General features: G+C 62.7%; 46 protein-coding genes (1 of these 46 cut by a window edge). 32 read left to right on the plus strand and 14 right to left on the minus strand.

Annotated elements, in window-relative coordinates:
• Positions 1 to 154: 154 nt before the first annotated feature.
• From TERRO_RS20570 to TERRO_RS20605, 9 genes are all read left to right on the plus strand, one after another.
• Entirely contained in the window at positions 155 to 1,297 is a 1,143-nt protein-coding gene (locus TERRO_RS20570) for a fibronectin type III domain-containing protein (RefSeq protein ID WP_014787646.1), read from the plus strand.
• Between the two features lie 124 nt (positions 1,298 to 1,421).
• Positions 1,422 to 2,414 carry a transaldolase gene (locus tag TERRO_RS20575; RefSeq protein WP_014787647.1) on the plus strand — a complete coding sequence of 331 codons (993 nt, stop codon included), beginning with the start codon at positions 1,422 to 1,424 and terminating at the stop codon, positions 2,412 to 2,414.
• Between the two features lie 136 nt (positions 2,415 to 2,550).
• Positions 2,551 to 2,715 (plus strand): hypothetical protein, encoded by a 165-nt coding sequence (locus tag TERRO_RS20580; RefSeq protein ID WP_014787648.1) that lies wholly within the window; start codon positions 2,551 to 2,553, stop codon positions 2,713 to 2,715.
• On the plus strand, positions 2,700 to 3,638 hold the full coding sequence (gene miaA / locus TERRO_RS20585; RefSeq protein ID WP_245536158.1) for a tRNA (adenosine(37)-N6)-dimethylallyltransferase MiaA: 939 nt from the start codon (positions 2,700 to 2,702) through the stop codon (positions 3,636 to 3,638). Before TERRO_RS20580 ends, miaA begins: the two co-directional genes overlap by 16 nt.
• A gap of 61 nt (positions 3,639 to 3,699) precedes the next feature.
• Entirely contained in the window at positions 3,700 to 4,737 is a 1,038-nt protein-coding gene (locus TERRO_RS20590; RefSeq protein WP_014787650.1) for an aldo/keto reductase, read from the plus strand.
• Between the two features lie 225 nt (positions 4,738 to 4,962).
• Positions 4,963 to 5,181 carry a hypothetical protein gene (locus TERRO_RS23355; protein ID WP_014787651.1) on the plus strand — a complete coding sequence of 73 codons (219 nt, stop codon included), beginning with the start codon at positions 4,963 to 4,965 and terminating at the stop codon, positions 5,179 to 5,181.
• Between the two features lie 162 nt (positions 5,182 to 5,343).
• On the plus strand, positions 5,344 to 5,946 hold the full coding sequence (gene hslV, locus TERRO_RS20595; RefSeq protein ID WP_014787652.1) for an ATP-dependent protease subunit HslV: 603 nt from the start codon (positions 5,344 to 5,346) through the stop codon (positions 5,944 to 5,946).
• Positions 5,946 to 7,577: an ATP-dependent protease ATPase subunit HslU gene (gene hslU / locus TERRO_RS20600; protein ID WP_014787653.1), complete on the plus strand. Its 1,632-nt coding sequence runs from the start codon at positions 5,946 to 5,948 to the stop codon at positions 7,575 to 7,577. The genes hslV and hslU overlap by 1 nt, the downstream gene beginning before the upstream one ends.
• Positions 7,578 to 7,863: 286 nt before the next feature.
• Positions 7,864 to 8,085, plus strand: a complete 222-nt coding sequence (locus TERRO_RS20605; RefSeq protein ID WP_014787654.1) for a hypothetical protein — start codon at positions 7,864 to 7,866, stop codon at positions 8,083 to 8,085.
• A 157-nt stretch (positions 8,086 to 8,242) separates the two neighbouring features.
• Here the strand turns inward: TERRO_RS20605 and TERRO_RS20610 are convergent, their stop codons facing one another.
• Both TERRO_RS20610 and TERRO_RS20615 read right to left on the minus strand, forming a co-directional pair.
• Positions 8,243 to 9,907: a VWA domain-containing protein gene (locus tag TERRO_RS20610; RefSeq protein ID WP_014787655.1), complete on the minus strand. Its 1,665-nt coding sequence runs from the start codon at positions 9,905 to 9,907 to the stop codon at positions 8,243 to 8,245.
• 355 nt (positions 9,908 to 10,262) lie between these two features.
• Positions 10,263 to 11,366 (minus strand): energy transducer TonB, encoded by a 1,104-nt coding sequence (locus TERRO_RS20615; protein ID WP_174277927.1) that lies wholly within the window; start codon positions 11,364 to 11,366, stop codon positions 10,263 to 10,265.
• Between the two features lie 145 nt (positions 11,367 to 11,511).
• Here TERRO_RS20615 and TERRO_RS20620 point away from each other — a divergent pair, with 145 nt between their 5' ends.
• Positions 11,512 to 12,255, plus strand: coding sequence for a YqaA family protein (locus TERRO_RS20620; protein WP_157178476.1), 744 nt, complete (start codon positions 11,512 to 11,514; stop codon positions 12,253 to 12,255).
• 41 nt (positions 12,256 to 12,296) lie between these two features.
• On the opposite strand, the gene TERRO_RS20625 is transcribed toward TERRO_RS20620, so the two are convergent.
• Positions 12,297 to 12,830, minus strand: a complete 534-nt coding sequence (locus TERRO_RS20625; RefSeq protein WP_014787658.1) for a 5' nucleotidase, NT5C type — start codon at positions 12,828 to 12,830, stop codon at positions 12,297 to 12,299.
• Positions 12,831 to 12,927: 97 nt separating this feature from the next.
• On the opposite strand from TERRO_RS20625, the gene TERRO_RS20630 reads away from it, so the two are divergent.
• The 3 genes from TERRO_RS20630 (at position 12,928) to TERRO_RS22490 (ending at position 22,590) form a co-directional block, all read left to right on the plus strand.
• Positions 12,928 to 14,586, plus strand: coding sequence for a DHA2 family efflux MFS transporter permease subunit (locus TERRO_RS20630; RefSeq protein WP_014787659.1), 1,659 nt, complete (start codon positions 12,928 to 12,930; stop codon positions 14,584 to 14,586).
• Between the two features lie 222 nt (positions 14,587 to 14,808).
• The gene (locus TERRO_RS20635; protein WP_014787660.1) at positions 14,809 to 16,215 is read left to right on the plus strand and encodes a nucleotide sugar dehydrogenase; all 1,407 of its coding nucleotides are present in this window, start codon (positions 14,809 to 14,811) and stop codon (positions 16,213 to 16,215) included.
• 231 nt (positions 16,216 to 16,446) lie between these two features.
• A complete protein-coding gene (locus TERRO_RS22490) occupies positions 16,447 to 22,590 on the plus strand; it encodes a choice-of-anchor D domain-containing protein (RefSeq protein ID WP_014787661.1) in 6,144 nt (2,047 codons plus the stop codon).
• A gap of 115 nt (positions 22,591 to 22,705) precedes the next feature.
• On the opposite strand, the gene TERRO_RS20650 is transcribed toward TERRO_RS22490, so the two are convergent.
• Positions 22,706 to 23,905 (minus strand): BaiN/RdsA family NAD(P)/FAD-dependent oxidoreductase, encoded by a 1,200-nt coding sequence (locus tag TERRO_RS20650; protein ID WP_014787662.1) that lies wholly within the window; start codon positions 23,903 to 23,905, stop codon positions 22,706 to 22,708.
• A 40-nt stretch (positions 23,906 to 23,945) separates the two neighbouring features.
• Here TERRO_RS20650 and TERRO_RS20655 point away from each other — a divergent pair, with 40 nt between their 5' ends.
• Positions 23,946 to 24,233 (plus strand): zinc-ribbon domain-containing protein, encoded by a 288-nt coding sequence (locus TERRO_RS20655; protein ID WP_014787663.1) that lies wholly within the window; start codon positions 23,946 to 23,948, stop codon positions 24,231 to 24,233.
• Positions 24,234 to 24,245: 12 nt separating this feature from the next.
• Here the strand turns inward: TERRO_RS20655 and TERRO_RS20660 are convergent, their stop codons facing one another.
• Positions 24,246 to 24,758, minus strand: a complete 513-nt coding sequence (locus TERRO_RS20660; RefSeq protein WP_014787664.1) for a gluconokinase — start codon at positions 24,756 to 24,758, stop codon at positions 24,246 to 24,248.
• Positions 24,759 to 24,856: 98 nt separating this feature from the next.
• Between TERRO_RS20660 and TERRO_RS20665 the strand changes: the two genes are divergently transcribed.
• The 3 genes from TERRO_RS20665 to TERRO_RS20675 all read left to right on the plus strand — a co-directional run bounded on the left by TERRO_RS20665 (position 24,857) and on the right by TERRO_RS20675 (position 26,498).
• The gene (locus TERRO_RS20665) at positions 24,857 to 25,645 is read left to right on the plus strand and encodes a glutaminyl-peptide cyclotransferase (RefSeq protein ID WP_014787665.1); all 789 of its coding nucleotides are present in this window, start codon (positions 24,857 to 24,859) and stop codon (positions 25,643 to 25,645) included.
• Positions 25,642 to 26,145 (plus strand): GNAT family N-acetyltransferase, encoded by a 504-nt coding sequence (locus TERRO_RS20670; protein ID WP_014787666.1) that lies wholly within the window; start codon positions 25,642 to 25,644, stop codon positions 26,143 to 26,145. The genes TERRO_RS20665 and TERRO_RS20670 overlap by 4 nt, the downstream gene beginning before the upstream one ends.
• Positions 26,146 to 26,264: 119 nt before the next feature.
• Positions 26,265 to 26,498, plus strand: coding sequence for a GlsB/YeaQ/YmgE family stress response membrane protein (locus TERRO_RS20675; protein WP_245536159.1), 234 nt, complete (start codon positions 26,265 to 26,267; stop codon positions 26,496 to 26,498).
• Between the two features lie 75 nt (positions 26,499 to 26,573).
• On the opposite strand, the gene TERRO_RS20680 is transcribed toward TERRO_RS20675, so the two are convergent.
• Positions 26,574 to 28,625, minus strand: coding sequence for a M13 family metallopeptidase (locus tag TERRO_RS20680; protein WP_014787668.1), 2,052 nt, complete (start codon positions 28,623 to 28,625; stop codon positions 26,574 to 26,576).
• A gap of 357 nt (positions 28,626 to 28,982) precedes the next feature.
• Between TERRO_RS20680 and rpoD the strand changes: the two genes are divergently transcribed.
• Positions 28,983 to 30,680 (plus strand): RNA polymerase sigma factor RpoD, encoded by a 1,698-nt coding sequence (gene rpoD, locus TERRO_RS20685; protein WP_014787669.1) that lies wholly within the window; start codon positions 28,983 to 28,985, stop codon positions 30,678 to 30,680.
• A gap of 50 nt (positions 30,681 to 30,730) precedes the next feature.
• Here the strand turns inward: rpoD and TERRO_RS20690 are convergent, their stop codons facing one another.
• Positions 30,731 to 31,156, minus strand: coding sequence for a DoxX family protein (locus tag TERRO_RS20690; protein ID WP_014787670.1), 426 nt, complete (start codon positions 31,154 to 31,156; stop codon positions 30,731 to 30,733).
• Positions 31,157 to 31,268: 112 nt separating this feature from the next.
• Between TERRO_RS20690 and TERRO_RS20695 the strand changes: the two genes are divergently transcribed.
• From TERRO_RS20695 to garD, 8 genes are all read left to right on the plus strand, one after another.
• Positions 31,269 to 32,132, plus strand: coding sequence for a sugar phosphate isomerase/epimerase family protein (locus TERRO_RS20695; protein WP_014787671.1), 864 nt, complete (start codon positions 31,269 to 31,271; stop codon positions 32,130 to 32,132).
• 334 nt (positions 32,133 to 32,466) lie between these two features.
• Positions 32,467 to 35,892, plus strand: coding sequence for an outer membrane beta-barrel protein (locus TERRO_RS20700; RefSeq protein WP_014787672.1), 3,426 nt, complete (start codon positions 32,467 to 32,469; stop codon positions 35,890 to 35,892).
• Between the two features lie 139 nt (positions 35,893 to 36,031).
• Entirely contained in the window at positions 36,032 to 36,655 is a 624-nt protein-coding gene (locus TERRO_RS20705) for a 2OG-Fe(II) oxygenase (RefSeq protein ID WP_014787673.1), read from the plus strand.
• Positions 36,656 to 36,777: 122 nt separating this feature from the next.
• Complete coding sequence (locus tag TERRO_RS20710) at positions 36,778 to 38,112, plus strand: MFS transporter (protein WP_014787674.1); 1,335 nt, start codon at positions 36,778 to 36,780, stop codon at positions 38,110 to 38,112.
• Positions 38,109 to 39,449 (plus strand): glucarate dehydratase, encoded by a 1,341-nt coding sequence (gene gudD, locus TERRO_RS20715; protein ID WP_014787675.1) that lies wholly within the window; start codon positions 38,109 to 38,111, stop codon positions 39,447 to 39,449. Before TERRO_RS20710 ends, gudD begins: the two co-directional genes overlap by 4 nt.
• A gap of 78 nt (positions 39,450 to 39,527) precedes the next feature.
• Positions 39,528 to 40,433 (plus strand): 5-dehydro-4-deoxyglucarate dehydratase, encoded by a 906-nt coding sequence (gene kdgD / locus TERRO_RS20720; RefSeq protein WP_014787676.1) that lies wholly within the window; start codon positions 39,528 to 39,530, stop codon positions 40,431 to 40,433.
• 46 nt (positions 40,434 to 40,479) lie between these two features.
• Complete coding sequence (locus TERRO_RS20725) at positions 40,480 to 42,060, plus strand: aldehyde dehydrogenase (NADP(+)) (protein ID WP_014787677.1); 1,581 nt, start codon at positions 40,480 to 40,482, stop codon at positions 42,058 to 42,060.
• Between the two features lie 4 nt (positions 42,061 to 42,064).
• Positions 42,065 to 43,615 carry a galactarate dehydratase gene (gene garD / locus TERRO_RS20730; protein ID WP_014787678.1) on the plus strand — a complete coding sequence of 517 codons (1,551 nt, stop codon included), beginning with the start codon at positions 42,065 to 42,067 and terminating at the stop codon, positions 43,613 to 43,615.
• Positions 43,616 to 43,865: 250 nt separating this feature from the next.
• Here garD and TERRO_RS20735 read toward each other — a convergent pair whose 3' ends face one another.
• Entirely contained in the window at positions 43,866 to 44,591 is a 726-nt protein-coding gene (locus TERRO_RS20735) for a hypothetical protein (RefSeq protein WP_014787679.1), read from the minus strand.
• A 227-nt stretch (positions 44,592 to 44,818) separates the two neighbouring features.
• Here TERRO_RS20735 and TERRO_RS20740 point away from each other — a divergent pair, with 227 nt between their 5' ends.
• Positions 44,819 to 46,954 carry a S9 family peptidase gene (locus tag TERRO_RS20740; RefSeq protein WP_014787680.1) on the plus strand — a complete coding sequence of 712 codons (2,136 nt, stop codon included), beginning with the start codon at positions 44,819 to 44,821 and terminating at the stop codon, positions 46,952 to 46,954.
• Positions 46,955 to 46,974: 20 nt separating this feature from the next.
• Here the strand turns inward: TERRO_RS20740 and TERRO_RS20745 are convergent, their stop codons facing one another.
• Both TERRO_RS20745 and TERRO_RS20750 read right to left on the minus strand, forming a co-directional pair.
• The gene (locus tag TERRO_RS20745) at positions 46,975 to 48,276 is read right to left on the minus strand and encodes an aminotransferase class V-fold PLP-dependent enzyme (RefSeq protein ID WP_041592754.1); all 1,302 of its coding nucleotides are present in this window, start codon (positions 48,274 to 48,276) and stop codon (positions 46,975 to 46,977) included.
• 106 nt (positions 48,277 to 48,382) lie between these two features.
• Complete coding sequence (locus TERRO_RS20750) at positions 48,383 to 49,252, minus strand: aldo/keto reductase family oxidoreductase (protein WP_014787682.1); 870 nt, start codon at positions 49,250 to 49,252, stop codon at positions 48,383 to 48,385.
• A gap of 71 nt (positions 49,253 to 49,323) precedes the next feature.
• Between TERRO_RS20750 and TERRO_RS20755 the strand changes: the two genes are divergently transcribed.
• A complete protein-coding gene (locus TERRO_RS20755; RefSeq protein WP_014787683.1) occupies positions 49,324 to 49,977 on the plus strand; it encodes a TetR/AcrR family transcriptional regulator in 654 nt (217 codons plus the stop codon).
• Positions 49,978 to 50,023: 46 nt separating this feature from the next.
• Here the strand turns inward: TERRO_RS20755 and purS are convergent, their stop codons facing one another.
• The gene (gene purS, locus TERRO_RS20760; RefSeq protein WP_041593612.1) at positions 50,024 to 50,269 is read right to left on the minus strand and encodes a phosphoribosylformylglycinamidine synthase subunit PurS; all 246 of its coding nucleotides are present in this window, start codon (positions 50,267 to 50,269) and stop codon (positions 50,024 to 50,026) included.
• Between the two features lie 302 nt (positions 50,270 to 50,571).
• Between purS and TERRO_RS20765 the strand changes: the two genes are divergently transcribed.
• From TERRO_RS20765 to TERRO_RS20775, 3 genes are all read left to right on the plus strand, one after another.
• Positions 50,572 to 51,102, plus strand: a complete 531-nt coding sequence (locus TERRO_RS20765) for an inorganic diphosphatase (RefSeq protein ID WP_014787685.1) — start codon at positions 50,572 to 50,574, stop codon at positions 51,100 to 51,102.
• Positions 51,103 to 51,275: 173 nt separating this feature from the next.
• Positions 51,276 to 52,703 carry an MFS transporter gene (locus tag TERRO_RS20770; RefSeq protein ID WP_041593613.1) on the plus strand — a complete coding sequence of 476 codons (1,428 nt, stop codon included), beginning with the start codon at positions 51,276 to 51,278 and terminating at the stop codon, positions 52,701 to 52,703.
• A gap of 37 nt (positions 52,704 to 52,740) precedes the next feature.
• Positions 52,741 to 54,369, plus strand: coding sequence for an alpha-L-fucosidase (locus TERRO_RS20775; protein ID WP_157178478.1), 1,629 nt, complete (start codon positions 52,741 to 52,743; stop codon positions 54,367 to 54,369).
• Positions 54,370 to 54,436: 67 nt separating this feature from the next.
• Here the strand turns inward: TERRO_RS20775 and TERRO_RS20780 are convergent, their stop codons facing one another.
• Entirely contained in the window at positions 54,437 to 54,826 is a 390-nt protein-coding gene (locus TERRO_RS20780) for a hypothetical protein (RefSeq protein WP_014787688.1), read from the minus strand.
• Positions 54,827 to 54,938: 112 nt separating this feature from the next.
• A complete protein-coding gene (locus tag TERRO_RS20785) occupies positions 54,939 to 56,291 on the minus strand; it encodes an APC family permease (RefSeq protein ID WP_245536161.1) in 1,353 nt (450 codons plus the stop codon).
• A 138-nt stretch (positions 56,292 to 56,429) separates the two neighbouring features.
• Between TERRO_RS20785 and TERRO_RS20790 the strand changes: the two genes are divergently transcribed.
• Positions 56,430 to 57,272 (plus strand): glycoside hydrolase family 19 protein, encoded by an 843-nt coding sequence (locus TERRO_RS20790; protein WP_014787690.1) that lies wholly within the window; start codon positions 56,430 to 56,432, stop codon positions 57,270 to 57,272.
• Here the strand turns inward: TERRO_RS20790 and TERRO_RS20795 are convergent.
• Positions 57,269 to 57,671: the 3' portion of a DUF2252 family protein gene (locus TERRO_RS20795; protein WP_014787691.1), read on the minus strand. Its footprint extends 800 nt past the window's final position; only the last 403 of its 1,203 coding nucleotides appear in the window; its start codon lies beyond the right edge, outside the window; it ends in the stop codon at positions 57,269 to 57,271. The genes TERRO_RS20790 and TERRO_RS20795 overlap by 4 nt on opposite strands.

Genomic DNA, 57,671 nt, shown 5'->3' on the forward strand with positions numbered 1-57,671 from the left:
ACTGACTGCTGGATTGGAGTGCGGCGAAATAAGTTTCGTGGCCTACGCAAACATTCGCGGCTGCGATTTTTTGTCCTGCCATAGTCGCCGGTCTGACAGGGCGATACTTCAGCCGGTGCTGCGCCATCAGCCGCGATGCTACGCTTTTGAGGTGATGCTCCCCGTCAAAGCGAAAACCATCGGGACCTGCCGCGGCACCCGTGCCCTGGCGCTCACCCCGATGCTGCTCCTGATGGTGGGTTGCGCCAGTGAGGGCCCTCTGCGGCCCCCCAGCCTGCGCCTGCCGGCAGCGGTCCGTGGACTGACGGCGCAGCGCGCCGGCGGCAACGTCGACCTGGCCTGGTCTAATCCGACACGCACCACGGATGGTGTCTCGCTTACGGGAAAACACGGCGCCGGCGATCTGGCCGCAGAGATCTGCCGCGGCGAGACTTTACCTCCCACGACCTGTGGCCCGATCGCGAAGATCCCTGTGATCGCCGGCACGCCTGGAACCTTTCACGACCCCTTGCCGGCAGCCCTCGTCGCCGGTCCGGATCGTGCCCTGCACTACCGCATCCGCGTCGTAAACGGTGAGGGTAAAGGCGCCGCCTCTGCCGATGTACTGACGGTCGCCGGCGAAGCACCGGCTCCGGTCCGCGGATTAACCGCGTCTCCCGTCGCCGGTGGGATTGCTCTTCGCTGGCAGCCTGGCGCCACTCCGCAGGACCGCACGCTGCTCCGCGTGACCCGCGGCGACGCTCCTGCCGTGGCCTTCCGCAGCAAGCCTGGCGCTCCTACTCCCTTGGCTTCGGCACCCGGCGAAAGACCGGCTGCAACGACGCTGATGGCAGTCGAGCCCGGCCCGCGCGACCCTGCTGGCGCCATCGACGCTGGTGGCCATGCCGGTGTGGAACAGCACTACATCGTCTATCGGTCGCGCTCCACGCGCATCGGCGATGCCGACCTGACTGTGAATAGCGAAGCCTCCACGGTGACCGTGGCCGCGTCCGCGCTGGCGCCTCCACCGGCTCCGCCCCTGGGCCTGGAGGCCCTGGCGAATACCCTTGGCGCACCCTCCATCGACCTCGTCTGGCAGGCGAGCGCAGAGCCCGGGGTGGAGGGCTATCTTGTCTTCCGTGCCGAAGAGACCGGTGCTCCAACGCAGTTGACCGCCACGCCCGTCCGCGGCTTCAGCTACTCCGACACCACGGCCCGGCCTGCCGTCGACTACCGCTACAGTGTTGCCGGGGTCAGTCTTGACGGACGTGCCGGCGCGCACAGCCCGGAGATTCACGCGACCATTCCCAAGCCGTAACGGCCGCTTTCGGAAGATGAATTCTCATACTCGGCTGGTCTCAGCGACTACTTATGCCCGGCCCGGGAAGCGTAGAATCAAGAAGTAGCATCGAAAATTGCAGCGATACAGCAAGGGAGATACGATGGCGACGCTCTTGGAGCAGTTGAAGCAGTACACCACGGTGGTAGCAGATACCGGTGACATGAAGTCGATGGAGAAGTTCAAGCCCACCGACGCGACCACGAACCCCTCGCTGATCACCGCAGCTGCGGGTATGTCGGAATACAGCTACATCGTCGACGACGTGCTGAAGCAGGCAAAGTCTGCCGCTGGCGCAAACTCTGACGATAAGGCCGTCGCAGCCGCCGCGTTCAAGACGCTGGCCGTAGCCTTCGGTCGCAAGATCCTTGAGATCGTCCCGGGCCGCGTTTCGACCGAAGTCGACGCCCGCCTCTCCTTCGACAAGGAGAAGACGATCGAGATGGCGCACGACATCATCAAGCAGTATGAGGATGCCGGTGTCGATCGCAAGCGCGTTCTGATCAAGATTGCCGCCACCTGGGAAGGCATCAAGGCAGCGGAAGAGCTCGAGAAGGAAGGCATTCACTGCAACCTGACGCTGCTGTTCGGCCTGCACCAGGCTGTTGCCTGCGCAGAGGCCAAGGTTACGCTGATCTCGCCGTTCGTCGGCCGCATCCTGGACTGGTACAAGAAGGACACGGGCAAGGAGTACACCGGCGCAGAAGATCCGGGCGTACAGTCCGTCACGACCATCTACAACTACTACAAGAAGTTCGGCTACAAGACCCAGGTGATGGGCGCCTCCTTCCGCAACACGGGCGAGATCATCGAGCTGGCCGGTTCGGACCTGCTGACCATCGCACCCAAGCTGCTGGCTGAGCTCGACTCGACCGAAGGCAAGCTGGAGAAGAAGCTCGACGCGACCAAGTCCGCAGCCATGGACATCCAGAAGATCCCCATGGACAAGGAGACCTTCGAGAAGATGCATGCCGAGGACCGCATGGCCCACGACAAGCTGAAGGAAGGTATCGAAGGCTTCAGCAAGGCACTCGAGGAGCTCGAAGAGCTGCTCGCCAAGCGCCTGAAGGAAATGCCCGAGCCTGCACACGCGTAAGTAGGCGGCAGTTGTTTATTTAAGAAAGGGACGGCCTCGGCCGTCCCTTTCTTGTTGCAGACGATCGCGCTTTCGTTCCGATCGTGCGCAGCGAAGCACGGCATTGCCAGCACGCATTAGCGATATCCTGCACATCATGGCTCGCCGCAACATCCCGCAGGAACAGCAGGCAGCATTTGCCACGCAGCAGCGGCAGCAGGTGGGTGCTGCCCTTTGGCTGGCGGCGGGTGTGCTGGTTTTGATCGTCTATCGCGCGGTGGTCCACGGCATGTTCGCGCAGGGTTGGTGGCGCGTTTGGTAGCTGCAGAGCCGCTTCTGATCGTCCTGGTTGGACCTACCGGCAGCGGCAAGACGGCGCTGTCGCTGACGCTTGCCGAGCGGCTGGGTGGCGAGGTCGTCTCGTGCGACTCGGTCGCGGTCTATCGCGAGATGGAACTGGGCACTGCCAAGCCTTCGCGGGAAGAACGAGCGCGTGTGCCGCATCACCTGATCGATGTGGCCTGGCCGACCGAGGAGTACACGGCAGGCGACTACGGCCGAGCCGGGCGTGCTGCCGTTGCGGACATTGCGGCGCGTGGGCATGTGCCGATTGTGGCCGGCGGAACAGGACTCTATCTGCGCGCTTTGCTGGATGGGCTGAGTCCCGTGCCGCAGCGCGATGAAGCGTTACGCGATCGCCTGCGCGCGGCTGTCGATCGTCGCGGACCGGAGTTGTTGCATCGCGTATTGCGGCGGCTGGATCCAGCGAATGCCGCGAAGATCCACGGAAATGATCTGCCGAAGCTGATCCGTGCGATCGAGGTTTCCGTGGTGGAAGGCCGGCCGATGAGCGAGGCGTGGAGCGAGCGCCGGCCGGAGCCATTGCGCGGGTTCCGTGTGGTGCAACTGGGGTTGATGCCGGATCGTGCAGCGCTTTATGCGCGGATCAATGCGCGTTGCGCGGCGATGTTTGCGGACGGCCTGGTGGAAGAGACGCGCGTGCTGACCGCGAAGTACGGCGCGACACGTGCGCTGGGTGCGCTGGGTTATGCGGAGGCGCAGGCCGTGTTGCGTGGCGAGATGACGGAGGCCGAAGCGGTTGAGCGGACGCAGATCGGCCATCGTAATTACAGCAAGCGGCAGGGCACATGGTTTCGCCGGGATCCGCGGATTCATTGGCTGAACGGCTTCGGTGTGGATGTCATGGATGAAGCTCTGAAGCTTATCGATCACCTAATCACCTAGCGGCGGGAGGTTGCGCTGCGAATGGCTGCGCCCTCTGCGGACGTGCTGCATCTGAAGGTGCATGGAATTTCGTCAGCTTGGCAAGAGTGGTTTGCATGTACCGGTGCTGTGCTTTGGCACGGGAACCTTCGGTGGATCAACGGATTTCTTCAAGGCCTGGGGCTCGACGGATGTCGCTGAGGCTCGTGAGTTAATCGATCTCTGCATGGATGCTGGTGTGAACTTTTTCGATACGGCGGACGTGTATTCCGCCGGTCACTCGGAGGAGATTCTGGGTGCGGCGATTGCCCACCTACCGCGTGAATCCGTGCTGATTTCGACGAAGGCCACGTTCCCGTTTGGCGAGGGGCCGAACAACCAGGGGTCGTCGCGGGCGCATTTGACGAAGCAGATCCATGGCAGTTTGAAGCGTCTGGGTACGGATTACATCGATGTCTTTCACATGCATGGCTTCGACGCCAACACGCCGATGGAAGAGACGCTGAGTACGCTGGATGACTTCGTGCGCCAGGGCAAGATCCGCTATATCGCCTGTTCGAACTTTAGCGGCTGGCAGTTGCAACGGTCTCTGGACATCAGCGCGCAGTACGGGTGGGCCCGGTATGCGGCGCACCAGGTCTATTACTCGCTGGTGGGTCGGGACTACGAGCATGAGCTGATGCCGCTTGGAATTGCCGAGGGCGTTGGCGCGCTGGTCTGGAGCCCGCTGGGATGGGGACGTCTGACCGGGAAGATTCGGCGCGGGCAGCCGCCGGCCGAGGGTAGCCGTGCGAAGGAAGGAACCGCGGGCGGACCGGTGGTGGAGGACGAGTATCTATATACGGTCGTCGATGCGCTGGATGCGGTCGCGGGGGAGACGGGCAAGTCGGTGCCGCAGGTGGCACTGAACTGGTTGTTGCGGAAGCCCACGATCAGCAGCCTGATCATTGGCGCTCGCAATGCCGAGCAGTTGAAGGCGAACCTGGCGGCGGCGAGCTTCACGCTGTCAACAGAGCAGGTGCAAAAGCTGGACCAGGCGAGTGAGCGGCCGGTGCCGTATCCCTACTGGCATCAGCGTCAGTTCGGGCAGTTGAACCCTGCTCCGCCGAGTTATCGCTAGGCAGGATAACGAGTTACGTTGATCACGACTGCAGGATTACGCTAGCCCCCGGCCACCGATGCCGGGGGCTACGACTTTGGTACTGAAGAATGGCCCTAACGGTCGACTGCGTGTGGGAGTACCCTCGCATCCAACGATCCATTGGTCCTACCCCGCACGACCCCTGTATTACTGCACGACTGATGGCGACTGCCTGAACAAATCAAAGCTTTTCAGGACCCCCGAATGAGTGACCACCGTTGTGCTGCCTGCTCCAAGGGCAGGATGTTTCGAAGCGGACGACGCGGCTTATGGGAGAACTACGTCCTCCCCCTTATGGGCAAGTACCCCTGGCGTTGTGGCTTCTGCCGCACGCGTGTGATGTTGACCGACCGCGGACCGGAGCGGCAGTACGTTCGAAACAGCCCGTCGAAGCCTGTGGACGCAGAGACCGAGGGTATCTAGGCCCACGATCCATCCTCGCGTACGGTTCCCGACAGACGGGATTGCCCCTTCTGCGCCTCCGAATCCAGCAACCATGCGGGTTTTGTGGTGCCGCGCGTATACTTGTGGGTGATGCAATCTTCTGATGGCGGCCGTTCCGGCGCGCCCACATGCTCCGCTCCTATGCCGATTTCTTCCTTTAACGCGAAGCCCGCGATGCACCCGTACGACCAGGCCGAGGGTCGGCGCATCCGGTCGACCACGGTGCTGTGTGTGCGCCGCAACGGCTCGGTGGTGATGGCTGCGGACGGCCAAGTGACGCTTGGCTCTGCGGTGATGAAGTCGAGCGCGAAGAAGCTGCGCCGTCTGTACCAGGACAAGGTGCTGGCCGGATTCGCGGGTTCGACGGCCGATGCGTTCTCTCTGTTCGCACGCTTTGAGAGCAAGCTGGAGCAGTTCGCCGGCAACCTGCCGCGCGCTGCGGTGGAGCTTGCAAAGGACTGGCGCACGGATAAGCTGCTTCGCCAACTGGAAGCGTTGCTGCTGATCGCGGACAAGGAACACATGTACCTGCTGGGCGGCAATGGCGATGTCATCGAGCCGGACCAGATCGAGGGCGGCAGCATCATGACCATCGGCAGCGGTGGCAGCTTTGCGCAGAGTGCCGCACAGGCGCTGCTGGAGAACACCGATCTTTCCGCTCGCCAGATCGTCGAGAAGAGCATGAAGATTGCTGCGGAGATCTGTATCTATACGAACGAGAACATTACAGTGGAGGAGCTTTAATGGCCATCTACCTCCCCGGAGTAGCAGAAGACCAGGCCGTCAATCTGGAAGAGATGACGCCTCGCGAGATTGTTGCGGAGCTGGATAAGTACGTGGTCGGTCAGCATGCGGCGAAGCGTGCCGTTGCCATTGCGCTGCGCAATCGTCAGCGCCGGCAGAAGCTGCCGCCTGAGATTGCCGACGAGATCATGCCGAAGAACATCATCATGATCGGACCGACGGGCGTTGGTAAGACGGAGATTGCAAGACGGTTAGCCAAGCTAACTAACTCACCGTTCCTGAAGGTGGAAGCCAGCAAGTTCACCGAGGTCGGCTATGTCGGCCGCGATGTGGAATCGATTGTGCGCGACTTGGTCGAGACATCGATCGAGATGGTGCGCGAAGAGAAGCTGGAAGAGGTGGAAGACAAGGCGGAGATGGTTGCGGAGGAGCGTCTGCTGGATCTGCTGCTGCCGCCCGCACCGCTGGATACGCTGAAGTCTGCTGCGGAGAAGAAGTCGGATGGCACAGCGCAGGATGCGGGTCATACGGGCGATGCCGTGACGGATGCGCAGCCGCCGGTTGCGATTGACTTCGATGCTGCGACTGCAAAGCCGGAGGAGCCGAAGTCGCTGGATGCGACGCGCGAGAAGCTGCGTACGCAGTTCCGCGAGGGCAAACTGGACGATCGCATGGTGGAGATCGATGCGCGCGACCGCAATCAGCCTGCGTTTGAGATTGTGGGCGTGGGCGGCAGCGAAGATGCCGATGTGAACCTGAAGGACCTGTTGCCTGGTCTGTTCGGATCGCGCTCACGCAAGCGGAAGATGAAGGTCTCCGAGGCCTTTGAATACCTCATCAGTGAAGAAGAGGGCCGCCTGATCGATATGGAGCAGGTGACGCGCACAGCGATTGAGCGCGTGGAAGACAGCGGCATCGTCTTCCTGGATGAGATCGATAAGATCGCCGGCCGTGAGGGCGGACATGGGCCGGATGTGAGTCGTGAGGGTGTGCAGCGCGACATTCTGCCGATTGTGGAAGGCACCACGGTCAACACGAAGTATGGCTTTGTTTCGACGGACCACATCCTGTTCATTGCAGCGGGTGCGTTCCATGTGTCGAAGCCGAGCGATCTGATTCCGGAGTTGCAGGGCCGCTTCCCGATTCGTGTGGAGCTGCAGTCGTTGACCGTTGAGGACTTCATCCGGATTCTTACGGAGCCGAAGTCTTCGCTGGTGAAGCAGTCGATTGCGCTGCTGGAGACGGAGGGTCTGAAGCTGGAGTTCAAGCCGGAAGCTCTGGAAGAGATGGCGAACTTTGCCTTCAGCGTGAACGAGACGACGGAGAATATTGGTGCGCGTCGTTTGCACACGATTATGGAGCGCGTTCTGGATGAGATCAGCTTCCAGGCGCCGGACCTGATCAAGAATGCGAAGCCTGCGGAAAACGGTGTGGTGGCGCAGGTGGAACCGAGTACCCTGCAGAAGCCGAAGGGCACGCCGGAGACCGAAGCACCGCAGCATCCGCTGCCGGTGATCGAACGGCAGGTTGAAGGCGGCGTGGAACGCGTGGTCGTGATCGATCCGGAGTATGTGCGGCAGCAGGTTGCGGCAATTGTTAAGAACCAGGATTTGAGTCGTTACATTTTGTAGGGCTTTCTCAACAGGACTTAGGGGCCGCAGCGGAAGCTGCGGCTTCTTTGCGTTTGCGTGCTGCGGATCCCAGGAGACGGATCGCTGTGCGATACGTTTCGTGCGCAGTGTTGCGTGGTGTGTGATTTTGGGCGTATGCTGCGCGGCAGCAAGGTGTCTCTCGCCTTGAAGCCTACCCTCTGGCGCGCGCCGTTCTGCAGTGATGTTTGCTGTGGCGGCCAACACCCCTCTGGATCTGCTCCAGACGAGCATCTTCAAAACGTACCCCACACGTTAGGGAGTTGCCATGAGTCTTATCTCACGCAGTACCGGTATTCATAATCACCTGGCGCCTCGCAAGAAGCATCTGTCCTCGCATTCAGGCAGTCATGCCGCGCAGGACGCCGGTGGCTCTACGAACCCCGCTGATATGCCGCAGCGCGAACGCCCGTTTGCTCCCCTGCAGTTCGATGAAAAGAGTGAGGTCACGTCGAAGCCTCCGGCCTACAAGTCCATCTTTCATCTGTAAGGCGCCTCATCTCCCAGGTTTAATGACACCGGTCCTGCTGCGCGCGGGACCGTGTCTGCGTTGATGCCCGTAGACCGGTTGCATCGGCAATGAAGTTGTATCTGCAACGAACGACGGCCCCGGCGAGTGATCGCCGGGGCCGTCGTTCGTGTGGGTCCTATCTGGGTGCGGGTGGCGTGGCGCCATTCATGGCGGCGTCTGCCGTGCCGATGCGTCCGGTGGCAGAGACACGGACGACAAAGCGTGCACGGACAGCCTTGGGATCGTGCTCGAGCAGGAAGTGAAAGGTGACGTCGCGGATGAGCGGGCCGGTGGGTGGCACTTCTCCGCCTGCGGGGACCTTGATGCTGCGTGCGATCTGTTTGAGCTGCTTGTTCTTCTTGTCGAAGGTGGTGGCGAGGACGACGACCTCGGTGTGGCGTGGCTCGGTATCGGTTGCCGGGGTCCAGACGAGGCCCTTGCCTTCGACGTGGACGTTGAAGGCGTCGGGGTTTGCGGGGTCAGGCGTGAGGGTGAGCGGGACGCCGTCATAGACCATGTTGCTGGTGTCCGCGGCCATCAGCTCAAAGGCGAGGCGGCGCGACGGGTTGGTGGGGTTCACGCGGGCGGGGCCCATCTGGACGTAGTAGCCTTCGCGGGTGGTTGCGGTGAGGTCCGGGCGGCTGAGTGTGATCTTGATGCGGCGGAACTTCTTGGGATCGACCGAGTCGTTGCCGGGGCGGTAGGTGAGCGAGTAGAAGCTGGCGCCGTCGCGAATGCCGTTGGCGATCTCGGTGTCAACGTCGTTGCGGCCGTAGAAGGTGCGTCCGCCGGTGGCCACGGCGAGTTTGCTGAACTGGTAGTTGCCGCCGAAGGGATCGTTGAAGGCAGCGTCCGAGCCATAGTTGCCGCCGGGTGTGACGGTGAGGCCGGCGGGGTCGACGGTGTAAAGGGTCACGCGGGCGTCGCGCAGTTCGTTGACGCACTGTTGGACGGCGTTGTTGACACGAACCTCGGTGTCGACCGGGCCGTTGACGAAGTTGTAGGCGGGAAATCCGCGGCCAATCCAGATCATGTTCTTGTGGCCGGGATGGCCGATGACGGCTTCTGCGACGCGTGTGAGTGTGCCGAAGGCGGCGCTGAAGCGCTCAGCCACCCAGCCGCCCTGATGCACCTGCCAGGGGTAGGCGACGAAGTGGTGATCGAGCGCGTTGATGAGCTTCGACTTGTCCTGTGTGTAGTCGACGAGGACGCTGAAGCTGGTGAGGTTGACCGCGATCAGCATCGTTGGTGTGTCGAGTTTGTCGGGCTGCTTCGCGAGGAGCTTCTTCAGGGAGTAACGCGCGAAGGCCATGTCCTCAAAGCGGGTGTTGAACTCGTCGAGCAGGAGGATGTTGACGGGGGCCTGAGGCGCGAGCCGGTCGAGGTCAGCGGTGGAGTTGATGTCGGCGGCGGGAGGAACCGTGTGGCGGCCTGCGTCTTCGAAGTTGAGGATGGTCTGCGGCTGGTCCATCTCCGTGACGTGGAAGTCGTCGCGGGTAAGTCCGTTGACGACGTTGCCCGATTTGTCGGTGACGACAACATCCAGGACGACGAGCCGGGCAGAGCGGCGAATGGTGAAGGAGCCGTCGGCTGCCTTGGCCGGCTGGGCTGCATTGCCGGGCTGCGCTGGAGGTGCGCTGCCGGAGGCAGGCGGCTGAGCGGGCGGCTGCGTGGTGGGAGTCGGTGTCGCGGGGTTTGGCGACGGCGTCTGGGACCAGGTTGGAAGCGTGAGAGTCGCAGCGCCGAGAACGAGAGTGCAGGCGAGATTCCGGGCGAAGTTCAACAGGGGCAATTGAAGCACTACGCGTACCACCTTTCACGGACACCGCACGTTGACTTCAGCAGGCCCGGTGCTTCCCTCTACTTGTTTAGGTGGAGTTCCTGAAGAGGCGGCTTTGGTTCGGGTGGTCCGTTCCTCCACCGGATGAGGTGGAGGATCAGCGGGAATAGGCCGAGAAGTAGTCCACCGAGGCTGATGAGTCCTTGTTGAGAGACGATCATTTCTTCGCGCTCCGTGGTGCCGGACCGTTGCGCGCTGGGCAACGGCGAGTAGGAGCAGCATACTGGCGCGCAAGCGAACCGGCCATCCATGGGATGGCTGTGGCAGAAATCAGCGTGTGCAGAGATCGGGATTGCGCTGAGCGCCGGACGAAGTGTTACTGCGCTTCGCCCTGGCCGTCTTTGTTGATCCGGAACTCGATGCGGAGTTCGAGATTGGGGCCGTGGAATTCCTTGGGCAGGGGCTGCGCCTGGCCGAGGCCGGTGATGGAGCCCCAGGCCGCGCGGTCGATTGCAACGTCATGCGTGGAGTAGTCCAGGTGCATGGCGCCGATCTTGCCGTCGGGCAGGATGGTGAAGCGGACGCCGGTGATGCCCTGCTTATTGAGCGGCGGGCGGCACTCTTCAGGAATGAGTGGAAGCCAGTTGCGGCGGACGTCGCTCAGCAGGCGGTTGAGGTACTTGCCGAAGTCGACGCCCTGCATGTCCGACAGGACCTTGACGCCCTGATCTGCGCCACCCTGGCGAGCTGGGCCGTTGGAGCCATAGTCACCGCCTGGGCCACCGCGTGCACCGCGTGCCGCATCGGCGATGGCTTCGCCGGCGCTCTTCTGGCCGCCGAAGATGTTCTTACTCGCCGTAGGTGATGCCGAAGGGGCATCCGCCAGCGGCGGCGTGGGCCGACTGGGCTGCGGCGTTGGCGGCGTGTTGCGTGTCTGCTGGGGCGGTGGCTGCTGCTGAGGCTGTTGCGGCTGCTGCGGAGCCTGCTGTTTGGGCTGAGCGGGCTGCGGCGTGGGTTTGGGAGCGGGCGCCGCAGGCTGGCCAGGGGCAGGTTGAGGAGCCTGCGGGCTGGGCTTGGGACTCTGCGAACGCGTGGTTTTCTCGCTGACGTTGGGCGTCGGCCTGGGCGGCTTGGTCTGCTTTGGCAGATCGGGCGGCGTATCCAGGTACGTCATGGTGCTGCGGCGATCAGGCGGCGACTGCACGATAACGGGGGGATGCCACAGGTAGCGCGGACCGTAGATGATGACCCAGCCGAGGATCAGCCAGACGATGACCGAGATGTAGACGGCTTCGCGGAAGCGCGCACGGGTGCGCTCGACATCGACTTCGTCCAGCAGCATGACCAGTTCGTGCTGGTGCAGCTCCTCATAGCGGCCACGACGGAACCTGCGACCGCCGGACGCCGTTTCGGGCGTGTCGTTGGGCCGTGCTGTTTCCTGGGTGCTGTCCTCGCCGGGAGGTGTCTCGAGATGGGCCACGCGTATGTACGGTTTCTTCAAAGGTTAGGACGTGAGCCGGAGCCGATTCGTTTCGAACGGCGCGGCTTGACGCCCGTGGCGCAACCTTATTCTCTCACCCCGGCAGGCAGACCCGGGCGGCCGTGACGCGTAGAATAGCCCGGAGATGCTTCACTTGCACGTAATTGCGGCCCTTCTGCAGACAGACGCCACCGCACACGCCGCTCCCCATGTTGCCGCCCATGGCGGAGCGCTGAAGCACATCAGTGAAAACCTGAAACACTTCTTCGAACGGTTCGGTATCTGGGGCCTGGCGGCGATTGCGCTGCTGGATTCGGCACTGCTGCCCATGCCGTGGCAGGTGCTGCTGATCTCGAATGTACACAGCAATCCTTCACGGTTCCTGATCTACCCGGTGGTTGCGGCGGTTGCGTCGGCAATCGGCAGCCTGGTTCCGTTCTATGTCGGCCGGCTGGGCGGCGAGATCTTCCTGCTGGGAAAGATCAACCGCGAGCGCTATGAGCGGCTGCGCGACCGGTTCGAGCGGCAGGAGTTCCTGGCCATCTTCGTTCCGGCGATGGGACCGCCACCGACGCCGATCAAGCTGTTCGAGTTCTGCGCGGGTGTCTTTGAGATGAAACCGCTGACCTTCCTGGTCGCGATTCTGCTGGGCAAGCTGGTGCAGTTCACGATCTACGCGGTGATCACGCACGTGTACGGTCCCGGCGCGCTGGGAGCCGTCACATCCGCCCTGCGCGGACATACGCACCTGATCTTCACTGTAGCGGGCCTGCTGCTGGCCGGCATCGCAATCTGGGTCGTCCGGAAGCTCTTCGATCGCCGTCGCGGCACGCGGCTGCCGATTGAGGAAGAAGAGAACGACGGTAAGACGGTGATTGTGGAGGAGTAGCGGACCTACTCCCTCCTACTTTTGCAGCGGTCGACCCGCTCCTACTTCTGCTTGTAAAAGAACTTCTCCACGGCCAGCCAGTTATCGACGCGGGTCCACTCCGTCACGTACTTGTTGTGCGGTGCGGTGAAGAGCAGGCCGCGGCCGTTGAACATGCGCAGTTGCCGTGGATTGTCGTCGATGAGGAAGTCTGAGGCGAGGATCGACTTGTTGCCGCAGAAGACCATGTGCGACGGCCGGATGAAGGGAAAGTGCTGCTCCATCCACCGGTATTTCGCGGTGAAGCTGGCTGGGACCTCCATGGCGGCAGAGGCGATGAAGACCTCGTGGTCACGGCTCAGGCGTTCGAGAACCCGCTGCGCGTCGGGCATGACGGTCAGGGCGCCGAAGAACTCGGGCTCGTTCAGGTAGCCGCCCAGTGCCTCGTGGTGCTCCGGCGGGACGCACTGCCAGAGCCACTTGCCGTCCAGGTCCTCGTGGGTCAGCTCTGCGCCAAAGTCGGCGTTGTAGCGGCGGATGTGCTCGGCCACGGTGTCCGCCATGACCTCATCCATATCGACTGCGATCCTTGCCATTGCCTCACCCTAGCATTTCCGGCGGGGCACCGGCAAAGACGCGGTCCGGTGAACAAATCTGCATCCCGGTACTTTCCGGACGAATCGAAACAAGAACATGGCATCCGCAACAGTAGAAGAGACAGGCCAATCGGCTGAGGTGCAGGCTGCGGCGCAGGTGCACTGGACGCCCAAGCACAACAAGTGGCTGATTGCCCTGACGGTGACGCTCGCCACCTTTATGGAGGTGCTGGACACCTCCATTGCGAACGTGGCGCTGCCGCACATTGCCGGCGGCCTGGGTGCCTCGCAGGACGAAGCGACGTGGGTGATCACCAGTTACCTGGTGGCGAACGCGATTATTCTTCCCGCTTCGGCGTACCTGACGACCTTTATTGGCCGGAAAAAGTTCTACATGATGTGCGTCGTCATCTTCGGCATCTCGTCGATGATGTGCGGCCTGGCGATCTCGCTGCCCATGCTGATCGTCTTCCGCCTGATCCAGGGTGCGGGTGGCGGTGGCCTGGGACCGAGCGAACAGGCGATCCTGGCCGACACCTTTGAACCGAAAGAACGCGGGCAGGCCTTTGCGCTGTACGGCCTGGCGGTCGTCGCCGCGCCGGCCATTGGACCGACGCTGGGTGGCTGGATCACCGATAACTACGACTGGCGATGGATCTTCTTCATCAATGTGCCGGTTGCGATCCTTTCGCTGATCCTGACCAGCCGCATGGTGGAGGACCCGCCGCACATTGTGGCCGAGGTCGCCGAGAGTAAGCGCAAGGGTCTGAACCTGGACTATGTGGGCTTCGGTCTGCTGGCGCTGGGCTTTGGATCGCTGGAGTTTGTACTGGATAAGGGCCAGGAGGATGACTGGTTCGGATCGCACATGATCACGGCCTTCATCATCGTCTGCGTGGTCTCGCTGGTGTCGTTGATCATCTGGTCGCTGGTACAGGCGCGCAAGGGCAACCGGCCCATTTTGAACCTGACGTTGTTCCGGCGGAAGTCGTTCGCGATCGCCTTCACACTGCTGTTTGTGCTGGGCTTCTCGCTGTACTCGTCGACCGTGCTGATCCCGCAGTTTGTGCAGACGCTGCTGGGGTATACGGCAGAGCTGGCCGGATTTGTGATGTCGCCGGGTGGGCTGATCATCATGTTCATGATGCCGGTGGTGGGCCTGCTGATTACGCGTGTGGACCCGCGTGTGATGATCTCGTTCGGCTTCCTGTTGATGACGAGTTCGCTCTTCGCCATGCACCAGATGCTGGCACTGAACTCATCGTTCAAGACAGTGATGTGGCTGCGCGTGTGGCAGGGTGCGTCGCTTGCCTTCCTGTTTATCCCGATCAATACGATCAGCTACAACGGCGTGCCGCGATCGCAGAACAATGACGTGAGCGGCCTGTCGAACCTGGCGCGTAACGTGGGCGGATCGGTGGGTACGGCGTTTGTGTCGACCATGCTGGCGCGACGCTCGCAGGCTCACCAGCAGAACATGACGATGAATATGGGTTCCGGCAACACGGCGTATAACGACCGCATTAGCGGTATCGCCGGATATCTGCAGAGCCATGGCACGGCTGCAGTTGCGAACCATTCGGACGCGATTGCCGCGGCGCAGGGCAACGTTTACAACATGCTGCACAGCCAGACGCAGATGCTGGCGTACCTGGACATCATTGCGGTGCTGGCCGTCTTTACGACGGTGATGGTGCCGCTGGTGTGGCTGGTGCCGAAGCCCGCACCGGCGTCCAGCGAGACGATGGCGCACTAGTCTGCCGCAGTCCGTTGAACGGGAAGGTCCAGCCTAATCGCTGGGCCTTCCCTGTTTTGGAGGACGTTCCCAGAACAGCAGTGGCGGAATCCGGCGCACCGGCTTTTGGAACTTCAATCCTGCCAGATCGTCCAATCCCTCGGAGCTACCCATTTCGCAAGGCGTACCATCACGGCAGGGCTGCCGTGCGTCGTATCTGCCTGACACAGAAGAGGCAAGACCTTGGCCGACGCCGTACCCGCAACGCTCACGGAGACCATTTCAACCCCAATCACGACCGTCCGGTCGCTGACGGAGTGGCGGGAGCGCGTTGCGCAGCGCGAAGCGAAGGTCGGCATCATCGGTCTGGGGTATGTCGGCCTGCCGCTGACGCTGTTGTTCTCAAGCGAGGGGTTTCGCGTTACCGGCTTCGACGTCGACACGACCAAGGTCGACAGGCTGAACCGCGGCGAGAGCTACATCTGGCGGATTGAGCCGGACCACATTGCCGCTGCCAAGGCCAAGGGATTTACCGCTACTACTGACTTCGCGCACATCGCCGAGATGGATGCCGTACTGATCTGCGTGCCGACGCCGCTGACCGATCATCACGCTCCGGATCTGAGCTACGTGGAAGCGACCGTGCACGCGATTGCGCCGTATGTGCGCGCCGGCCAGTTGATCGTGCTGGAGAGCACGACGTATCCGGGCACGACGGAAGAGATCGTCGTCCGGATCCTGATGGAGGCGGGCGCGAAGCGGGATGTGCAGGTGCAGATTGCTCCGCCCGAGGCCAAGGAGCAGATTGACGGCGTCCTGGTCGCCTTCTCGCCCGAGCGCGAGGACCCGGGCAACATGATCACGCCGCGCCGCGAGATCCCTAAGGTTGTGGGCGGCATGGACGCTACGGCGACCGAGGCTGCGTGCGCGCTCTATGGCTCCATCTTCACGCGGACAGTACCGGTGAGTTCGCCTGCCACGGCCGAGATGACGAAGCTGCTGGAGAACATCTATCGCAGCGTGAACATTGCGCTGGTAAACGAGATGAAGCAGCTCTGCATGAAGATGGGCGTGGATATCTGGGAGGTGGTGGACGCTGCGGCGACCAAGCCGTTCGGCTTCCAGGCGTTCTATCCCGGGCCGGGCATTGGTGGCCACTGCATCCCGGTCGACCCGTTCTACCTGACGTGGAAGGCGAAGGAGTACGGCTTCACCACGCGCTTTATCCAGTTGGCGGGTGAGGTCAATGAAGAGATGCCGATCTTCGTGGTGCGGCAGGTGGCGCTTGCGCTGAACGACCGCAGCATTGCCATGAAGGGTGCCAAGGTGCTGGTGCTGGGTGTTGCGTACAAGGCGGACGTGGACGATCTGCGCGAGTCGCCGGCGCTGGTGATGATTGAACAGTTGCAGAGCCTGGGCTGCGACGTCAGCTACAACGATCCCTTCTTCCCCTTCGTCGGGCATGGCCGCAAGTACGCGCTGAACATGCACTCTACGCCGCTGGATCGCGTGGGTGAGTTCGACTGCGTGGTGATTGCTACCGATCACTCTTCTTATGAGATGGATCAGATAGTTGCGGACGCAAAGCTGGTGGTAGACTCGCGAAACGCCACGCGACATATTGCCTCGCCGAAGATTGTGCGCTGCTAACTTAGCGCCACACTCTGGGGCGTGGAACCGTGTCCGCGCAGGCGAGCGGCCTTATCGAGCTGCACTCTGAAGCACCTTTGAATCTGTTCTTTTCTGCCAAAGCGGACGTGTCTTCGTTCGCCCTTCGTTGAGAGTTTTCTCACAGGATTTTCCTCGCTTACGGCCCACTGCATGCACTGTGCTGAGGTTGCACGGTGCCTTGCGCATCGTTGCTGCTGCCAGAGGCCCTGATTGCCGCACCGAACGACGAACGCTTCGCTCGCATCCGGCGCAGGCCGTGACAGCGGACTGCTGCGCCTGCGAATGGTCTGGCAGGTTGCGCTGGTGCTGGTCTGCCTGACGGCGATGCGAGGACAGACGGCGGGCGTGTCTGCGCGGCGGGCCACGGCGTTTACTCGCAGCCATACGGCATCGGCACCGACATCCGTAGCGACGAGATCGGTGGCAGCTCGTGCTGCTGCGCACTCTGTCCTGCCCGCGCCGCAGGATGATTCGCCTGCCGCGTTGCTGGCGCAGGCACGTCTGCAGCACCTGGCGCTCGCTTCGGCCAACGCTTTGAACCTTTCGACACCCTGGTCGCCGGTCGGGCCGGTCCAGGTGCAGACTGCGGCTTACGGACTGGTAACGGGCCGCGTGAGCAGCATTGCGCTGGATCCGAGTGATACGACGAACAACACCGTCTACGTTGGCACGTCGGGCGGTGGTGTGTGGAAGAGCCGCAATGCCGCGGGCGCGCAGCCGACCTTTACCCCGCTCACGGACACGCTGCCGGTCTTTTCCGCAGGCGCCGGCAGCACCGTCGTTCCATCGCTTTCGATCGGTGCGCTGGCTGTGCAGCCGGGCGGAACGGGCGTGGTGGTGGCAGGCACCGGCGATCCCAATGACGCGGCTGACAGCTACTACGGCGGCGGCATCCTGCGATCGGCCGACAACGGAACGACCTGGACGCTGATCACCGGAGCCAATACCGGTTCGTTCGTCGGCGAGGGCTTCGCGGGCATTGCGTGGAGTACTGTTTCGCCCAACGTTGCCGTGGCTGCCGTATCGACCTCCGCGGAGTCGGCGATTGTAAAGGGCAGCTCTGCCGGTGTGCGCGGCCTCTTCTACAGCACCAACAATGGTGCCGGATGGGGCCTGGCGACGATCATGGACGGCGCCACCGTCCTGCAGAATCGCAGCACCAGCTACACCAGCTTTCGCGGCAACGCGGTGACGGCGGTGGTGTGGAACCCGGTGCGGAAGAAGTTCTACGCGGCCATCCGGGCGCATGGCTACTATGAATCGGCCGACGGCCAGACGTGGACGCGGATGGTGAACCAGCCGGGTGCGGGCCTGACAACAGCCAACTGTCCCGCGCGTCCGGGCGACTACGGCTTGACCAGCTGCCCCATCTTTCGCGGTGCGCTGGCTGTGCAGCCCACCAGCGGCGACATGTTCGCGCTGACGGTCGATGCCGTGAACGGAAATCAGGGGCTGTGGCAGGATGTGTGCGCGAAGAGCGGCACCGCGTGCGCATCGGCGACCGTGACGTGGGGCACGCAGATGGACGCAACGCCCATGGAAGACGGCACGGGCGTGTTGCCGCAGGGCGACTACAACCTGACGCTTGCTGCCGTTCCCGCCGCCACAGCCCTGAGCACAACGGACACGCTGCTGTTCGCCGGCGCGGGCGATCTCTATCGTTGCAGCCTGGCCGGCGGATGCACGCTGCGCAATACGACCAACGCCACCACCGGCTGCGCCGCACCTGCCGGCGTCGCGCCCGCGCAGCACGCCATCGCGTGGGGTGTGAACACATCCAACACAGCCGCTCCCACGATGTACTTCGGCAATGACGGTGGCCTGTGGCGATCACTGGACGGCGTGAACCAGCAGGCAGCGACCTGCTCCGCCGATGACGCCACGCACTTCACCAACCTGAACGGATCGCTGGGATCGCTGGCGGAGGTCGGCAGCCTGGCCGCGCACCCTACCGATCCCAACATCCTGCTTGCATCGCTGGGCGCCATTGGCAGCGCGGCCAGTACGACAAGTCCGCAGGCCTCCGCGGCATCGCCGTGGGTGCAGCTTGGCACGGGTGAGAGTGGCGCCGTGGCCGTCGACCAGACCAGCGGCAACACGTGGCTGGTGCAGTCCGGCGGCGGCGTTTCGTTGCACTCGTGCAGCAACGGTGCGGCGTGTACTGCTGCAGACTTCGCTGGACCATCGAGTGCCGGAATGGCCCAGGTCAGTGGCGATGGCTCGTTGACCGATCCGCCCGCATTGCTGGACCCAGGCCTGAGCAGCAACCTGCTGGTTGGTACCTGCCGCGTCTGGCGAGGACCGCTGCTGGGCGGTGGCACCTGGTCCGGCTCCAACGCCATCAGCCCGTTTCTCGCCGGTCCCGCCGGCACTGCCTGCAATGATGCCAACGCGTACCTTCGCTCACTGGCCGCGGGCGGACCTGCCATCACAACCAGTGCGTCGCAGAACAGCGGAGCATCCGTTCTGTATGCGGGACTGGCAGGCGGAGCGGATGGTGGCGGCAGCTTTGCCGGGCACATCTACCGCACAACATCGGCCAATACGGCAACGGCGACCACTGCATGGGCGGACCTCACGAACAGTACCGTCACCAACGACAGCAATCACTTCAACACTGCGGGCTTCGACGTATCGTCAATCGCCGTGGACCCGAGCGACGGCACCGGCAACACTGTCTACGCGACCATCCTGGGCTTCGGTGTGGCGCATGTCTACCGCTCCGTTAACGGCGGAACGACGTGGACGAACATCAGCGCGAATCTGCCGAACTCGCCCGCGAACAGCGTCGTCGTAGACCCGAAGAATCCTCTGACCATTTACGTCGCGATGGACACCGGCGTGTACGTGGCGACCGATGTCACCACATGTGTGCCGACCAGCGGGACGGGCAGTTGCTGGAGTGTCCTGGGTACCGCTCTGCCGAATGCGCCGGTGTTGTCGCTGGTGGCATCGGCGGGCGTGACCCTGCCGGGCAGTACCACGCCGGGCGCTCTGCGGGCTGCTACGTACGGCCGGGGTGTCTGGCAGATCGACCTGGTCTCGTCTGCACAGGTGCTGCAGCCGAAGGCGACGTTCACCCCTGCGTCGCTCACTTTCGCGGCGCAGAACCTGGGCAGCACCAGCGCCGCACAGACCGTCACGCTCACCAACACCGGCAACACCCTGTTGCAGATCGGTTCGATCAGTTCCACCGCGCCTTTCAGCGAGACCGATACCTGCGCGAACACCGACCTGACCGTCAATGCGAGCTGCACACTCACCGTCCTCTTCACGCCAACTGCGGTGGGTACGACGACCGGAACGGTGCAGCTCAACAGCAACGTCGGGGGCGGCACAAGCACGCTGACGCTCACCGGCACGGGCAGGGGTGTGCCGAACGTTGTGCTGTCACCGGGCACACTCACTTACGCGGACACACCGGTCCACAGCATTGCCACGGCGATGACGATTACGGTTTCAAATACTGGCACAGGCGTCGCGACACTCAACACGCCCGCCGTCACGGCAGACTTCAACATCGCGGCCACTACCTGTACGACGACATTGGCGGTGGGCGACACATGCATCGTCGCTGTCACCTTTCAGCCCTCAGCCAACGGCGCGCGTGCCGGGACGCTGACCGTTGCGGACAGCGTGGCAAGCCATGCGGCGACACTCTTCGGCGTTGGTACGGGAACGGCGAACGTCACCTACACGCCGGCGTCTCTATCCTTCGCTGGCGGCGAAGTTGCAACCAGGTCGAGCCTTGCCTCGGTGACGATCTCGAACAGTGGTACAGCGTACGCGGTGCTCTCGGTGCCGGTGGTCACGGGCGCAGACTACAGCGTGTACACGAATACGTGCGGCAGCTATCTGCAGACCGCGAGCAGCTGTGTCGTCACACTGTTGTTCGCGCCAGTTGCAGCGGGGACTCGCACCGGAACGCTGAGTTTCCAGGACGGCGGCAGGACCAATACCGTTTCACTGACCGGTATCGCCACCGCTGCGCCAAGCATCACGGCTTCACCCGCGACGCTGACGTTTGCAACAACACCGGTCAACGGCACGTCCGCGTCCCAAGTCGTCACCGTTACCAACGGTGGCGGCGGCACCTACCTTTCGGGCGTACAGGTCACAGGCGACTTTGGCATTACCGCCAACACCTGCGGCACACTGATGAACGCGAATCAGGTGTGCCAGATCACCGTGGTCTTTGGGCCGATGCTGGATGGACCACGCAGCGGTGCCGTCACCGTCAAAGAGCAGACCGGCGTGGCGCACACGGTTCTGCTCTCCGGCGCTGGCCATGGCACGGCCAACGTCACCATCGCTCCGACAGCACTGACCTTCCCGGCCACCGGCGTCGGCAGCGCATCGTCGCAACAGACCATTACTGTCAGCAACACCGGCACCGCCGCCATCGCTCTCGGCACGCCCACGGTCACCGGCGACTTCAACATCACCGCGACCACGTGCACGGCAAGCATCGACGTTGGGGGCACCTGCACGGTCTCGCTTCACTTCTTGCCACGGGCCACAGGGACGCGCACCGGCACACTGTCGCTGACCGACGCCTCAAGCACTCACACGGCCACGCTTACCGGCACCGGAACTGCGGGTGTTCTGGCGGTGGCGCCTGCTTCCCTCACCTTTGCGGATACGGTCGTCAATGCGGTCTCTGCCGCAAGGTCCGTGACACTCTCCAACACGGGCGACGGTCCGCTGAACCTTACGAGCATTACCGTCTCCAGCGACTTCGTCATCGGTTCCAACACCTGTGGAGCAAGCCTGGCCGTGGGTGCCTCCTGCGCGGTTGGCCTTACCTTCAACCCCACAACCAGCGGCGCACGCACCGGCGCGCTGACCATCGTGAGCGACAGCGCGGGACATGCCGGCACCGCAACGATGGTTACATTAGGCGGAAACGGCCGCGTTGCCTTCGCCATAGTCCTGACGCCGGCTTCCCTGAACTTCGGTTCGCAGATCACGGGCACCGCCAGCGCCGTCGCGAACATTACGATCTCCAACACCGGCGTGATGACGGGCGCGCTGGGCAGCATCACCGTCTCCGGCGACTTCCTGCTGCGGGCCAACACCTGCGGCAGGTCGCTGGCGGCGCAGACGGGTTGCACCGTCTCCGTCCTCTTCCTACCCACGGCCAACGGTGCACGCACCGGCCTGCTCACCGTTATGGACGATGCCGGCACACAGACCGCGACACTGACCGGCACAGGCACGGCCGCAGCCACCGACACACTCTCGCCGCTGTCGCTTACCTTCGCGCAGCAGCAGGCGAATACCGTCAGTGCAAGCCAGCTGGTAAGCCTGACCAACAATGGCGACATCGCACTGACGCTGGTTTCTGCAGCGGTGGTTGCGGGAGATTTCAGCGCCGTCAACGGTTGCGGTCCTACGGTTCCCGCGCACACCACCTGCGGCATCGCCGTGAGCTTCACACCCAGGAGCGTGGGAGCGCTCACCGGCACACTGCAGATCACGGACGTGCAGCGCGTGCAGACCGTCACGCTGACCGGCACGGCCTTCGCCGGTCCGGGAGTCTCGCTGTTGCCGTCGTCGATCACCTTCGCTTCCACTGGAGTCGGTGTCGCGGGTGCGGGCCAGACGCTGACGCTGACCAACAACGGCGGCGTTCCCCTGCTGCTGGCTGCTGTGAACGTAAGCGGCGACTTCGGCATCGTCGCGGGCACCAGCACCTGCAGATTGAACACGGCAATTCCTGTCGGCGGGTCGTGCTCGATGAGCGTCGCCTTCCTGCCCACTGGCACCGGCGACCGTACCGGCAAGGTCACCGTCACCAGCAACGGGCCCACGCAGGTCGCCCAACTGGAAGGCACGGGCGTTGACTTCATGCTGCAAAGCGCAGGCACGACCAGCCAGACCATCAGCAGCGGCGGCTCTGCAGCTTATCTGCTGTTGCTGCGGCCGACCGTCAACACCGCCGATCCCGTCACCTATGCCTGCAGCGGCGCACCGGCCAATGCGAAGTGCACCGTCACCCCGCAGTACCGTGATCTGTCCGCCGTCAGCACCGTGACCGTCACCGTGCTGACTGGCACGACGGCACACAGCATCCGGGCCGCTGCCCTTGCCCTGCCCATCCTGCTGGGGTTGCCGTGGTGGCTGCGACGCCGCACGGCTCTCCGTGGGTCCTGGCTTGCTTTGCTCGCGATTGCGATGCTCGTATGCCTGCAGGGTTGCGGCAGCAGCCGCGTCATCCCGAACCCCGGCGACGGCAGCAGTCCCGGAACAGGAACCACCATCGTGACACCTACTGGAACCTACAACATCACTGTCTCTGCCACGGCCGCAGGTGTGACGCATTCGGTACCGCTGACGCTGATTGTGAAGTGAGCCGGACCGATTACCGCTGTGTCTTCTGCCGCTCCAGGAAGACGCGCATCGCAAGGCTCCTATCTCATCGCGAAAAGTCTATGCCGGGGAGTGAATCAGCGAAAGTGAATTTTGCTCACAACGCTGCGGCCGCCGCGAACGCGCTCGCCCAGGCCCACTGAAAGTTATAGCCGCCCAGCCAGCCCGTCACGTCCACCACCTCGCCGATGAAGGCGAGGCCCGGCACACGCTTGGCCTGCATGGTGGTGCTGTCCAGTTCGGCCGTGCTGACGCCGCCGGCGGTGACCTCGGCCTTGGCGTAGCCCTCAGTCCCTGCGGGCGTCACCGGCCATGCATGCACCAGAGCTTCCGTGCGCTGGATCGATGTGTTCTTCCAGTCGGGTGGAGCGTTTTCCGTCAGCCAGCGTTCCGCAAAGCGTGTGGGCAGGTGATCGCGGAGCAGGTTCAGCATGGTCGTCTCATCGCGGCGCGTCGTCGGCTCCAGCATGTGGAGGAAGACCTCGTAGCCCGGCGCCAGGTCGATGGTGACCGGCTCACCATGCCGCCAGTACGACGAGATCTGCAGGACCGCCGGCCCGGAGAGGCCGCGATGCGTGATCAGCAATTTCTCGCGGAAGACCGGCGGCGGCGTGCGCTGCTTTTTCTTTGGGTTCGCGGTCGCAACCACCTCTGCCGAGAGGCCGGAGAGATCGCTCCATCGCTCGGCTTCGGCTTCGCTGAAGGTGAATGGAACCAGGCCGGGCCGCGGCTCCACGATGTCGAGCCCGAAACTGCGCGCGATGTCATAGCCGATGCCGGTTGCACCCATCTTCGGAATGGACAGGCCGCCCGTTGCAACTACCACCGACGTCGCATGGAGTACGCCCGAGGGCGTCGTGACGGCGAAGCCATCGTCGATCTTCTCTACCTTTTCAACGGGAGTGCGCAGGCGTGTCTCGACGCCGGCCTCGCGGCACTCCGTCTCCAGCATGGTGACGATGACGTGCGCGCCGCCGTCGCAGAAGAGCTGCCCCAGCGTCTTCTCGTGATATGCGATGCCATGCTTTTCGACGAGCGCGATGAAGTCGCGGGGCGTGTAGCGGGCCAGCGCGCTCTTGGCGAAGTGCGGGTTTTCGCTGAGATAGTTGGCCGGCTTGGTGCCGGTGTTGGTGAAGTTGCAGCGGCCGCCGCCGCTGATGAGGATCTTGCGGCCCGTGCGTTCGCCGCTCTCCAGCAGCAGAACGCGCTTACCGCGCGCGCCAGCCAGTGCCGCGCAGAACAGGCCGGCAGCGCCCGCGCCTAGAACGATAACGTCGTAATTCTCGATTGTGGACATCTGCTCTCTATCCTAGAGAGGTTCTCGATTCAGGAGAGGTATGCAGTTAAGACCACCCGCAATTCGAGGCCGTGCCACGCGCGAGCCTGCCCGAGCCACCACCGTGGAGCCCGGAACGACCAACCATCACGGCCAGACCGTCGTCCGCAAGGCCGGCCGAGCAGCCGATGACCTGGCCGGCCAGAGCATCTACATCCTGCGATGCAAGGGCTGCGGGCATGAGTACGGCGAAGCCGGCATCCGCGTACACCAGCGCAAATGCCCCAAGTGCGACGGCGGCAAGGCCGGTCTACCCGTGCCGGAGCCAGAGCCGACGCTGTTCGGGTGAAGGAAGCCTGGGCTACGAAACCGCCCCAGCCGCCTTCAACTTTGCGTTCAACTGCTCGATCGACTCTTCCGGCGTGCCGGCGACTGAGATGATCCATGCCTCGTTCTCGCCTGGCTGTTCCAGCGTTGCGAGCTGGCTGGTCAGCAGGTTCGGGTTCATGAACTCGTGCTGGCGCTTTTTCAGGTGGTCGGCAATCGCGTCGGGATCGGCCTGCAGCAGTGCGAACTGGACCGTGGTGGCGGGCAGGTCGCCCCGCAGGATGGCGCGGTAGCTGGACTTCAGGGCGCTGCACGCCATAATCATGTTCTCGTTCTTGCCTGCGTACTCCGCGATCTTGCCGTGCAGAATCGCCAGCCACGGCGCGCGATCCTCATCATTCAGCGGATGGCCTGCGGCCATCTTCGCCTTGTTGGCGGCCGGGTGAAAGTCGTCGCCGTCCAGGAACGGCCAGCCGGTCTCGGCGGAAAGCATGTTGCCCAGCGTGGTCTTACCGGTGCCGCTGACACCCATCAGGATCAGAATCACGTGTGTTGCTCCTCAGACTCTTATTTTCCGCTAGATGGACGAACTTCGCTGACACACTGGAGCGTCCGCGTGCGTGCGTCTAATCTGTTGTGGTGATCATGCGTCTTCCTAACCTTCTGCGCACGGCTGCCTTTGCAGCGCTTTCCACGATTGCCCTGGGCTGTTCTGCCGCGCCGCCCGCTGCCAGTACGCCGGTCTACGGCTACAGCATCGTGGCGAAGTACCCGCACTCCACCGAGAACTACACGGAAGGCTTCCTGTACAAGGACGGCCTGTTCTACGAGGGCACCGGCATGGAAGGCCGCAGCGGTCTGCAGGTGATCCAGCCCGCTACCGGCAAGGTCATACAGCGCCACGACATGACCCGGCAGTACTTCGGCGAGGGCATCGTCGACTGGGGCGCGAATATCTACCAGTGGACGTGGCAGACCCACACCGGCGTGGTGCTGGACCGCTTCTCGTTGCGACCGGTGCGCACCTTTGCCTACACCGGCGAGGGCTGGGGCATGACCCGCGACACGAAGGACATCATCACCAGCGACGGCACCAGCACGCTGCGCTTCCGCAATCCCGAGACCTTCGCCGAGGTTCGCCACGTCGTCGTCCATGACGGCGCGAAGACCATCGACCAGCTCAACGAACTCGAATACATCAAGGGCGAGATCTGGGCGAACGTCTGGCACCAGGAGCGCATCGCACGCATCTCGCCGAAGGATGGACGCGTGATCGGCTGGGTGGACTGCACGGGCATTCTGCCGGCGAACCAGAAGCGCGATGACGAGAGCGTGTTGAACGGCATCGCGTATGACGCTGCAAAAGACCGCATCTTCATCACCGGTAAGCAGTGGCCGACCATCTTCGAGATCAAGGTCGTGCCGAAGAAATGATCCGCCCCTGCGAGAGCGAGGATTTCGAGAGTATTCTCGCCATCATCAACGATGGTGCCACGGCGTACCGTGGCGTTATTCCCGCAGATCGCCTGCGAGATCCGTATATGTCTGCAGAAGAGTTGCAGCATGAGATCTCCAATGGCGTGCGTTTCTATGGTGACGAAGTTGGCGGCGCACTGCTGGGTGTGATGGGCGTGCAGCATGTGCAGGACGTCACGCTGATCCGCCACGCTTACGTGCGGACCACGGCACAGGGCAAAGGCGTTGGCGGACGGCTGCTGGAACACATACGGCCACTGGCGCAGGGACCGCTGCTGCTGGGTACGTGGGCCGATTCCTACTGGGCCATCGGCTTTTATCAGCGGCATGGGTTTCGCGTCGTCACGCATGCAGAAAAGGAAGTGCTGCTGCGGAAGTATTGGAATATTCCTGAGCGGCAGGTAGAGACTTCCATCGTCTTCGCAGACGGTACGTGGCCGGGCCTGCCTTCGACCTGACTGTACGTGTGTGACCAGAATCACATGTCTTTGCAACGCGTTGCGAGAGTTTTGCCTCCTACGACAAGCCGCACATAGCGCGCTTTTCTGGAGGGGACGACATTAACCTGATTGGTACTTTGATTATTGGCCTGATTGTAGGCGCGCTGGCAAAGCTGATCATGCCCGGCAAGGACCCGGGTGGCATCATCATCACCATCATCATTGGTATCGCTGGCGCTTTCCTGGGCACGTTTCTGGGTCAGGCGATGCATCTGTACCAGCCGGGTCAGTCCGCAGGGTGGATCATGTCCATCATTGGCGCGTTGATCCTGCTTGCGATCTACCGCGTCATCAAGGGTCGCAGCGCCTAGCGCAATCGTCCTCGGAACTACAGGAGTCAACGTTGGTGCGGCTTCGCAGCCGCACCAACGTTGACTCCTCTTTGCTTACCAGATGTGAACGCGCTTCTCCGGCGCCAGGTACAGCGCATCGCCCGGCTTTACGTCGAAGGCCTTGTACCACCCATCCACATTGCGAACGGTCGCCGCGCGGAACATCCCCGGCGAGTGCGGATCGCCCAGCACCTGTGATCGCAGCGCCGCCTCACGCTCGACGCCCGCGTAGTTCTGCGCGAAGGCGAGGAAGAACTGCTGATCGCCCGTCAGGCCATTCACCGCCCGTGCCGGTTCGCCGTGCAGTGACTCATGGAAGGCATCGTAGGCAGCCTGCAGACCGGCAACGTCCGCGATGTTTTCGCCCAGCGTCTGCTTGCCGTTCAGGTGCAGATCCGGGAAGGGTGCGTAGGCGTCGTACTGAGCAGCCAGTGCGGCAGTGGATGTGTTGAAGTGGGCGAGATCGGCGGGTGTCCACCAGTTGCGGACGCGTCCCTTGCTGTCGAAAGCCGCGCCCTCACTGTCGAAGGTGTGCGAGATCTCATGGCCGATGATCGCGCCGATCGCGCCGTAGTTGACGGCATCCGGCGCTTCCGGGTCGTAAAAGGGCGGCTGCAGGATGGCCGCAGGAAAGTTCAGGCCGTTATCCAGCGGCAGATTCACCGCGTTGACAGTCTGGGGAGTCATCGTCCACTCCTTACGGTCGGTGGGCTTGCCGATCTGCGAGATCGCATAGCGATACTCGAACATCTCGTCACGAACGTAGTCGCCCAGCAGATCGTCCGGCTTGATCTCCAGGCCGGCGTAGCTGCGCCACTTGTCCGGGTAACCGATGCCCACCTGCAGCGCGTCGAGCTTGGTGATGGCCTCGGCGCGAGTGGCTGCGTTCATCCACGTCAACGTCTGCAGGCGCGTGCGGAAGGCGGTCATCAGGTTCGCGACCAGCGTCTGTACCTTCGCCTTCTCCTCCGCGGTGAAGAACTGCTGCGCATAGATTTTGCCCACGGCGTCGCCAAGCGCTGCGCTCACCAGCCCAACCGCACGCTGCTGACGCGGACGCTGCTGCTGCGTGCCCGTAATCGTCTTGGTGTATTCAAACCGCTCATCGGCAAAGGCCTTGCTGATGCCGCTGCTGTGCGCATCCACAAAGTGAGCGACCAGCAGATCCTTCCAGACGTCGATGGGCTGCGACGCTACCAGCGCCGACTCTGCCGTGAACGCCGACGGCTGCCACACGATGAAGGTCTTCTGCGAAGAGAGACCCGCTGCCAGGAAAAACGACTTCCAATCCAAGCCCGGCGCCTTCGCGTCGAAGTCGCTCATGGACCAGGGGTTGTTGGCGTGCTCGATGTTTTCGCTGTCCGCCAGCGACACCTGCCGCTGCGCGATCGCCTTTTCCAATGAAACGACGGCCGTCGCACGGGCGTCGGCGCGGGCCATGCCCAGCATGCGGAAGTTGTTGGCCACGTGCTTGTTGTACGCATCCAGGATGCTCTTCATGCGTGGCGCATCGCTCAGGTAGTAGTCACGCGTGGGCAGGCCGAGGCCACCCTGCAACAGGTACGGTGCGTAGTGATCCGGATCGTTGAAGCCCGGCGCGACCCACAGGCCGAAGAGGTTGGCCGTGTGATAGTTCGTGTTGTTCAGCGCGTCGACGTCGTTCCGAAGAGACCGGCCCAGCTCCGTCGCAAGATCATGCCGGTTCTTCACCGCCAGGATCGTTTCCAAGTAGCCGTCGAGCGTGGCGCGGCCGTTGGCCTGGATGGCGTTCTCATCCATGTAGGCCTTGTACAGGTCGGCGATCTTGCGGCCATCGGAGTCTGCCGGAGCCGCATCCAGTTCCGGATCGGTCACGATGGCGGTCGTATGCACCAGGGCGCGGTCGCTCAAGAGGGAAAAGGCGCTGACGCCGGAGCGGTCGCCCGGGATCGGCGTCTTTGCGACGTAGGTGCCGTTGGCGTACTTGTAGAAGTCGTCGCCGGGCTTCACCGAGCGGTCCATGGCGGCGGTGTTGACGCCATGGGTCTCCGTCTGAGCGGTGACTGCAGGAGACAAAGCGACGGCTGCGAGGCCGACCGAGGCAAATACGCGATACAAAAAGTGCATTCAAACTCCGGAAAAAGCGTAATGGTCATTTTACGGCTCGGCCGAAAGGGCCGGCGACGTCGGGCGCGATTTGGCTTTGACGGCCAGCGGACACGGTGCACCGAAGTGTCTTCGACCGGTGAGTCTTTTCCTGTGGGTCAGGCGTCTAACAGTGTGTGATAATCTGTGATTCGCTGGAGAAGTGCGCCTTCGTGGTACGGTCCTCGCACGGCCGTTAACCTTGCGCCCGCGGTCTTTGATACCGCACCAATGCTTCCCTGCTCAGATTCATCGCATCCATAAAGGGAGTCGTGTCTGCGCCCGCACCCTGGCGCACCGCCTCTCGTGCACATTTTTTCGGATTGGAGCCAAATACCCGTGGCCGAAGAGATCGATAAGTACGAAGAAGACGTAGACCGGATGATTGATACCGGTAAGGAAAAAGGCTACCTCACATACGGTGAGGTGAACGACCTGATTCCGGAAGGCATCACCAGCGCGGACGACCTGGATGACCTGCTGACGACCATCAACACGCAGGGCATCGACGTGTTGAACGGCGATGACAAGTTTGATGGTGGCCGTGACAAATACGGCGAAGAGTCCGAAGAGAATGACGACGTCGAGCTTGATCTGACGCCCGGTCAACTCGAGAAGACCAATGACCCCGTCCGCATGTACCTGCGTGAGATGGGCACCGTTCCGCTGCTGACGCGCGAAGGTGAAGTCGAAATCGCCAAGCGCATTGAGCGTGGACAGCTCCGCGTCATGAAGGCGATCTCGCGTTCGTCGATCGTTATCCGCGAGATCACCGCACTGGGCGAAGACCTGAAGCGCGGCGTTCGTAACGTGAAGGAAGTCGTCACGTTCGACGAGGATGAGCTGACGGAAGACGTTCTGGCCGCACGCGTCAAGCAGACGGTCAAGCGCATCGATGCGCTCGTCAAGCACCAGGCCGAGGCCCAGTCCGCAATGGACAAGCTGGCCGAAGGCAAGGCGAAGACACAGAAGGAGCAGCGCAAGCTGCGCTGGATGGCCGGACGCGAACGCGTCAAGGTCACGCGCATCGTCCGCGAACTGAAGTACACCAACGCGGAGAAGAAGCGCCTGCTCGACAAGGTCAACAAGACCGTCGACAGCATGCGCACGCTTGAGCGCCAGATGAAGAACCTCGACATCAAGTTTGAGGCCTCCAAGTCAGAAGAGCTCAAGAAGGAATACCGCCGCCAGCAGAAGAACTGCAAGGTCGATCTTGATCGCCTGGAAGCGGAAGCCGGCCTCACCACCGAGATCCTCAAGCGCACACAGCGCGAGATGGTCCAGGGTGACATGGATGCAGAGCGCGCCAAGCGTGAGCTGATCGAGGCCAACCTGCGCCTCGTCGTCTCCATCGCGAAGAAGTACACCAACCGCGGCCTGCAGTTCCTCGACCTGATTCAGGAAGGCAACATCGGCCTGATGAAGGCCGTCGACAAGTTCGAGTATCGCCGCGGCTATAAGTTCTCAACGTACGCAACGTGGTGGATCCGCCAGGCGATCACGCGCGCCATCGCCGATCAGGCCCGCACCATCCGTATCCCGGTGCACATGATCGAGACGATCAACAAGCTCATCCGTACCAGCCGTCAGCTGGTGCAGGAGCTTGGCCGCGAAGCGAGCTCGGAAGAGATCGCAAAGCGTATGGATATCCCCGTTGCGAAGGTCCGCAAGGTCCTCAAAATCGCACAGGAGCCCATCTCGCTCGAGACGCCCATCGGTGAAGAGGAAGATTCGCACCTTGGCGACTTCATCGAAGATCGCATGGCCGTGTCGCCCTCAGACGCCGTGATCGCGGTCAACCTGAAGGAGTACACCAGCCAGGTTCTACGCACCCTGACGCCGCGTGAAGAGCGCGTCATCAAGATGCGTTTCGGCCTGGAAGACGGTAGCGAACACACGCTGGAAGAGGTAGGTCAGAGCTTCCAGGTAACGCGTGAGCGCATCCGCCAGATCGAGGCAAAGGCACTCCGCAAGCTCCGTCACCCCAGCCGCAGCCGCAAGCTGAAGGCGTTCGTCGACGGTGTCAAGGAATACTAAGCCACACCGGAACAAGAGCAAGGGCCGCGAGCAATCGCGGCCCTTCTTCGTTACTTCCGGTTGACCGCACCGGTAGACCAAAGAGCCCACGCGACCAGCGCGGGCTGGAAGAACAACCGCACCAACCGCTTCTGATCTGTATCGAGCCCGAACGCGCTGCGACGGTGCTGGTACTGCGCGATGTTGCCCGGGAAGATCGCCGTGAAGAACCCACCGGCGGCGCTACCCACCAGTTGCCGGTATTCTTCCGGCGCCAGCAGCAGGGCGGCGCCCAGCGTGATCTCACCCACGCCCGACAGCAGCACCACATCATCCACATCCATCGGGATCCACGGCGGCACCTGCGCCTTGAAGGGCTTGCGCGCGAAGGTAAGGTGTGACGTTCCGGCGAACATCAGCGTCAGGCCAAGGCCGATACGCGCGGCATCCTGCAGTGGGCTCGTTTTGGATCGACCAAATGAAAAAAGCTTCGGCATAGGGCAAAGACTCCTTCCGTCCTAAGATGCACATCGCCCGGCCGCGCCCTCTGCAAAGACCGCCCCACCTGACATATGCTTCAGGGGAGACTTTTTGGAGGCACCCCGACCCATGCCACTCACGCGACGCAACTTCCTTCAGCTTGGTGCTGCGGCCACCGCCGCGGCGGCGCTGCCCTTGTCCTTCGCCGACCCGCTGGGCATGCCCATCGGCTGCCAGACCTACCCCATCAAGGACATGATCAAGGCCGACTTTCCCGGCGCGTTGAAGTGGGTGCAGGCTGCCGGCTTCAAGACCATCGAACTCTGTTCGCCCTTCGCCTACCCGGACTTCCTCGCACTCGGCAAGTACAAGCCGCAGGAACTCCGCGGCATGCTCGCCGACCATGGCATCACCTGCATCAGCGCGCACTTTGTTCCCACCGAGCTCTACCAGCACGGCGACGAACGCATCGCCTACGCCAAAGAGTTTGGCATGACGCAGATGGCCGTAGCAGCCCTTGGCCCCTTCAAGCTCACCGGCAAAGAAAGCACCGACGACGTCAAGCGCTACACGGACCAGTTCAATGCCTTCGCCGTGAAGGCGCACGCCGCCGGCATCACGGCCGTTCTGCACAATGAAGGCTTCGTCTCGGCCCGCATTGACGGCAAGCCCGTCTATGACATGATGATCGCGCAGCTCGACCCCACCAACGTGAAGCTGCAGTTCCAGGTCTCAAGCATGCAGGCCGGCTACGATGCCGTCACCTACTTCAACCGCTACAAGGGCCGCTTCATCTCCATGCACTGCCAGGACTGGGTCGTTGGACCCGACGGCAAGACGAAGCAGGTCCCGCTCGGGAAGGGCGTCGTCGACTGGAAGTCTGTCTTCGCTGCCGCCAAGGTCGGCGGCATCAAGAACTACTTCGTCGAACTGGAAGAAGATCCCGAACTGATGCCGCCCAGCGTCCCGTACCTGAAAGCATTGAAGGTCTGACGGACTTCCGGAAGCAATCACTTCGAGCGGCAACACATCTCTACGGACGATCCAGCGGGCCGCACCTTCAAGGTGTGGCCCGTTTGCTGTGCGGTTCCCGTTCGATCTGCGCAAAGGCTTTGGGCGTGATCTCAAATCTGTTGAAGAAATCCCACGCAGCGTTGTTAGCTCCACAAATTTGAGTCTAGAATTGGCCGCCCTCAGCAGCAGGCCCGCTTGCGTTACCAAGGAGCCTGCCCGGGGAAGAACGTGATGTGCCTTTTTGGAGGGGTCTGTGACTCAAGAAAAGTTCGTTCAGCGGATGCGGTATTACTTTGCAGGAGCAGCGTACACAATGCTTCTGGGTGCCGGTGCAACGGCGACTCTCATTCATCCGGGCAGGATGTATGCGCAGGCTGTCAGCGGCTCGCTGCTTGGCACGGTGCAGGACAAGACGGGAGCGGCCGTTCCCAACGTCCGGGTCATCATCACGGAGAAAGCCACCAACATCTCCCACGAAGCCCAGACAAATACCAGCGGCAACTACAGCTTCCAAAATCTTTCGCCCGGCACGTATTCCGTCACGGTGGAGTTGACGGGCTTCCAGCGCGAGACACGCCCGGCAGTCGATGTTCTGATCAACAACACCACCCGCACGGACTTCGACCTGAATCCCGGCAATGTCTCCGAGACCATCGAAGTCACAGACCGTCTCCCGATGCTTCAGACGGATCGCGCCGACGTCTCCACCAAGATTGAGCAGCAGAGCGTCGAATCCCTTCCGATGGGCGTCAACCGCAACTTCCAGTCCCTGCTGAATCTTGTGCCCGGCACCACGCCGGCCAGCTTCCAGCATTCGCAGTTCTTCAACGCCGGCTCCACCCTGCAGACACAGGTCAACGGCCTGCCGCGCATGGGCAATGCGTACAACATCGAAGGCATCGACGATGGCATGCGCACGGGCCTGCTGCAGATCCTGATCCCTCCTGCCGACGCCATCGCATCCGTAGAAGTCTCGACCAACAACTTCCAGGTAGAGCTTGGTCGCGCGATTGGCGCCGTCACCAACGTCACCTTGAAGTCCGGCGCCAATAAGTTCCACGGCTCCGCGAGCGAATACCTGCAGAACAGCTACTTCAACGCTCGCTCCTACTTCGCTGCGGCAGCAGGCAAGGTGGTTTACAACTACTACGGCGGCAACATCAGCGGCCCCATCATCAAGGACAAGCTCTTCTTCTACGGCGACTACTTCCGCACCGCAGATCACGAGCGCACATCGAACACGCTGACGATCCCCTTCCCCAAGTACTACACGCCCAACAGCGCGGGCTTCATTGACCTGAGCGATCTGCCCACGCAGGTGTATGACCCCAACACCGGCGACCGTGTGACCGGCGCCGGCCGCACCCCGTTTGCCGGAAACCTGATTCCCATCGGCCGCGTCAACGCCACTTCGCTGAAGCTGCTGCAGGCGCTGCCCAGGCCGAACCAGAACCTGAACACGCTCGGTGCGCCCAGCAACAACTTCTTCGTCAACTCGCCCTTCTTCAAGGACGCGAACACCTATGACGGCAAGATCGACTACCAGGTCACGCCCAAGGATCACCTGAGCCTGCGGTACAGTCAGCAGATTTACTCGCTCTACCAGGCGCCGTCCTTCTCCAGCTTCCTTGGCGGCCCCGGCAACGGCGGCGGCTTCGCTGGCACAGGCCACCAGAATGCGTTCTCCACCGGCCTGAACTTCGATCATGCCTTCTCGTCGACGCTGCTCACCGAGATTCGTGTGGGCGTGGCCCACTACCGCAACACATCCCAGCCCGCTGACTATGGCGTAAGCGATGCCACCACTGCGGGCGCGCCCGGTGTCAACGTAGACCAGTTGACCAGCGGCCAGCTCGGCATCAATATCGGCACGTTCTCGTCCGGCCCATTCATCGGGTACTCGCCCTCGATGCCCTGGATCCGCGCGGAAGCCAACATCGACTTCGTGAACAACTGGACCAAGATCATCGGAAACCACACGGTGCGATTCGGTGTGGATATCCGCCGTGTCCGGGACGAACTTCTGCAGGGACAAACGTACAGCCCCCGCGGCGTGACCACCTTCGGCCAGAACCAGACCAGCACTCCCGGCGCGAAGACCGGAGCCGCGAACGATATCGCATCCATGCTGCTGGACGTTCCCAGCGGCGTCGGCCGCGATCTCTTCACCTACTTCCCAGCCTTCCGCCAGTGGTGGTACTTCGGCTTCGTTGGGGACAAGTGGCAGGTCACCCCGAAGCTAACGCTCGACCTCGGCGTCCGCTGGGAGTTCTACCAGCCGGCCACACCGGCAAAGGCAGGCGGCTTCTCCGCCTATGACCCGGGCCCCAATCAGCTCCGTGTCGCCGGCATCGGTGCGAATCCTTCAGATCTTGGCTACAAAGCGCAGATGAACTACTGGGCGCCACGTACGGGCTTCGCCTATCGCGTAACCGACCAGACGGTTGTTCGTGGCGGCATCGGCATGGCCTACATGCCCTATGCGGATAACACGTGGCTCTACAACTACCCCGTTCGCGCAAACAACGCCTACACGTCCTGCGGCAGCGGCAGCAGCTTCCTGTCGGCGCAGTACACCTGCTCCGGCAACGTCAACTCGCAACCCGTAACCTTTCAGAGCGGCTTCCCCGCCCCGGTCCCGGTCGTGGTCCCGCCCTCGGGTGTCTACCAGATCGATGCTTCCAACAGCCTGCTGAATAACCAGACCTACATCTACATTCCGCAGGACTATCACAACCCCTACGTGTACTCCTACAACCTGTCGGTACAGCAGGCGCTGCCCGGCAACTTCTCTCTGTCGCTGGCGTACGTGGGCAATCACGGCGTCCGCATTGGAGCGGCCAATAACATCAACCTGCCCGACCGCCTGAACTGCGGCACTGCCTGCCAGCCGCTGCAGATCAAGTTCAACCACAGCGCTGCAGTCACGCAGCAGTTCATCGGCTTCTCCAGTAACTACAGTTCGTTGCAGGCCATACTGAGCCGCCGCTTCAGCAACGGCCTTTCCTCCAACAGCTCGTACACATGGGGCAAGGGTATGGGCTATCAGCAGGGCGACGACGGTGCCATCACCTTCTTCCAGGACCTGCGCCGCAACTACGCTCGCAATGACTTTGACCGCACCAGCAGCTTCTCGCAGTCCATCACCTACGAACTGCCAGTCGGCAAAGGGAAGAAGTTCCTGAATACAGGCTTCCTCGCGCAGGCGGTTGGCGGCTGGAAGGTCTCGGGGATTGTGCTGCTCTATACCGGCATTCCGTTCCAGGTTACCGCGAACGGTGGCACCATCAACACGGCCGGCTGGACGCAAACTGCGAACCTGGTTGCTCCGTACAAGACGACGAAAGGCATTGGAAACAACGCCCAGTGGTTTGATCCTGCTTCATTCGGTCAGCCCGTCGGCTGCACGGGCCAGGCCGCAACCCCCACAACCGCGCCCTGCCCCATCGTCAACGGCGTTAGCGTCGGCAACACGGGCCGCAACGCTTTCACGGGTCCTGGACTGTTTCAGAACAACGCTTCCATCTTCAAGACGTTCGGTCTGCCCAAGGAAGGCACCACCCTGGACGTTCGCATGGATGTCTTCCAGCTCACCAATACGCCGCAGTTTGCCAACCCTTCGAACTCCATCACCAGCCCGACCTTCGGTAAGGTGACGAGCACGACAGGCTCCGGTTCCGGTGTGAATGGCACCGGCGGCGGACGCTCCCTGCAACTGGCGGCAATCTTTAAGTTCTAAGATTCCTTCCACCAACCTCAAGGAGGGCCGCAGCTTCCAGGCTGCGGCCCTTTCTTTGTCCGACTCCAACTCACGCGCGCTGCGATAATAGCGGCTGTCCGCGACGCAAGCCCGAAACCCATTCGACGAACGAGAAGACATGCCCTTAGCAACGCCTGCGCCCCACATCATCGTGCCCAACTTCCTCACCACGGAAGAGCACGCAAGCCTGCTGCGCTGGACCCTGGAAAACCAGGCGTCCTTCGTACCGGCGCGCGTCTTTACCGGCATCGATGAAGACCGGCGACGTGCCCTGGTGTTGCCGGACATCGGACCATTCAAGATGCCCTTTGCCGCAGCCGCCGCAAAGCAATACAGGAGCTGGGTCGCACAGATGGGCCTGCCGCCCTTCGACCTCGCAGGCGTTGAGCTGGAGCTGGCCGCGCACAACGACGGCGCGCACTTCCACCGGCACCTGGACACGCAGACGGTCATGGGTGGCGACGGCAGCCACCGCGCGCTGAGTGCCGTCTACTACTTCCACCGTGAGCCGAAGCGATTTACCGGCGGCCAACTGCGCATCTACCCGCAGGGCAGCCACGATGACGAAGTCTTCGCAACCGTGGAACCGATGCAGAACACGCTGGCGGTCTTCCCCTCATGGGCTGCCCACCAGGTCATGCGCGTCGAGTGCCCCTCGCAGGACTTTGCAGACTCACGCTTTGCCGTGAACTGCTGGCTGCACGTACGCACCCGTCCCACGACGGAATCCCCGAAGCAATAGGCCCGGCAGCATCATAATTCGCTGTGGTCGCTAGCGGGCAGCTTCCTCCTCTATAGTTCTCCTGCCGGGGCCGTTCGCCTGGACACGTTCTGAACTGGTCCGGGAGGCCACGCACGCGATCCATGTCAACGCCCAGGCAAACCCGCGTGCGGTACCTGATCGTCTTCATGCTCTTCGTCGCCAGCTCCTTCAGTTATGGCGATCGTGTCGTGCTGTCGATCGTCGGCATCGCCCTCAGCAAACAATTGCACCTGGACCCCTCGCGGCTGGGCTGGCTGCTCTCCTCGTTCAGTTGGGCGTATGTCGTGGCTCAGCTTCCTGCCGGCGGCCTGCTCGATCGCTACGGATCCAAGCGCGTCTACGGCTACAGCATCATCGGCTGGTCCCTCTGCGGCATCCTTGCGGGCTTCACCGGCTACCTGCCTGCCGCCACTGCGTTCGCTGCCCTCTTCTTTATCCGGCTGCTCTCCGGCGCCGTGCAGGCTCCCATCTTCCCCGGCAATGGACGCATCGTCGCCGCATGGTTTCCATCGGCCGAGCGTGGTCGCGCCTCCGCCATCTTCAACTCGTCCCAGTACTTCGCTCTGGTCTTCTTCGGACCACTGATGGGCTGGGTGGTGACCCACTTCAACTGGCAGATGTGCTTCTGGCTGGGCGGCCTGATGAGCCTGGTGCTGAGCGCCGTCTGGTTTCGTACGGTCTACAGCGTCAAGGAACATCCCAGCATCAGCCAGTTGGAGATCAGCCACATTGAAGTGGGCGGCGGCCTTGCCGGCATGGACTACGGCGCCGCACGCAAGAGCCCGTCCACACTCACGTGGAAGGCAGTCAGGCTGCTCCTCAGCAGCCGCATGCTCGTCGGTATCTACATCGGCCAGTACTGCATCACGGCGCTGACGTGGTTCTTCCTTACATGGTTCCCCATCTACCTGAGCCAGGCGCGTCACATGTCCATGCTGAAGGTCGGCTTCGCAGCGTCGCTGCCAGCGCTGTGCGGCGTTGCAGGCGGCATCCTGGGCGGTGTCGTCAGCGACAAACTGCTGCGGCGCACCAGCAATCTCTCTATCGCGCGTAAGACGCCCATCGTTCTGGGCATGCTCTGTTCGTTGACGATGATTGGCTGCAACTACACCGACAACACCACGATCGTCATCGCGCTGATGGCGCTGGCATTCTTCGGCAAGGGCTTTGGCGCGCTGGGCTGGACGGTGATCTCGGACGCTGCACCGCGCAGCATGACCGGCCTCACCGGCAGTCTCTTCAACCTGTTCGGCAACACCGCCGGCATCCTTACGCCGCTCATCATCGGTTACATCGTCAAGCGCACGGGTTCGTTCAACCTGGCGCTGGTCTACGTGGGTTTCATGGCGCTCTGCGCCATCATCTCGTACCTTTTCATCGTGGGCGATATCCATCGCGCCGAGTTCACACAGGAACAGATCGAAGGCAGGGCATGATCTCCAACATCACCGGTGCGCCCGTCGTTACGGCCATGCGCGTTATCCCCGTCGCCGGGCAGGACAGCATGCTGCTGAACCTGAGCGGCGCGCACGCTCCCTTCTTCACGCGCAACCTCGTTCTGCTGACCGACAACGCAGGCAACACCGGCGTGGGCGAAGTGCCCGGCGGCGAGAAGATCCGGCAGGTGCTGCAAGAGGCCTCCACCCTCGTCATCGGCCAGTCCATCGCGGCCTACCGCAACGTGCTGCAATCGGTGCGCGCAGCTTTCGCCGACCGCGATGCCGGCGGTCGCGGCCTGCAGACCTTCGACCTGCGCATCACCATCCACGCGGTCACCGCGATTGAAGCGGCGATGCTCGACCTGCTGGGGCAGTTCGTCGATCTTCCCGTTGCAGCGCTGCTCGGCGACGGCCAGCAGCGCAAGTCGGTCGAGGTGCTCGGCTATCTCTTCTACATCGGCGACCGCACAAAGACGGACCTTCCCTACCCGAGCGAACCCGACGCTGAGGACGACTGGCTACGCCTGCGCAATGAAGAGGCGCTGACGCCTGAGAGCATCGTCCGCCTGGCCGAGGCCACGCACGATCGCTACGGCTTCAACGACTTCAAGCTGAAGGGCGGCGTGCTCGCCGGCGATGCCGAGATCGAAGCCGTCACCGCTCTCGCCGAGCGCTTTCCCGAAGCACGCATCACGCTCGACCCCAACGGCGCATGGTCGCTGCAGGAGGCGATCCGTCTCTGCAGCGGCAAGCACGACGTACTCGCCTACGCGGAAGACCCCTGCGGAGCCGAAGACGGCTTCAGCGGACGCGAGATCATGGCAGAGTTCCGCCGCGCTACGGGTCTGCCCACCGCAACCAACATGATCGCGACGGACTGGCGGCAGTTGCAGCACACACTGCAACTGCAGGCTGTCGACATTCCGCTGGCCGACCCGCACTTCTGGACGATGGAAGGCTCCGTACGTGTCGCGCAGATGTGCCAGATGTGGGGACTGACCTGGGGCTCACACTCGAACAACCACTTCGATGTCTCACTGGCCATGTTCACGCACGTCGCCGCCGCAGCGCCGGGCCGCACAACGGCCATCGACACGCACTGGATCTGGCAGGACGGCCAGAGGATCACGAAAGATCCCTTAAAGATCGAAGGCGGCATGCTGAGCGTTCCGGACAAACCCGGCCTCGGCATCGACATCGATATGCAGCAGGTCGAACTCGCGCACGACGTCTACAACAAACTGCCGGCAGGCGCGCGCAACGACGCCATGGCCATGCAGTACCTCATCCCGGGATGGACCTTCGATCCCAAACGGCCCTGCCTGCAGCGGTAGTTCAACACGGAGCGGCAACGCTGCTTCGGTACAGTGGTAACGCGTGCGCAGCCCGCACGATCTTGTGGACGGATATACATGGACCCAAAGACTCTCGCATCCACCATCGGCTCCGGCCTGCTCTCGTTCCCGGTCACGCACTTCACACCGGACGGCGAATTCAAGGAAGACTCGTACCGCAAGCACCTCGCCTGGCTCGACGCGCACAAACTCGCCGCGCTCTTCGCCGCAGGCGGCACCGGCGAGTACTTCTCGCTGACCCTGCCCGAGTACAGTCGCGTCGTCACCGCTGCCGTCGCCGAAACCGCGGGCAAGATGCCCATCCTGGCCGGCTGCGGCTACGGCACACGCACCGCCATCGAGTTCGCAAAGGCCGCCGAAACCGCCGGCGCACAGGGCATCCTGCTCTTCCCGCCATACCTCGTCAATCCCGATCAGGACGGCCTCTTCCGCCACGTAAAAGCCATCTGCGACTCCACCTCGCTCGGCGTCATCGTCTACAACCGCGACAACGCTATCGCCACCGACACCACCATCGCGCGCATGTGCGACGCCTGCCCCAACCTCGTCGGCTTCAAGGACGGCGTCGGCGACCTCGAACTCATGATGAAGATCTACCTGCGCATGGGCGATCGCCTGACCTACATCGGCGGCCTGCCCACCGCGGAGACCTTCGCGCTCAGCTACCTCGAAATGGGCGTAACGACGTACTCCTCCGCGATCTTCAACTTCCTGCCCAAATGGGCCACCGACTTCTACGCCGCAGTCCGCCGTCGCGACCACGCCTACATCGCAAAAGAGATGCGCGAGTTCGTCGTCCCGTACCTCGCCATCCGCGACCGCCGCAAGGGCTACGCCGTCTCCATCGTGAAGGCCGGCGTCCGCCTGATGGGCCACGACTGCGGCCCCGTCCGCACGCCGCTCAGCGACCTGACCGACGAAGAGATGACCCAGTTGAAAACCTTGATCGGCAGCCGCACGTAGATCGCAGTACGCTAATGGCAGAACCTTTGTTTGGGGAGCGAACAAAATGGCAGTGACTGGAGCAATGCTGATCGGCGCCGAGGAAATCCGCGGCACACAGGGCGAAATGCGCGCCGCAAATCCCGCAACCGGCACCGAGCTGGAGCCCGTCTTCGGCGGAGGCACCACAGCCGACGTCGACAAGGCCTGCGAACTCGCCGACCGCGACTTCGACGCCTTCCGCGCCGCGCCGCTGGAGACACGCGCCCTTCTGCTCGAAACCATCGCGCAGAACCTGATGGACCTGGGCGACGAACTGATCGAACGCGCCATGGCGGAGAGCGGCCTGCCGCGGCCCCGTCTCGAGGGCGAACGCGCCCGCACCTGCGGCCAGCTAAAGCTCTTCGCCTCGCTCGTCCGCGACGGCCGCTTCCTTAACGTCGTCATCGACACCGCCCTGCCCGACCGCAAGCCGCTGCCGCGCAGCGACCTCCGCTCCCGCAAGATTCCCGTCGGTCCCGTCGCCGTCTTCGGCGCCAGCAACTTCCCGCTCGCCTTCTCGGTCGCCGGCGGAGACACCGCCGCGGCGCTCGCCGCCGGCTGTCCTGTCGTCGCCAAGGCGCACCCCTCGCACCTGGGCACCTCTGAACTCGCAGGCCGCGCCATCCAGCAGGCAATCGCCAAGTGCGGCCTGCCCGCCGGCACCTTCTCCCTGCTCGTCGGCATTGGCAACGAAGTGGGCGGCGCGCTGGTGAAGCACCCCGCCATCCAGTCCGTCGCGTTCACCGGCTCGCGCAAGGGTGGCCAGGCGCTTGTGGCCATCGCCGCCGCACGCCCGCAGCCCATCCCTGTCTTCGCCGAGATGAGCAGCATCAACCCGCTCTTCCTGCTGCCCGCCGCGCTGGAAACCCGCGGCGCCGCCATTGCCACCGGGCTCGTCGGATCGGCAACGCTCGGCGTAGGCCAGTTCTGCACCAAGCCCGGCCTCATCTTCGGCATCGCCGGCGAAACCTTCGACGCCTTCACCAGGGCCGCGGGCGAAGCCATCTCCGCCGCCAACGCCGCGACCATGCTCAATGCGGGCATCCAGCAGGCCTTCGCGCACGGCGTCGGATCGCTCGACACCATCGACGGCGTCACCAAGCTTGGCAGCGGCGCCGAAGCCTCCCACGCAGTCGCCGCACAGCCTGTGCTCTTCGCCACCACCGCAGAGAGCTTCCGCAGCAATCCCAAACTGGCCGAGGAGATCTTCGGACCCGTTGCTCTCGTCATCGCCTGCAAGGACGACGCGGAGATGGTTCACCTTGCGAATCAGTTTGAAGGCCAGCTCACCGCGACCATGCACCTGGAAGCAGCCGACCACGCACTCGCCGCCAAGCTGCTGCCAGTGCTCGAGCGCAAGGCCGGACGCATCGTCGTCAACGGCTTCCCCACCGGCGTTGAGGTCTCGTACGCCATGGTGCACGGCGGCCCCGCGCCTTCCACCTCGGACGCGCGCGCAACCTCCGTCGGAGCCATGGCCATCGAGCGCTTCCTGCGCCCCGTCTGCTACCAGGACTTCCCCACAGACCTGCTGCCGAGCGAACTCCAGGATGCCAACCTTGCCAGCAAGCCAAGACTTGTGGACGGCAAGCTGCTTACCGCATAAACGCATGACCGACACACCGGCACGCCCGCTGCGCATCGTCGTCCATCCGGACGATAACGTCGCCATCATCGTGAATGAAGGCGGCCTGCGCGCGGGCACGGTCTTCGAAGACGGTCTGCGCCTCGTCGAAGACATCCCCGAGGCGCACAAGGTCGCGCTGACGGACCTGCCGCGCGGCTCCCGCGTCCTTCGCTACGGCGTACCCATCGGCACCACCAACGCAGACGTCCCGCGCGGCGCGTGGGTCCACGAAGGCCTGCTCGAACTCCCGCCCGCTCCCCAGCTGCACGACGTGCCCTTCGGCGGCGCGATCCTTACGAAGCAAGACCCGCTGACAGGCTTTACCTTCGAGGGCTTCCGCAACGAAGACGGCACCGTCGGCACGCGCAACATCCTCGGCATCAGCACCACCGTGCAGTGCGTCGCCGCGACTGTCGACTTCGCGGTGAAGCGTATCAAGGCAGAGCTGCTGCCGAAGTATCCCAACGTCGACGACGTCATCGGCATCACGCACATCTACGGCTGCGGCGTTGCCATCAACGCTCCAGACGCGCAGATCCCCATCCGCACGTTGCGCAACCTCAGCCTCAACCCGAACCTGGGCGGCGCGCCCATGGTCGTCAGCCTGGGCTGCGAGAAGCTGCAGCCAGCACTGATGCTGCCCGCGTCCACCCTGCCCATCCTGCAGTCCTCCCCTTACGTTGTCCGCCTGCAGGACGAGGAGCACACCAGCTTCAGCGAGATGGTGGCCGCCATCATGGACCTGGCAGAAAAACGCCTGATCGAACTGAACAAACGGCAGCGCGTCACCTGCCCCGCAAGCGACCTCAACGTCGGCATGCAATGCGGTGGCAGCGATGCCTTCAGCGGTGTCACCGCAAATCCCGCAGTCGGTTTCGCGACGGACTTGCTCGTGCGCGCAGGCGCGACCGTTATGTTCAGCGAAGTCACCGAAGTTCGTGACGGCATCCACCTGCTGACAGCACGCGCCGCCGATGAAGAGACGGCGCGCAGCCTCGTCCGCGAGATGCAGTGGTACGACGATTACCTGCAAAAGGGTGGCGTCGACCGCAGCGCAAACCCCTCACCCGGCAACAAAAAAGGCGGGCTGAACAACATCGTCGAGAAGGCCATGGGCTCCATCGCCAAGAGTGGCATCGGCGCCATCCACGGCGTCAGCGGCCACGGCGAACGCGTCACGAAAAAGGGCCTGATCTTCGCCGCAACCCCTGCCAGCGACTTCGTCTGCGGCACCCTGCAACTGGCCGCCGGCATGAACATGCACGTCTTCACCACGGGCCGCGGCACGCCCTACGGCCTGGCCATGGCGCCAGTCATTAAGGTCACCTCGCGCACCTCGCTGGCAAAGCGCTGGAGCGACCTCATCGACATCAACGCCGGCACCATCGCAACCGGCGACCAGACCATCGAGCAGGTGGGCTGGGAGATCTTCCACATGATCCTGGCAGTCGCCAGCGGCCGTCACCAGACCTGCGCTGACCGTTGGGGACTGCACAACGAATTCGCCCTCTTCAACCCGGCGCCCATCACTTAGGGTGTATCAACCTATAGCCCTTCGGAAGGGCATGGCTTCAGCCATGCTATTGCTTTCGGAAGGGCATGGCTTCAGCCATGCCAATAACAGCAGGAAACACTGGGCTTTAGCCCCTGAGGGTCGCTTTCTTATCCTTCGGCGAACGAGGCGAAAGCTGACCTCAGCGGCTAAAGCCGGATTTCAAGGTGTGCGGATATGGCATGGCGGAAGCCATGCACCTCCGAAAGCCTTCGCTTCGCAGAGTCCCTGACTAGTTCTTCATCACCATAAAGTCCGTGACGGTCGCATCCGTGTTGTGCGCAAAGCGGATACCCGCAATGCCGTCGGTCGACTTCAGCTTGCCCGGCGCAACCAGGTCGGCCTTCTTGTAGGTGCCGACCGTGGCACCGTTGATGATGCACGAGACGCTGTCACCCTTCACCTGTACGGAGATCGCCTGCGACACCGGCTGTCCCGGGCCCGCAGCCTTATGCACGGCGTCATTCGCCTCGCCGCGGCGGCCGTTCACCTGGAACGGTGCCGGACCAAAGCCACGCACGATGAAGTTGCCATTTCCATACGCAGCGCAGTACATGCCGCTCTCGTTCGGCGTGCCCATGTCATTGCCCGCGATAAAGATGCCGTACGGATGCGGATGATCGTTGCGATTCATGTACTGCGGCTCGTTGAACGTGGCCATCACGGTGTAGTCGCCGGTGGCGGCGTTCTTCGGGCTCCAGTAGGTAAGCGCCGGCCCCGTCATCACGTGGATCGCCTTGCCTTCCATCTTGAAGCTGGCATCCTTCTCACTCTGGCCCTGCTTCACGGCGCCGGCATCCACGGTGGCCTTCCAGCCGGGAACAAAGATACCGCCATCGGCGATGGCACGGCCCTTCTCTTCCTGGGCAGGCGGCGCGCCGGCAGGTGCCTGTGCACGAAGCGCGGGGACAATGGCGAGAGCGGCGAGTGCAAGCGAACAACAGAGCGAACGGCGCATAGAGGCATTCCTGTTGGAACGAGAGTTGTGACGCTCCGCGCAACACACGCAAAAGCCGAACGTCATCGGCACCCATTCTAGCCCCGCTCCGTCTCCCCCGTGCCAACACAATTTGTCAGCCCCGGCGAACTTTGAAGCGCCGAACAATCGAGTGCCCCATTCATACGCGCAGGTTGCGCATGCGTGGGTTGTCGTGCGAAGCGCGAACCGCGCCAAGGCCACGCGATATGCTCAAGGCACACCACAGCCTGGAGTCGCCCGTCATGCGCCTGCACCGCCTGCTCGCTCTCAGCCTCAGTCTCGCCCCCGGGCTGATCTCAACAGCTGCGCCCGCGCAGAAGCCGCAGCCCTTCACCGTGGCCGACGCCCTCTCCGCACCCTTCATGAACCAGCTCACCGCCGCGCCCGCAAAGAACCGCGTCGCCTGGTTCGTCGATCAGGAGGGTATCCGCAACGTCTGGGTCGCATCCCCCGGTGAGAAGGCGCACGCCATCACCCACTACAACCAGGACGACGGCCAGGACATCGACGACATCACTTGGTCCCCGGACGGCGAGCGCGTCGCCTACACCCGCGGGACGGGACCTGAAGGCAGTGAACACCCGACCGCAGCCAACCCCGCACATCTGCAGGAAGACGTGCAGGCACGCGTCGAGATTGCAAGCGTCGGCGGTGATGTTCGCATCGTGGGCGAAGGCCACTCACCCGTCTTCTCCACCGACGGCAAACGGATCTTCTTCCTCCGCAGCGGCAGGATCTTCGCCGCAGACGTGATGAATGGAACGAAGCAGCCCGAAGCGATCGTCATCGCCAAGGGCACGGCAACCGCCCTCCGCCCCTCACCCGACGGGGCGAAGCTCGCCTTCGTCTCACGCCGCGGCGACCACAGCTTCATCGGCGTCTTCACCTTCGCCGGCAAGACACTCACCTACGCCGATCCCGGCACAGGCCACGACCACGATCCCGTCTGGTCGAACGATTCGAAGCGCATCGCCTTCGTGCGTGAGTCTCCATGGATTACCGAACTCGACCTCCGCTGGATGCGATCCGTACCCGTGCCATGGTCCATCCGCATCGCCAACGCCGCAACCGGCGAGGGCACCGAAGCCTGGCACGCCGACAAGGGTACCGGCTCGCTCTTCCACGAGATGGTCGCAAAGAACCAACTGCTGTGGATGGCCGACGGCCGCATCGTCTTCCCATGGGAGAAGACGGGCTGGCTGCACCTGTACTCACTGATGCCCGGTGAGCAGGGCCCAAAGCTGCTGACACCCGGCGACTTCGAAGTGGACAACGTCGTTACGGACGGGGAACGCATCGTCTACAGCAGCAATCAGGTGACAACGGATCAAAACGACATCGATCGGAAACATCTGTGGAGTGTCACGACGTCTCGAAATCAACCAGCCGCAATCACAAAGGGCGAAACGATCGAGACCAATCCGGCGCTCATGTCCGATGGTTCGATCGCACATATGCAGGCCTCTGTACACGGCCCTTTCCTGCCTCAAATTGGCGAGCGCGTGCTGGTGGAGCAGCTGACCTCCCGCTTTCCCGGCAGCCAATTTGGGACGCCCGATATGGTCGTCTTCCCCGCCTCAGACGGCCTGCCCATTCACGGCCAATGGTTCCTGCCAAAGAACGCTAAGCCCGGCGATAAGCTCCCGACCATCGTCTTCTTCCACGGCGGCTCCCGCCGCCAGATGCTCCTCGGCTTCAACCCCATGCAGTACTACGCGCAGACCTACGAGCTGAACCAATACTTTGTCTCGCGCGGCTACGCGGTACTCAGCGTGAACTACCGCAGCGGTACCGGCTATGGCATGGAGTTCCGGCAGGCCCCAAACTACGGCGCCTTCGGCGGCACCGAATACCTCGACATCGAAGGCGCCGTGAAGTGGCTGAAGGCGCAGCCCAACGTCGACACCAGGCGAATCGGCGCATGGGGCGGTAGTTATGGAGGTTATCTAACCGCCCTCGCACTCGCACGCGATTCCGCAGACTTTGCAGCGGGCGTCGACCTGCACGGCGTACACGACTGGTCCTACGAACTCGATCTGTGGAAACCCACCGACGACCCGGATCACAACACAGCCGCCGCAGCCGCCGTGGCCTTTAAAGCCTCACCCATGGCCGACGTCAGCAAGTGGAAGAGCCCCGTGCTCCTGATGCAGGGCGACGACGATCGCAACGTTCTCTTCGGCCAGACGGTACGCCTGGCCGCAGCGCTCCGTGCCAACGGCGTCGAAGTCGAAGAAAAGATCTTCCCCGACGAAGTCCACGACTTCCTGCTGCATAAGAACTGGGTCAAGGCCTACGAACTCGCCGCAGACTTCTTTGACCGCAAGTTGAAGAATCGCTAGTTGCTCCGAAACGCCAGCAACTAGACCAAGATGCCATGCTCCGCACGCAGAGCCGCCGCCAACGCATCCATATCCGCCACCGTGTTGTACAGGCTCGGCGTCACACGAATCACAGGCCCCTTCGCAACGCCCTTACGAAACACCGTATGGATCTTGTACTTGTCGAAGAGCCGATGCTGCACCTTCAACGCATCGGCAACGGTGTGCATGCCTTTCAAACGAAAGCTCGTAATCGCGCAGTAGTTCGCAGGATTGTCCGGCACCAGGATGTCGACGTTCGGCAGATCCTTCACCGCATGCACCCAGCGATCACGCAACATCCGCAGATGGTCCTCACGCACCTTACCACCGGTGGCGTTATAGAACTCCACGCATGCGGGCAGCGTCAGCGTCGCGGCAAAGTTCGTCACACCCGGCGGAACACGCGCCGTGATGTCGTCGGGCGGAACCTCGTGATTGTCGTAATGAATATCAATGTCCGCGATGCGGCTCTTGCGGATGTACATCGCCCCCGTACCCAGCGGAGCCATCGTCCACTTATGTACGGACCACGCCGCAAAGTCGCACTCGAGATCGCTGATCTTGAAATCCAGGCAGCCCACGCCATGCGCAATGTCCACAATGCAATCCACACCACGCGCACGCGCCATCGCCACGATTTTCTTCACCGGCGACACAAGACCCGTGCGGTGCGACACCTGCGTGACCAGCATCATCTTCGTCCCAGGATTCGCCTTCAGCGCATCCTCGTACGCCTGCAGAACGTTTGCCTCGCTCGCCGGCTCCGGCATATCGAACCGCACAACCTTCGCGCCGCGATGGTCACCCAGGTAGTCCATCGCCGACAGCGTCGTGTCATAGTCCAGGTCGCAGCAGATGACCGTGTCGCCGGGCTTCAGATTCTTGTACTGCACAATCAGCGTCTGCAGTCCCTCGGTACCGGACCGCGTCAACGCGCATTCCTCGTACGCCACACCCACCATCGAGGCGATCGCGGCGCGTCCCGCGCGGAAGTCCGCAGCCGAATTGTCGCCTGGCAGCACGCCCCGTCCCCAAATGCTATTGAATCGATTCACATACGCCGTCTTTTCGGCATAAAGAGCCGCCGTACGCACCGGCATCAGGCCCCAGTAACCGTTCTCAAGGTTGATGATCCCCGGCGCCACATCGAACTCAGCAGGCCACCGCTCAACCGCCAGCTTCGCCGGTAAAGGCGCAATCGCCTGCGGTTTCACCGCACTCTGCGCAGGCGCGCGAAGCATGGCAACAGTTGGCGCGCAGGTTGCGGCGGACTTCAGGAATGTGCGGCGATTGGGCTTCAACGCGTTTCTCCATGCGGCATTTGGGTCTACGCAAACAATAAACCGCCGCAGTGAATCCATCGAGAACCCACGCCTCAAAACTAAGACGTGGGCACCCAAACATTGCTCAGTTACCGATGGCATCAAGCTGCGCAACAGCCTCTGCTGATAGCTCGAGATCGGCAGCCGCAAGGTTCTCTTTCAAGTGCGCAACAGACGATGTGCCAGGGATCAAGAGGATATTCGGCGAGCGATGCAGCAGCCACGCAAGCGCCACCTGCATGGACGTCGCGCCAAGCCCCTTCGCGACCTCATCCAGCGCGGACGACTGCAACGGACTGAACCCACCCAGCGGGAAGTACGGCACGTAAGCGATGCCCTGCGCGTTGAGCGTGTCGATCAGCGCATCGTCCTCGCGCTGCGCGATGTTGTACAGGTTCTGCACGCAGACTATCTTCGCCAGCTTCTGGCCTTCTTCGATCTGCTTCTCCGTCACCGTGCTCAGTCCCAGGTGACGAATAAGGCCCTGTTGCTGCAACTCGAGCAACACGGTCAGCGGCTCCTCGATCGACATCTCCGCAGGAAAGAGCGGCGCGCCGAGACGCAAATTCACAACATCCAGAGCATCGAGACCCAGGTTCCGCAGGTTGCTGTGCACCCCGTCGATGATCTCCTGCCGGCTCAGTGCCGCATCCCACGATCCCGTCTCGCCGCGCTTTGCGCCAATCTTGGTGACGATCGTCAGCTTGTCAGGATAAGGACTCAGCGCCTCACGAATGATCTGGTTGGTTACGAAGGGACCGTAGAAGTCGGAGGTGTCGATGTGGTCCACGCCCGCTTCAATCGCAGTGCGCAAGACACGAATGGCCTCATCGCGATCTGCCGGCGGACCGAAGATGTGCGGGCCGCTCAGGCGCATGGCGCCATAGCCCACGCGATAAACGGTCTTGTTTGCCGTGGGGAAGTTAAAGGTGCCGCCGAGCTTTGCTGCTGCCATGAGTGCTGATCTCCTGTGTGATTCGCGCTTCTGTGATTAGATGAAGGAAGCTTCAGGTTTGGAGTTCGCATTTGCCGCAGCCCGTCCACGAGTCGTTTGAGCCAAGAAAGACGCCGGTCCAGGCGCGCGCCACGGTCAGCGTGGAGTCAATCCTGGAGGCGACCCTTCAGGTTCTGCTGGACGTGGGACAGGCTCGGCTGACCACCACGCGCGTCGCCGAGCGCGCGGGTGTATCGGTCGGCACGCTCTACCAGTACTTCCCCAACAAGAGCGCGCTGCTGAAGACGGTGATGGAGCGCCACCTGGCGGAGATCGCCACGGTGGTGGAGGCAGCCTGCGCCGCACTACACGGACAGCCGCTGGCCGCCATGGCCGAGGGCGTGGTGCGGGAGTTTCTGAGGGCGAAACTGGGCAACATCCGCAAGAGCATGGCACTCTACGCCTTCAGCTATGACGTCGACCGCGCGCGGATCGTGAAGTGCATGAGCGATCGCATCCGGGCGGCGATGGCGACGATGCTGCGCACCTCAGTCGAACCGCTCGGCACCGACCCCGCGGTCGCTGCTGCAATGCTGGGCGACATGATGGCAGGCGTTTCGCGCCGAATGGTGGAGGCGGAGGTGCCGAAAAAGCAGGCCGACGCCATGCAGCGCGAACTGGTGATCGCTGCCACGGCGTATCTGCAGGCCTCGTCGTTGAAGCCCACCCGTCGGCCCTGCCGCTAGTGGCAACAGGCCGCATGCGCTGCGGGGAACAGACGAGCCGTCGAGGCTACGCGTCGATCTTGTAGGTGAAATCTTCGATAACCGGATTCGTCAGCACTTCGCTGGCAATGCGCTTCACCTCTGCCTCGGCAGCTTCGCCGGTGAGCGTGTCGGCGAGGGTGAGGACGAAATACTTGCCCTGGCGCACTGACTCGACCTGCGGATGGTGCAGGCGGCGAAGCGCGTTGGCAATGGTCTGACCCTGGGCATCAAGCACCGTGGTCTTCAGCGTGACGTAAACGTGGGCGCGCATACGCTGATTATAGGGTGGCCCCGCACCCCGGTCACGCAGCCGGCGCCGCTGGATCGCGTCTGCGCCTCGCAGGAACTCGATAAAGGGTAGAAGATCTGCGTTGCGTCGGAGCATCTTCTACCCCGCTGGTATCGTCTCAAATGCTTTGCGGTGAGCCAGTACGACGGCGCAAATAGCAAATGCTTTTTTTGCGCCACACGGCGTCGCCGCGTAAGATGAAACGGAGTTGTCGCGTCCCATCCCTTGGGCGTACCGTATCGCGGCAACAGAAACCTATCTCCTTAGAGACCTGAAAAGACCCTATGCCGAATTATTTAGAGTTGCCGGTAGGCGCTAAGTCGCCTGAAGTCGTGAACGCGGTGATTGAGATCCCGTACCAGGGCCGCATGAAGTTCGAATACGACAAGCAGCTGGAAGTCTTCAAGCTGGACCGCAACCTGTACAGCCCTGTGCACTATCCCGGCGACTACGGCTTCCTGCCCAGCACCCTGGGCGATGACGGCGATCCGCTGGACGTGCTCGTCCTGGTCGACGAGCCGAGCTTCCCCGGCTGCCTGCAGGAGGTCCGCCCCATCGGCCTGATGGAGATGATCGACGGCGGCGAAGGCGATGAGAAGATCCTGGCCGTTGGCTGCGCCAACCCGCGCTTCTTCGACATCACCGACTACAAGCAGATCCACCCGCACAAGCTGAAGGAGATCGTTCACTTCTTCTCGACCTACAAGGACCTCGAAGGCAAGACCGTCGAGATCCGTGGCTGGCGCGATGTGGATTACGCGCACGAGGTCATTCAGAAGTCGATCGCTGCTTATAAGGCTAAGAAGGCTAAGTAACGTCACGAAAACACTGCGGCACGCATGCCCTGATCGGGGTGCGTGCCGCTTTTCCGTTTGTGGCCGTTTTGTTGGGCGACCCGCACGGATCGCGTTGGGGTCAGCTTCACCCGATCGCAGGCCTGGCACTCGATGGCAACAGGGCTGACGACGATCCGACTTACGATAGAGAGATGAAGCCTCGCTCGCCTCTCTATGTCACGTCGCTGGTCGCCGCGGCGTTCTTCATGGAGAACCTGGACGGCACCATCATTGCCACGGCCATTCCACAGATGGCCCGCAGCTTTCACGTTGGCGCCGTCAGCCTCAACATCGGTATGACGGCCTACCTGCTGACGCTGGCTGTTTTGATCCCCATCAGCGGCTGGGTGACCGACCACTACGGCTCGCGATCGGTCTTCGCCACGGCGATCTGCATCTTCACGCTGGCCTCGCTCTTCTGCGCAGGCGCGCACACCCTGACACAGTTCACGTTGATGCGGATTCTGCAGGGAGTCGGCGGCGCCATGATGGTGCCCGTCGGCCGTCTCATCGTTCTGCGCAACACGCCAAAGGACCAACTGACCCAGGCGATCGCCTACATCAGCTGGCCGGGCCTCACGGCCCTGGTGCTGGGCCCGCCACTGGGTGGCTTCATCACCACCTACGCCAGCTGGCATTGGATCTTCCTGCTGAACGTTCCGCTCGGCATCACGGCGCTGGTGCTCACCATGCTGTGGATCGAGAACACCCGGACCGAGGTGCGTCACGGCTTTGACTGGGGAACGTTCGTACTCGCCGGCTTCGCCTCGGCAGGTTCCGTCTACGCCATGGAGATGCTTGGCGGTGGCGAGGGCAGGTCGACTGGGCCCGCCGTGCTCCTGGGCGTGAGCCTGTTGAGCGGCGTCCTCGCCATCGTGAACGCCCGCCGCAGGCCGGCGACCTCGCTCATCGACTTCGAATCGATGCGTCGCAAGTCCTATTCGCTCTCGATCTACGGCGCCAGCGCCTTCCGCGTCTCCGTCTCAACGCTGCCCTTCCTGCTGCCTCTGATGTTCCAGATCGCCTTCGGCCTCAGCGCCTTCCGCAGCGGCCTTTACCTGCTCGCGCTCTTCGGCGGCGATCTGAGCATGAAGGCGATTGTGATCCCGCTGTTGCGCCGATTTGGCTTCCGCCGGATCCTGATCGTCAACGGCTTCATCACCGCCGGCACCATGGTCGCGTGCGCCATGCTGGCGCCCGGCACGCCCGTCGCACTCCTCTTGCTCGTCCTGTTTGTGCATGGTGCCGCGCGGTCCATGGAGTTCACCTGCCTGACCACGCTTGCCTACACGGAGATCCCCTCCGAGCGCATGAGCCGCGCCAACGGCTTCCTGAGCGCCATCATGCAGCTCAGCGTCGGCATGGGCGTCGCCGTCGGAGCCATTACCCTGCGCCTCGTCGCGCAGACCGCCGGTCACTCCGCCGCACTGCCGCAACTGCGCGACTTCCGCTGGGCGATCATCGTTATGGCCGTCCTTGCACTCGGCCCAGTCTTCGACAGTCTTGGTCTTTCACACGATGCCGGCTCCGGCACCAGCGGGCATCGTCCGGTCCCCGAAGCGGAAAGTGCCCTTGTCTGACAACGTTGTGCCTGCTTTCGGGCGTACGATGTTTTCCATGTTCCCACCGCTCTCTCGACGTAGCTTTCTGAAGACATCCGCCGCCGCTGCCGCCCTCTCGCGGACGGCGCTTGCGCAGCAGCAGACCATTGCACCGGGCCCGTTCAAGCCCACATGGGATTCGCTGAAGCAGTACAAGACACCGGAGTGGTTTCGCGATGCCAAGTTCGGCATCTGGGCACACTGGTCGGCGCAGTGCGTCCCGGAACAGGGTGACTGGTACGCGCGCCGCATGTACATGCAGGGCGACCGCATCCACGACTGGCACGCCGAGCACTACGGTCACCAGACAAAGTTCGGCTTCATGGAGATCGACAACCTGTGGAAGGCTGAGCGCTGGAACCCCGAGGAGCTGATGGGGCTCTACCAGGCAGCGGGCGCCAAGTACTTCTTCGCACTGGCGAACCATCACGATAACTTCGACAACTACGCCAGCACCTACCATCCCTGGAACTCCACGCGGATCGGTCCCATGCGCGACATCATCGGCACATGGGCGAAAGTAGCTCGGGCGCACGGCATGAAGTTTGGCGTCTCCAATCACAGCTCCCACGCCTGGCACTGGTTCCAGACGGCCTATGGCTATGACGCAACGGGACCGATGGCGAACCATCGCTACGACGCGTACACGCTGACGAAGGCTGACGGCAAAGGCAAGTGGTGGGATGGGTTGGATCCGCAGGACCTGTATACGGGCCGCAACCTGGTCATTCCCGATGGGCTGAACACCGTCGCCGCGCAGGACGAGTGGCACAAGGCGCACGACGGCAAGTGGCACGAGGAAGATCCACCAGAGAACCCGCGCTTCGCAGAGCTTTGGTATCTGCGCTGCAAAGAACTCTTCGATAAGTACGATCCGGATCTCGTCTACTTTGACGACACGGAACTGCCGCTGGGCGATAAGGGCCTGGGCGTCACGGCGCACCTGTACAACAGCAGCATCGCAAAGCATGGCTCGCAGCAGTCAGTAGTCTTCGCGAAAAAGCCGACACCGGAACACACCGGCGCCTTCACACTCGACATCGAGCGCAGCCGCTCGACCGAGATCCTGGCCGAGCCGTGGCAGACCGACACCTGCATCGGTGACTGGCACTACCGGCGGTCAATCTTTGAAGAGCACAAGTACAAATCGGCCGAGACAGTCATCTCTCTTTTGATCGACGTAATCAGTAAGAATGGCAACCTGCTGCTGAGTGTGCCGGTGCGCGGCGATGGTTCGCTCGACGAAGATGAGCACGCCTTCCTGGCGCAGCTTGCATCGTGGGTACCGAAGCACGGCGAAGCCATCTACGGCACGCGTCCCTACAGCGTGTATGGCGAGGGACCGCCGGAGCCAATCGAACAGAACTTCAGCGAGAAGACGCGCCCGCACACCGCGGAAGACATCCGCTTCACGACGCGCGGCAACACGTTGTATGCGTTCGTGCTGGCATGGCCGAAGGATGGTGTCGTACGCGTGAAGACACTGCGTAAGGGCGGCGAACATGCTCCGCGCTCAATCCATCGCGTAGAACTGATCGGCGCCTCCGGTACGCTGCGCCACAAGCAGACAGCTACGGCGCTGGAGGTGACGATGCCTTCGTCGCCACCAAACCCCTACGCGTACGTGCTTCGCATCCAGACATAGGAAACCGTCGGCTTTGTCCTTGGGGCTTGTCGTTCACAGCAACGTGAAGGACAAGCCCCTTCGTTCGTTAAAGGGTTTCGGGCTTCGCCTGCAGCAGCGGATCGAAGCTGCGACGGTACTGCACGAAAACCAGCAGCCAAAGCACTAACGCGAGCAGGCCGGGCGCGATACCTTCCGGGTTCATCGTCACATGGAAGGTGAGGATGTTGATGATCTCCGCAGCGAGGATCGTCAGCGCCAGTGGAACGAAGTATCCACTCAGCAGCATCAAGCCCGCGATCAACTGCAACGCAAAGAACATGTAGGCGTAATGCGAGCCGGCGACCGCAGTAAAGAACTGGATCGCAAGCGGATTCGCCGGTGGCGGCTGCTTGATGAAGTTAAGGAATCCGTTGAGGCCGAAGACCGTGAACATCAGGCCCAGCAGGTAACGCGCGATCATGGCGGCAATCTTCATGGGATCTATCCTTCGTGCAGGTTGTTTCGACGATCATAGAAAGATTCGATGTCGAACATTTCAGGGATTCGACATTGCTATCAACGGCGCGGATGCAAAAAGATTGCACGCCTCAGCGGTCGCTATGTCCATTGAATTCGGTTGCGGGTACAAAGCGGCGTACCAGCCAGTACAGCGGCAGGCCGCAGGCCGCGATCGCCAAGGCGAAAAGCGATGCGGGCACCGGGCCGACATGCTCATCCCGCGCAGCCCACAGCGCAAAGAGCATCAGGCCGACCGGACCGCAGCCAAGTGCAACCGCGACCCACGTTGGCCCAGGCACGCGGAAGGGACGCGGTAGATCCGGCTCGCGCCGGCGAAGGATGATAAGCGCCGCAAACTCGAGGATCAGCGACAGTCCCCACAGAAGAACATCCACGGTGATCAGTCGCTCAAACGATAGCTTCAACGCGAGCGCCCAGCAGGTGGCGCAAGCAACCAGCGCAACCCACGGCACGTTGGCAGCATTCCGTTTTGAGAGCACGCGCGGCAGCAGGCCGTCGCATGCCATGGCATACGGCAGACGCGTGTAACTGAGCGTGAGCGCGTTGAAGGTGCCCATGCTATCCAGCGATCCCGCCAGCACCACGCAGACCGCAAGCGCCGACCCGCCCAGCAGGTGTGCGGCATCGGCCCACGCGCCCGTACTGAAGCGCTCCGGAGGAATGCCCGCCCACGCCACTGCGGCGACAGGAATCAGATACGTTGCCATCACCATACCGGCCGCATACAGCATCACGCGCGGGTAACTGCGCTGCGGATCTTCGACCTCACTCGCAATGGTGGTGGCGTTGTCCCATCCCATGTAGTTCCACATGGCGACGAGGATGGCCGCAGGCAGGTCCACACGCGACGGCGCTCCCATGGCGGCATGAGGGCCGTGTGCACCCGTCCACACCGCAAAGCCGACCAGTGCGAGGAACGGACTCAGCGCGATGAGCCACAGCCACACCGACCCCACACCGACCGCGACAGCACCGCGCAGGTTCCACAGCGCCGAGAGGATGACGACGGTAATCTCAAGCAGCAGGCCTCGGTGCCCGCTGGTAAGCGATGGCGCCACGCGCGACAGATACGACACGAAGATCGTCGGGTAGATCGCCATGTCGAAGATCGAAGCCGACAGCGAAAGCCAAGCCTCCTGAAAACCCCAGAAGGGTCCCATGGCGCGGCGCACCCAGGCGTAGAAACCACCTTCCTCCGGCACGCTGGCAGCAAGTTCCCCAATCATCAGCGCAGTGGGCAGACTCCACACAAACGGCAACAGAAAGAGCAGGATCAGCGCGCGACCATAGCCGGCGAAGCCGATGATGTCCTCAAGCCCGTAGGGCCCGCCCGAGACCATAAAGTACGTCGCCGCCAGCAGAGGCAGCAGCCGCAGCTTGCGCGGTCCGGTAGCAGGGTGCGATGAGGTCAGTGTCTTCAACGTCCGTTGTGGTTTGTTTGACTGTATCGCGCGGACCCGCTGCGGCCAAACGGTTCGCGCATGCATTTGCCTTGCAATCGAAACGTGCGTCGGATTCCGTATGGAACGGCTCCAGATGCTGTGCTAACGTGATCGGCGATGTGCATCGAGTGCAGTGTCGGGCGTGGCGGAAAGAACAACCGCGATGACGTGCGCACCGTGCAGTTGCTGCTAAACCTGAACCATCCCCAGGTCGCCGGGCCCATCGTTGCAGACGGAGTTTGCGGTGGCGCAACGGCTGCGCTGATCGAAGCCTTTCAGCACGGCGTCATCGGCGACGCGGATCCGCAGGGCCTCATTCCGCCGGACGGATCAACCATCGAAGCACTCCGCAGCGGCATGCCGCCCGGTCTGCTCGAAGAGAAGCTCGAGAGCATCTACATCCACGCGGCATCCGCACGGGTAAGCCAGTTCTTCACCGCGATGCTCGCCTCCATGGCCGCTGCCGCGATCAACACACCACTACGCCAGTCGCACTTTCTCGCGCAGGTGGGACATGAGAGTGGCGAGCTGCGCTACACGGAAGAGTTAGCAAGCGGCACTGCCTACGAGGGTCGCAAAGATCTCGGCAACACGCAGCCCGGCGACGGCGCGCGCTTCAAGGGCCGCGGCCTGATCCAACTGACCGGTCGCACGAACTACGCGGCCTTCGGAAAGGCTGTGGGACTCAACCTGATCGCCAATCCGAAGCAAGTGGCCACGGAGTCTCGTCTGTCAGTCGATGCCGCCACATGGTTCTGGACGACACACCATCTGAACGCGCTGGCCGACAAGGACGACACACTCGCACTCACGAAAAGAATCAACGGCGGCACCAACGGACTGGCGGATCGAGAAGCGAAGCTGAAGCGCGCAAAGTGGTTCCTGCTACCCGCGCACCCGGATCCAGCGGAGAATGGCCTCGTCCGGGCGATGCAAGCGGTCAGCGGTACCGACGGCTAAGCCGCAGCGCCGCCGAGAGCATACAGGCGGCAGTGTTCCAGGTACGCCGCCTCATGCAATGCCGCCAGGTCCAGAATGCTGCTCCACAACCAACGGGGCGCGTCTAGGCCGCGTGTATGCCGCGACCGTAGTTCCTTCACCCACGCCGTACGCTGTGCGGGCTTCATCTGCCGGCCATGCGCGCGGCCAACGACGCCGGCCATCAACCTCGCGGTTCGAATGGCGTCTTCGCGCGTCAGCCGGTTAAGCTCAAACTTCATATCCTGCGGACGCAGTTCCCGCACGATCACGGGCTTACCCAGAAGCTGCGCGGCAATCATACGGTCGCCAAGGAATGGAGACAGCGCGCGAGCACCGGTGACGACGCGTTCCGCATGGTCTTCGTAGACCAGCGCGTGC

This window comes from Terriglobus roseus DSM 18391, assembly GCF_000265425.1.
Classification (GTDB): domain Bacteria; phylum Acidobacteriota; class Terriglobia; order Terriglobales; family Acidobacteriaceae; genus Terriglobus; species Terriglobus roseus.

Excerpts from the sequence above, each read along its gene's own strand:
- TERRO_RS20570 (WP_014787646.1), top strand. The coding sequence starts at position 155 with ATGCTCCCCGTCAAAGCGAAAACCATCGGGACCTGCCGCGGCACCCGT.
- TERRO_RS20575 (WP_014787647.1), top strand. The coding sequence starts at position 1,422 with ATGGCGACGCTCTTGGAGCAGTTGAAGCAGTACACCACGGTGGTAGCA.
- TERRO_RS20580 (WP_014787648.1), top strand. The coding sequence starts at position 2,551 with ATGGCTCGCCGCAACATCCCGCAGGAACAGCAGGCAGCATTTGCCACG.
- TERRO_RS20590 (WP_014787650.1), top strand. The coding sequence starts at position 3,700 with ATGGAATTTCGTCAGCTTGGCAAGAGTGGTTTGCATGTACCGGTGCTG.
- TERRO_RS23355 (WP_014787651.1), top strand. The coding sequence starts at position 4,963 with ATGAGTGACCACCGTTGTGCTGCCTGCTCCAAGGGCAGGATGTTTCGA.
- hslV (WP_014787652.1), top strand. The coding sequence starts at position 5,344 with ATGCCGATTTCTTCCTTTAACGCGAAGCCCGCGATGCACCCGTACGAC.
- hslU (WP_014787653.1), top strand. The coding sequence starts at position 5,946 with ATGGCCATCTACCTCCCCGGAGTAGCAGAAGACCAGGCCGTCAATCTG.
- TERRO_RS20605 (WP_014787654.1), top strand. The coding sequence starts at position 7,864 with ATGAGTCTTATCTCACGCAGTACCGGTATTCATAATCACCTGGCGCCT.
- TERRO_RS20620 (WP_157178476.1), top strand. The coding sequence starts at position 11,512 with ATGCTTCACTTGCACGTAATTGCGGCCCTTCTGCAGACAGACGCCACC.
- TERRO_RS20625 (WP_014787658.1), bottom strand. The coding sequence starts at position 12,830 with ATGGCAAGGATCGCAGTCGATATGGATGAGGTCATGGCGGACACCGTG.
- TERRO_RS20630 (WP_014787659.1), top strand. The coding sequence starts at position 12,928 with ATGGCATCCGCAACAGTAGAAGAGACAGGCCAATCGGCTGAGGTGCAG.
- TERRO_RS20650 (WP_014787662.1), bottom strand. The coding sequence starts at position 23,905 with ATGTCCACAATCGAGAATTACGACGTTATCGTTCTAGGCGCGGGCGCT.
- TERRO_RS20655 (WP_014787663.1), top strand. The coding sequence starts at position 23,946 with ATGCAGTTAAGACCACCCGCAATTCGAGGCCGTGCCACGCGCGAGCCT.
- TERRO_RS20665 (WP_014787665.1), top strand. The coding sequence starts at position 24,857 with ATGCGTCTTCCTAACCTTCTGCGCACGGCTGCCTTTGCAGCGCTTTCC.
- TERRO_RS20670 (WP_014787666.1), top strand. The coding sequence starts at position 25,642 with ATGATCCGCCCCTGCGAGAGCGAGGATTTCGAGAGTATTCTCGCCATC.
- TERRO_RS20680 (WP_014787668.1), bottom strand. The coding sequence starts at position 28,625 with ATGCACTTTTTGTATCGCGTATTTGCCTCGGTCGGCCTCGCAGCCGTC.
- TERRO_RS20690 (WP_014787670.1), bottom strand. The coding sequence starts at position 31,156 with ATGCCGAAGCTTTTTTCATTTGGTCGATCCAAAACGAGCCCACTGCAG.
- TERRO_RS20695 (WP_014787671.1), top strand. The coding sequence starts at position 31,269 with ATGCCACTCACGCGACGCAACTTCCTTCAGCTTGGTGCTGCGGCCACC.
- TERRO_RS20700 (WP_014787672.1), top strand. The coding sequence starts at position 32,467 with ATGCTTCTGGGTGCCGGTGCAACGGCGACTCTCATTCATCCGGGCAGG.
- TERRO_RS20705 (WP_014787673.1), top strand. The coding sequence starts at position 36,032 with ATGCCCTTAGCAACGCCTGCGCCCCACATCATCGTGCCCAACTTCCTC.
- TERRO_RS20710 (WP_014787674.1), top strand. The coding sequence starts at position 36,778 with ATGTCAACGCCCAGGCAAACCCGCGTGCGGTACCTGATCGTCTTCATG.
- gudD (WP_014787675.1), top strand. The coding sequence starts at position 38,109 with ATGATCTCCAACATCACCGGTGCGCCCGTCGTTACGGCCATGCGCGTT.
- kdgD (WP_014787676.1), top strand. The coding sequence starts at position 39,528 with ATGGACCCAAAGACTCTCGCATCCACCATCGGCTCCGGCCTGCTCTCG.
- TERRO_RS20725 (WP_014787677.1), top strand. The coding sequence starts at position 40,480 with ATGGCAGTGACTGGAGCAATGCTGATCGGCGCCGAGGAAATCCGCGGC.
- garD (WP_014787678.1), top strand. The coding sequence starts at position 42,065 with ATGACCGACACACCGGCACGCCCGCTGCGCATCGTCGTCCATCCGGAC.
- TERRO_RS20735 (WP_014787679.1), bottom strand. The coding sequence starts at position 44,591 with ATGCGCCGTTCGCTCTGTTGTTCGCTTGCACTCGCCGCTCTCGCCATT.
- TERRO_RS20740 (WP_014787680.1), top strand. The coding sequence starts at position 44,819 with ATGCTCAAGGCACACCACAGCCTGGAGTCGCCCGTCATGCGCCTGCAC.
- TERRO_RS20750 (WP_014787682.1), bottom strand. The coding sequence starts at position 49,252 with ATGGCAGCAGCAAAGCTCGGCGGCACCTTTAACTTCCCCACGGCAAAC.
- purS (WP_041593612.1), bottom strand. The coding sequence starts at position 50,269 with ATGCGCGCCCACGTTTACGTCACGCTGAAGACCACGGTGCTTGATGCC.
- TERRO_RS20765 (WP_014787685.1), top strand. The coding sequence starts at position 50,572 with ATGCCGAATTATTTAGAGTTGCCGGTAGGCGCTAAGTCGCCTGAAGTC.
- TERRO_RS20770 (WP_041593613.1), top strand. The coding sequence starts at position 51,276 with ATGAAGCCTCGCTCGCCTCTCTATGTCACGTCGCTGGTCGCCGCGGCG.
- TERRO_RS20775 (WP_157178478.1), top strand. The coding sequence starts at position 52,741 with ATGTTCCCACCGCTCTCTCGACGTAGCTTTCTGAAGACATCCGCCGCC.
- TERRO_RS20780 (WP_014787688.1), bottom strand. The coding sequence starts at position 54,826 with ATGAAGATTGCCGCCATGATCGCGCGTTACCTGCTGGGCCTGATGTTC.
- TERRO_RS20790 (WP_014787690.1), top strand. The coding sequence starts at position 56,430 with ATGTGCATCGAGTGCAGTGTCGGGCGTGGCGGAAAGAACAACCGCGAT.